40 protein-coding genes, 3 tRNA genes and 1 other RNA gene are annotated in these 49169 nt (G+C 39.5%); 41 read left to right on the top strand and 3 right to left on the bottom strand.

Annotation, left to right across the window (positions count from 1 at the left end; genetic code table 11):
* Positions 1 to 112: 112 nt before the first annotated feature.
* The 21 genes from parE (at position 113) to sufB (ending at position 21586) form a co-directional block, all read left to right on the top strand.
* Positions 113 to 2056 (top strand): DNA topoisomerase IV subunit B, encoded by a 1944-nt coding sequence (parE, locus tag HT721_RS05255; protein ID WP_173214239.1) that lies wholly within the window; start codon positions 113 to 115, stop codon positions 2054 to 2056.
* Between the two features lie 27 nt (positions 2057 to 2083).
* The gene (locus tag HT721_RS05250; protein ID WP_173214240.1) at positions 2084 to 2911 is read left to right on the top strand and encodes an aminoglycoside 6-adenylyltransferase; all 828 of its coding nucleotides are present in this window, start codon (positions 2084 to 2086) and stop codon (positions 2909 to 2911) included.
* Positions 2912 to 2940: 29 nt separating this feature from the next.
* On the top strand, positions 2941 to 3501 hold the full coding sequence (locus tag HT721_RS05245) for a GTP pyrophosphokinase (protein WP_057487181.1): 561 nt from the start codon (positions 2941 to 2943) through the stop codon (positions 3499 to 3501).
* Positions 3502 to 3857: 356 nt separating this feature from the next.
* Positions 3858 to 6329, top strand: a complete 2472-nt coding sequence (parC, locus tag HT721_RS05240; protein ID WP_173214241.1) for a DNA topoisomerase IV subunit A — start codon at positions 3858 to 3860, stop codon at positions 6327 to 6329.
* Positions 6330 to 6463: 134 nt separating this feature from the next.
* The gene (locus tag HT721_RS05235) at positions 6464 to 7486 is read left to right on the top strand and encodes a branched-chain amino acid aminotransferase (RefSeq protein ID WP_000219004.1); all 1023 of its coding nucleotides are present in this window, start codon (positions 6464 to 6466) and stop codon (positions 7484 to 7486) included.
* Between the two features lie 22 nt (positions 7487 to 7508).
* The gene (locus tag HT721_RS05230; RefSeq protein ID WP_000837384.1) at positions 7509 to 9476 is read left to right on the top strand and encodes a peptide ABC transporter substrate-binding protein; all 1968 of its coding nucleotides are present in this window, start codon (positions 7509 to 7511) and stop codon (positions 9474 to 9476) included.
* Positions 9477 to 9540: 64 nt separating this feature from the next.
* Positions 9541 to 10230, top strand: a complete 690-nt coding sequence (locus HT721_RS05225; protein WP_000454773.1) for a DUF969 domain-containing protein — start codon at positions 9541 to 9543, stop codon at positions 10228 to 10230.
* Entirely contained in the window at positions 10227 to 11150 is a 924-nt protein-coding gene (locus tag HT721_RS05220; RefSeq protein WP_000137263.1) for a DUF979 domain-containing protein, read from the top strand. The genes HT721_RS05225 and HT721_RS05220 overlap by 4 nt, the downstream gene beginning before the upstream one ends.
* A 14-nt stretch (positions 11151 to 11164) precedes the next feature.
* Positions 11165 to 11809 carry a pyroglutamyl-peptidase I gene (gene pcp, locus HT721_RS05215; protein WP_000699369.1) on the top strand — a complete coding sequence of 215 codons (645 nt, stop codon included), beginning with the start codon at positions 11165 to 11167 and terminating at the stop codon, positions 11807 to 11809.
* A 167-nt stretch (positions 11810 to 11976) separates the two neighbouring features.
* The gene (locus tag HT721_RS05210; protein WP_000037115.1) at positions 11977 to 12207 is read left to right on the top strand and encodes a DUF2969 domain-containing protein; all 231 of its coding nucleotides are present in this window, start codon (positions 11977 to 11979) and stop codon (positions 12205 to 12207) included.
* 49 nt (positions 12208 to 12256) lie between these two features.
* A tRNA-Tyr gene (locus tag HT721_RS05205) sits at positions 12257 to 12337 on the top strand.
* A gap of 9 nt (positions 12338 to 12346) precedes the next feature.
* A tRNA-Gln gene (locus tag HT721_RS05200) sits at positions 12347 to 12418 on the top strand.
* A gap of 161 nt (positions 12419 to 12579) precedes the next feature.
* A complete protein-coding gene (gene rpsA / locus HT721_RS05195; RefSeq protein WP_001001633.1) occupies positions 12580 to 13782 on the top strand; it encodes a 30S ribosomal protein S1 in 1203 nt (400 codons plus the stop codon).
* An 85-nt stretch (positions 13783 to 13867) separates the two neighbouring features.
* Positions 13868 to 14365: a GAF domain-containing protein gene (locus HT721_RS05190; RefSeq protein ID WP_000920161.1), complete on the top strand. Its 498-nt coding sequence runs from the start codon at positions 13868 to 13870 to the stop codon at positions 14363 to 14365.
* Positions 14365 to 16020, top strand: a complete 1656-nt coding sequence (gene dnaX / locus HT721_RS05185) for a DNA polymerase III subunit gamma/tau (RefSeq protein ID WP_000283774.1) — start codon at positions 14365 to 14367, stop codon at positions 16018 to 16020. The genes HT721_RS05190 and dnaX overlap by 1 nt, the downstream gene beginning before the upstream one ends.
* Positions 16021 to 16047: 27 nt before the next feature.
* Positions 16048 to 16242 (top strand): DUF3272 domain-containing protein, encoded by a 195-nt coding sequence (locus tag HT721_RS05180; protein WP_001041547.1) that lies wholly within the window; start codon positions 16048 to 16050, stop codon positions 16240 to 16242.
* Positions 16243 to 16391: 149 nt separating this feature from the next.
* Positions 16392 to 17162, top strand: a complete 771-nt coding sequence (gene sufC, locus HT721_RS05175; RefSeq protein WP_000114489.1) for a Fe-S cluster assembly ATPase SufC — start codon at positions 16392 to 16394, stop codon at positions 17160 to 17162.
* 27 nt (positions 17163 to 17189) lie between these two features.
* Positions 17190 to 18452, top strand: coding sequence for a Fe-S cluster assembly protein SufD (gene sufD, locus HT721_RS05170; protein WP_000159658.1), 1263 nt, complete (start codon positions 17190 to 17192; stop codon positions 18450 to 18452).
* A 10-nt stretch (positions 18453 to 18462) separates the two neighbouring features.
* Positions 18463 to 19689, top strand: a complete 1227-nt coding sequence (locus HT721_RS05165) for a cysteine desulfurase (protein WP_173214242.1) — start codon at positions 18463 to 18465, stop codon at positions 19687 to 19689.
* Positions 19676 to 20116: a Fe-S cluster assembly sulfur transfer protein SufU gene (gene sufU / locus HT721_RS05160; protein ID WP_173214244.1), complete on the top strand. Its 441-nt coding sequence runs from the start codon at positions 19676 to 19678 to the stop codon at positions 20114 to 20116. Before HT721_RS05165 ends, sufU begins: the two co-directional genes overlap by 14 nt.
* Before the next feature lie 57 nt (positions 20117 to 20173).
* Positions 20174 to 21586 carry a Fe-S cluster assembly protein SufB gene (gene sufB / locus HT721_RS05155; protein WP_000797050.1) on the top strand — a complete coding sequence of 471 codons (1413 nt, stop codon included), beginning with the start codon at positions 20174 to 20176 and terminating at the stop codon, positions 21584 to 21586.
* Between the two features lie 84 nt (positions 21587 to 21670).
* Here sufB and pbp3 read toward each other — a convergent pair whose 3' ends face one another.
* Complete coding sequence (pbp3, locus tag HT721_RS05150; RefSeq protein ID WP_173214246.1) at positions 21671 to 22912, bottom strand: D-alanyl-D-alanine carboxypeptidase PBP3; 1242 nt, start codon at positions 22910 to 22912, stop codon at positions 21671 to 21673.
* Between the two features lie 102 nt (positions 22913 to 23014).
* On the opposite strand from pbp3, the gene cozE reads away from it, so the two are divergent.
* The 3 genes from cozE (at position 23015) to HT721_RS05135 (ending at position 26767) form a co-directional block, all read left to right on the top strand.
* Positions 23015 to 24124: a cell elongation protein CozE gene (gene cozE / locus HT721_RS05145; RefSeq protein ID WP_050079225.1), complete on the top strand. Its 1110-nt coding sequence runs from the start codon at positions 23015 to 23017 to the stop codon at positions 24122 to 24124.
* A 540-nt stretch (positions 24125 to 24664) separates the two neighbouring features.
* Positions 24665 to 25012, top strand: a transfer-messenger RNA (tmRNA) gene (gene ssrA, locus HT721_RS05140).
* A gap of 420 nt (positions 25013 to 25432) precedes the next feature.
* Positions 25433 to 26767, top strand: a complete 1335-nt coding sequence (locus HT721_RS05135; protein ID WP_000094595.1) for an Nramp family divalent metal transporter — start codon at positions 25433 to 25435, stop codon at positions 26765 to 26767.
* Between the two features lie 78 nt (positions 26768 to 26845).
* Here the strand turns inward: HT721_RS05135 and HT721_RS05130 are convergent.
* A tRNA-Ser gene (locus HT721_RS05130) sits at positions 26846 to 26933 on the bottom strand.
* A 161-nt stretch (positions 26934 to 27094) separates the two neighbouring features.
* Here HT721_RS05130 and HT721_RS05125 point away from each other — a divergent pair.
* From HT721_RS05125 to HT721_RS05110, 4 genes are all read left to right on the top strand, one after another.
* Positions 27095 to 27835, top strand: coding sequence for a DeoR/GlpR family DNA-binding transcription regulator (locus tag HT721_RS05125; protein ID WP_173229206.1), 741 nt, complete (start codon positions 27095 to 27097; stop codon positions 27833 to 27835).
* Positions 27832 to 28743, top strand: coding sequence for a 1-phosphofructokinase (pfkB, locus tag HT721_RS05120; RefSeq protein ID WP_173229204.1), 912 nt, complete (start codon positions 27832 to 27834; stop codon positions 28741 to 28743). The genes HT721_RS05125 and pfkB overlap by 4 nt, the downstream gene beginning before the upstream one ends.
* The gene (locus HT721_RS05115) at positions 28740 to 30692 is read left to right on the top strand and encodes a fructose-specific PTS transporter subunit EIIC (protein ID WP_173229202.1); all 1953 of its coding nucleotides are present in this window, start codon (positions 28740 to 28742) and stop codon (positions 30690 to 30692) included. The genes pfkB and HT721_RS05115 overlap by 4 nt, the downstream gene beginning before the upstream one ends.
* An 88-nt stretch (positions 30693 to 30780) precedes the next feature.
* Positions 30781 to 33084: a DNA translocase FtsK gene (locus HT721_RS05110; RefSeq protein ID WP_345890479.1), complete on the top strand. Its 2304-nt coding sequence runs from the start codon at positions 30781 to 30783 to the stop codon at positions 33082 to 33084.
* Between the two features lie 43 nt (positions 33085 to 33127).
* On the opposite strand, the gene HT721_RS05105 is transcribed toward HT721_RS05110, so the two are convergent.
* Positions 33128 to 33556, bottom strand: a complete 429-nt coding sequence (locus HT721_RS05105; RefSeq protein ID WP_173229200.1) for a DUF6556 family protein — start codon at positions 33554 to 33556, stop codon at positions 33128 to 33130.
* Between the two features lie 138 nt (positions 33557 to 33694).
* On the opposite strand from HT721_RS05105, the gene HT721_RS05100 reads away from it, so the two are divergent.
* The 13 genes from HT721_RS05100 to HT721_RS05040 all read left to right on the top strand — a co-directional run bounded on the left by HT721_RS05100 (position 33695) and on the right by HT721_RS05040 (position 48801).
* Positions 33695 to 34837: a cysteine desulfurase family protein gene (locus HT721_RS05100; RefSeq protein WP_173229198.1), complete on the top strand. Its 1143-nt coding sequence runs from the start codon at positions 33695 to 33697 to the stop codon at positions 34835 to 34837.
* Positions 34838 to 34845: 8 nt separating this feature from the next.
* Entirely contained in the window at positions 34846 to 36060 is a 1215-nt protein-coding gene (gene thiI, locus HT721_RS05095; RefSeq protein WP_173229196.1) for a tRNA uracil 4-sulfurtransferase ThiI, read from the top strand.
* Between the two features lie 136 nt (positions 36061 to 36196).
* Positions 36197 to 37021: an alpha/beta hydrolase gene (locus HT721_RS05090; RefSeq protein WP_173229194.1), complete on the top strand. Its 825-nt coding sequence runs from the start codon at positions 36197 to 36199 to the stop codon at positions 37019 to 37021.
* 18 nt (positions 37022 to 37039) lie between these two features.
* The gene (locus HT721_RS05085) at positions 37040 to 37780 is read left to right on the top strand and encodes an esterase family protein (RefSeq protein ID WP_049522315.1); all 741 of its coding nucleotides are present in this window, start codon (positions 37040 to 37042) and stop codon (positions 37778 to 37780) included.
* Positions 37781 to 37792: 12 nt separating this feature from the next.
* Positions 37793 to 38959, top strand: coding sequence for an ATP-grasp domain-containing protein (locus HT721_RS05080; protein WP_173229192.1), 1167 nt, complete (start codon positions 37793 to 37795; stop codon positions 38957 to 38959).
* A gap of 354 nt (positions 38960 to 39313) precedes the next feature.
* On the top strand, positions 39314 to 40807 hold the full coding sequence (locus HT721_RS05075) for a class I SAM-dependent DNA methyltransferase (protein WP_050079220.1): 1494 nt from the start codon (positions 39314 to 39316) through the stop codon (positions 40805 to 40807).
* Positions 40808 to 40819: 12 nt separating this feature from the next.
* A complete protein-coding gene (locus tag HT721_RS05070) occupies positions 40820 to 41362 on the top strand; it encodes a restriction endonuclease subunit S (protein ID WP_164225977.1) in 543 nt (180 codons plus the stop codon).
* Positions 41359 to 42501, top strand: a complete 1143-nt coding sequence (locus tag HT721_RS05065) for a restriction endonuclease subunit S (RefSeq protein ID WP_164225978.1) — start codon at positions 41359 to 41361, stop codon at positions 42499 to 42501. Before HT721_RS05070 ends, HT721_RS05065 begins: the two co-directional genes overlap by 4 nt.
* Positions 42502 to 42560: 59 nt before the next feature.
* Positions 42561 to 42797, top strand: a complete 237-nt coding sequence (locus HT721_RS05060; protein ID WP_000260605.1) for an AbrB family transcriptional regulator — start codon at positions 42561 to 42563, stop codon at positions 42795 to 42797.
* Positions 42794 to 43207, top strand: coding sequence for a type II toxin-antitoxin system death-on-curing family toxin (locus HT721_RS05055; protein WP_164225979.1), 414 nt, complete (start codon positions 42794 to 42796; stop codon positions 43205 to 43207). The genes HT721_RS05060 and HT721_RS05055 overlap by 4 nt, the downstream gene beginning before the upstream one ends.
* 117 nt (positions 43208 to 43324) lie before the next feature.
* On the top strand, positions 43325 to 44290 hold the full coding sequence (gene xerA, locus HT721_RS05050; protein ID WP_000444456.1) for a site-specific tyrosine recombinase/integron integrase: 966 nt from the start codon (positions 43325 to 43327) through the stop codon (positions 44288 to 44290).
* 33 nt (positions 44291 to 44323) lie between these two features.
* Positions 44324 to 45421 carry a restriction endonuclease subunit S gene (locus HT721_RS05045; protein ID WP_164225980.1) on the top strand — a complete coding sequence of 366 codons (1098 nt, stop codon included), beginning with the start codon at positions 44324 to 44326 and terminating at the stop codon, positions 45419 to 45421.
* Positions 45422 to 45450: 29 nt separating this feature from the next.
* Entirely contained in the window at positions 45451 to 48801 is a 3351-nt protein-coding gene (locus HT721_RS05040; RefSeq protein WP_173212260.1) for a DEAD/DEAH box helicase family protein, read from the top strand.
* Positions 48802 to 49169: the final 368 nt, after the last annotated feature.

The raw sequence follows: 49169 nt of genomic DNA, 5'->3' as shown, positions 1-49169 counted from the left end.
GTTACTTTGAGAAGTTAGCTCTGCTGAAATTGTCACACCGGAGAAAGAAAAATTTTGCAAAATCCTAGGAAAACCTGTAGAATAGTAAAGATGAACGAATAGGAGGTTCCTTGTGTCAAAAAAGGAAATCAATATTAACAATTATAATGATGATGCCATTCAGGTGCTAGAAGGGTTGGATGCGGTTCGAAAACGTCCGGGGATGTATATAGGATCGACCGATGGTGCTGGTCTCCACCACCTCGTCTGGGAAATCGTCGACAATGCAGTCGATGAGGCCTTGTCTGGATTTGGTGATCGTATTGATGTGACCATCAATAAAGATGGCAGTTTAACTGTGCAAGACCATGGACGTGGAATGCCAACTGGTATGCACGCTATGGGAATCCCAACAGTTGAGGTTATCTTTACCATTCTTCATGCCGGAGGGAAGTTCGGTCAGGGTGGCTACAAGACATCTGGTGGTCTCCACGGGGTGGGTTCTTCCGTTGTTAATGCACTTTCTAGCTGGTTAGAAGTAGAAATTACCCGTGATGGTGCAATCTATAAGCAACGTTTTGAAAATGGGGGAAAACCTGTCATGACCTTGAAGAAAATTGCTACAGCGCCTAAGTCTAAGACAGGTACCAAGGTTACATTTATGCCTGATGCGACCATCTTTTCTACGACAGACTTCAAGTACAATACCATTTCAGAACGCCTCAATGAGTCAGCCTTTCTCTTGAAAAATGTGACCTTGTCTTTGACGGACAAGCGTACAGATGAAGCGATTGAGTTCCACTATGAGAATGGGGTACAGGACTTTGTTTCTTATCTAAACGAAGACAAGGAAACCTTGACACCGGTTCTGTACTTTGAGGGGGAAGATAATGGTTTCCAAGTGGAAGTAGCTCTTCAGTACAATGATGGATTTTCAGATAACATCTTGTCCTTTGTCAATAACGTTCGCACCAAAGATGGTGGTACGCACGAGACAGGACTCAAGTCCGCTATTACCAAGGTTATGAACGACTACGCGCGTAAGACAGGTCTTCTCAAGGAAAAAGATAAAAACCTTGAAGGTTCAGACTATCGTGAGGGACTAGCGGCTGTTCTTTCTATCTTGGTTCCTGAAGAACACCTCCAGTTTGAAGGGCAGACCAAGGACAAGCTAGGAAGCCCTCTTGCTCGTCCCGTTGTGGATGGCATTGTGGCTGATAAGTTGACATTTTTCCTTATGGAAAATGGGGAACTAGCTTCTAACCTTATTCGCAAGGCTATCAAGGCGCGTGATGCTCGTGAAGCGGCTCGTAAGGCGCGTGATGAGAGCCGAAATGGGAAGAAAAACAAGAAGGACAAGGGCTTGCTGTCTGGTAAATTAACCCCAGCCCAGTCCAAAAATCCTTCTAAGAATGAACTCTATCTAGTCGAGGGGGATTCTGCCGGTGGTTCTGCTAAGCAAGGTCGTGACCGCAAGTTCCAGGCTATCTTGCCTCTTCGTGGTAAGGTTATCAATACAGCCAAGGCCAAGATGGCAGATATCCTCAAAAATGAAGAAATCAATACTATGATTTATACTATTGGCGCGGGTGTTGGGGCAGACTTCTCTATTGAAGATGCCAACTATGACAAGATTATTATCATGACCGATGCGGATACCGACGGTGCCCACATTCAAACACTTCTCTTAACCTTCTTTTACCGCTATATGCGTCCTCTTGTCGAGGCAGGACATGTCTATATCGCCCTTCCGCCTCTTTACAAGATGTCAAAAGGTAAAGGCAAGAAGGAAGAAGTAGCTTACGCATGGACGGACGGGGAACTAGAAGAACTCCGTAAACAGTTTGGTAAAGGTGCTACACTCCAACGTTATAAAGGTCTTGGTGAGATGAATGCGGATCAGCTCTGGGAAACAACCATGAACCCAGAAACCCGTACTCTTATCCGTGTCACTATCGAAGACCTAGCACGCGCCGAACGTCGTGTCAATGTCCTCATGGGCGACAAGGTCGAACCACGACGTAAGTGGATTGAGGATAATGTCAAGTTTACGTTGGAAGAAGCGACAGTGTTTTAAGTCACTTTTTAATGAATGGGTATCAACATGAGAACTGAAACAGAAATGCTAGATCTGATTTTACAGACTGCCAAAACTTTACAAGTCAAAGCTGTCGCCATGTCTGGTTCACGTACAAACCAAAAGGTTCAAACAGATGAATTTCAAGACTATGACGTGGTCTATGTAGTAGATGACATAGACAATCTAACGAGTGACCTTTCTTGGCTAGACCAGTTTGGGAAACGCATTATCGAGCAAGAGGTTGCTCTTGACCATCGTCGTCTCTACCTCATGCTCTTTGAAGATGGCAATCGTATCGATTTGACTCTTTGCCCTAAAGAATACATTCAAGAGTGGGTAGATAGCGAGTCGAAATTCATAGTTTTAGAAGATGAGAAGGGCTTGTTTGAGTCATATTCTCCCAGTCCAAAGCGTCACTGGATAACCCCAGCTACTGAAACGGATTTTAAAAATTCCTGTAATGAATTTTGGTGGGTGTCAGCCTACGTTGTCAAAGGGATTTGTAGGAATCAGCTCATCTATGCGACGGATCATCTCTATGGAATTTGCCAACAAGAATTGCTCAAGCTTTTAGCTTGGCAAGTGGCAGCAGATAAGGGAACGGTCGATGTTGGCAAGAATTACAAGTACATCTTTCACTATTTGCCTGCTGAGAAAGAGAAGGAGCTATCTAATCTTCTTGATTTCTCCAGTTTAGACAAAATCACTCAGTCTTTGTTTGCTACGATGAAATTTTTCCACCAAGAAGCTCAATCCCTTGCTCACAAGATGGGCTTTGACTATGAGAAGGAAGTGGCTGAGAAGATGATGAGATATGCTGAGGAAAGAGTGAAGAAGTTTGGGAATAACTAGAAAAATGAAAAAGCGAGAGGAGAAGACTTATGATTGAAAAAGTGGAACGCCTCATTACAGAGATTAATCGTATTCATCGAGAATATTCTAAAGATTATTTTGAAACGGGTAAGGTGGAAAAAATCAATCTCAAGCATACCTTTTCAAAAGTTCCGACTAAAGCGATTTTGGCCTACCGTCTGAATTTACATGAGTCAATTAATGACTATCTGATGAAAGCGGATGTCCAAGATATTGCCTATGTTTATCGTGTCAAAACTTCTGAGTCTATTTTAGATAAAATTACACGTTTTTCTGAGCGTCAAGAGGGCTATCCTGTGAATTCTATTCTTAATGATATTTTTGGTGCTCGTATGATTTTAAGTTCCAAAGAGATTGCTCAAGTCATGGATAAATTAGATGATTGGCAAGAGCTGTACGGACTAAAAAACTGGTATTTACGAGATAAAGATGGCTATGTCGGTATTCATATCTATTTTAAAAATAAAAGTAATTTTTACTACCCATGGGAACTCCAACTTTGGGATAAGAAAGATGTAGATAGTAATATCGCCAGCCATATCAAGTATAAACGAGGATTTGTGGAGTAGATATTTCAAGTGGAAATGACGATACAGGAATTTGGTGAAACTCACTTACTCTATATTTTTTCTTTTTCCATAAAAAATACACTACATTCTTCGAAAGGAGTTGAACACGCCTTAAATACTGTGTGAAAATTCCTTATTACTCACTGAAGAACATATTAAACTACAGAAAGGATAGTTTGGTTACTTATCGTAACTGAACATTGGACTAATCCTTTTATCATTACACATACTCTATATTCTTTGAAAGGAGTTGAACACGCCCTAAATGCTGTGTGAAAAAGATAAATTCTCTGGTGAGCATCGTTAACTGCAAGAAATTCCTATTTTCACTTGGTGTTTTACGGGCTTTATATCTTATGTCTAACATTCAAAATATGTCCCTGGAGGATATCATGGGAGAGCGCTTTGGTCGCTACTCCAAGTACATTATTCAAGACCGGGCTTTGCCAGATATTCGTGATGGCTTGAAGCCAGTTCAGCGCCGTATTCTTTATTCGATGAATAAGGATGGCAATACCTTTGACAAGAGCTACCGTAAGTCAGCCAAGTCTGTCGGTAACATCATGGGGAATTTCCACCCACACGGTGATTCTTCTATCTATGATGCCATGGTTCGTATGTCACAGGACTGGAAAAATCGTGAGATTCTAGTCGAAATGCACGGTAATAACGGTTCTATGGACGGAGATCCGCCTGCGGCTATGCGTTATACTGAGGCACGTTTGTCTGAGATTGCTGGCTATCTTCTTCAAGATATCGAGAAAAAGACTGTTCCTTTTGCATGGAACTTTGACGATACCGAGAAAGAACCGACAGTCTTACCAGCAGCCTTTCCAAACCTCTTGGTTAATGGTTCTACTGGTATTTCGGCTGGTTATGCCACAGATATTCCACCTCATAATTTAGCTGAGGTTATTGATGCGACGGTTTATATGATTGATCATCCAACTGCCAAGGTGGATAAACTCATGGAATTCTTGCCTGGACCAGACTTCCCGACTGGAGGGATTATCCAGGGTCGTGATGAAATCAAGAAGGCCTATGAAACTGGGAAAGGGCGCGTGGTTGTTCGTTCCAAGACTGAGATTGAAAAGTTAAAAGGTGGTAAGGAACAAATCGTTATCACTGAGATTCCTTATGAAATCAACAAGGCCAATCTAGTCAAGAAGATTGATGATGTTCGTGTCAATAATAAGGTGGCTGGAATTGCTGAGGTTCGTGATGAGTCTGACCGTGACGGTCTTCGAATCGCTATTGAGCTCAAAAAAGACGCTAATACTGAGCTCGTTCTTAACTATCTCTTCAAATACACCGACCTACAAATAAATTACAACTTTAACATGGTGGCGATTGACAATTTCACGCCTCGTCAGGTTGGGATTGTTCCAATCCTGTCTAGCTACATCGCTCACCGTCGAGAAGTGATTTTGGCGCGTTCCCGCTTTGACAAGGAAAAGGCTGAGAAGCGTCTCCATATTGTCGAAGGTTTGATTCGTGTGATTTCGATTTTGGACGAAGTCATTGCTCTTATCCGCGCTTCTGAGAATAAGGCTGACGCCAAGGAAAACCTTAAGGTCAGCTATGATTTTACAGAAGAACAGGCTGAGGCTATCGTAACCTTGCAACTGTACCGTTTGACCAATACAGACGTAGTTGTCTTGCAGGAGGAAGAAGCAGAACTTCGTGAGAAGATTGCTATGCTTGCGGCGATTATCGGGGATGAACGGACCATGTACAATCTTATGAAGAAAGAGCTTCGTGAGGTCAAGAAGAAATTTGCAACTCCGCGTTTGAGTACTTTAGAAGACACAGCAAAAGCAATTGAGATTGATACAGCTAGTCTTATCGCTGAGGAAGATACCTATGTCAGCGTGACCAAGGCAGGTTATATCAAGCGTACCAGCCCACGTTCCTTTGCGGCATCCACTCTGGAAGAAATTGGCAAACGTGATGACGATCGTTTGATTTTTGTTCAATCTGCCAAGACAACTCAACATCTCTTGATGTTCACGACGCTTGGAAATGTCATTTATCGACCAATCCATGAATTGGCAGATATTCGTTGGAAGGACATCGGAGAGCATCTGAGCCAGACCATTACAAACTTTGAAACTAACGAAGAAATCCTTTATGTGGAAGTCGTGGATCAGTTTGATGATGCGACAACTTATTTTGCAGCTACTCGTCTCGGTCAAATCAAGCGTGTAGAACGCAAAGAATTCACTCCATGGCGGACCTACAAGTCTAAGTCTGTCAAGTATGCTAAGCTCAAAGACGATACAGACCAGATTGTAGCAGTGGCTCCGATTAAACTAGATGATGTTCTTTTGATTAGCCAAAATGGTTATGCCCTACGTTTCAATATCGAAGAGGTTCCGGTTGTCGGTGCCAAGGCTGCAGGGGTCAAGGCTATGAACTTGAAAGAAGATGATGTTCTCCAGTCTGCCTTTATCTGTAATACATCATCTTTCTACCTCTTGACTCAGCGTGGAAGTTTGAAACGTGTTTCTATTGACGAAATTCCGGCAACCAGCCGTGCCAAACGAGGACTACAAGTCTTGCGTGAGTTGAAAAACAAACCGCACCGTGTCTTCTTGGCTGGTGCAGTTGCAGAACAAGGCTTTGTTGGTGATCTCTTCAGTACGGAAGTGGACGGGAACGATCAAACTTTGCTTATCCAATCTAATAAAGGAACAATCTATGAAAGCCGATTGCAAGACTTGAACTTGTCAGAACGCACTAGCAATGGAAGCTTCATTTCTGACACGATTTCAGATGAAGAAGTTTTTGACGCTTATCTTAAAGAAGTATTTACTGAAGCTAAATAAGTGAAATGAAGAATCAGTTCTAAGAGCTGGTTCTTTTTATTGAAGAAATTTTCTGAAAATTACAAAATATACTTGCTATTTTAGAAAAAAAGTGTAGAATATAAGAAATAGGTTTTTAGAATAAGGAGTGGAATATGACAGTAACGATTGATTGGGAAAACCTTGGTTTCTCCTATATGAAATTACCTTATCGCTATATTGCTCATTTTAAAAATGGACAATGGAATCAAGGAGAGCTTACAGAGGATGCAACTTTGCATATTTCAGAGTCTTCTCCAAGTCTCCACTATGGACAACAAGCATTTGAAGGTTTGAAAGCTTATCGTACTAAAGATGGCAGTGTTCAACTGTTCCGTCCTGATGAAAATGCCAAACGCCTGCAACGGACATGTGACCGTCTCTTGATGCCACAAGTTCCGACAGACATGTTTGTAGAAGCTTGTAAAGCAGTTGTCCGTGCGAATGAAGAATACGTACCACCATACGGAACAGGTGGAACCCTCTATCTTCGCCCTCTTTTGATTGGTGTCGGAGATATTATCGGGGTAAAACCAGCAGAGGAGTATATTTTTATTATCTTTACTATGCCAGTTGGAAATTACTTTAAGGGTGGTTTGGTCCCAACCAACTTCTTGATTCAGGATGAATACGACCGTGCAGCTCCAAATGGTACAGGTGCGGCAAAGGTTGGTGGAAACTATGCTGCCAGTCTTTTGCCAGGGAAATTGGCTAAATCGCGCCATTTCTCAGATGTTATCTACCTAGACCCTTCAACTCATACAAAGATTGAAGAAGTCGGATCAGCTAACTTCTTTGGAATCACAGCTGATAATGAATTTGTAACGCCATTGAGTCCATCTATCTTGCCATCTATTACCAAGTATTCCTTGCTTTATTTGGCAGAACATCGTTTGGGATTAACTCCTATTGAGGGTGATGTTCCAATTGATAACCTTGACCGTTTTGTAGAGGCAGGTGCCTGTGGTACAGCAGCGGTTATTTCTCCAATTGGAGGTATTCAGCACGGTGATGATTTCCATGTATTCTATAGTGAAACAGAAGTAGGACCTGTGACTCGTAAGCTCTATGATGAATTGACAGGAATTCAGTTTGGTGATATTCCAGCGCCAGAAGGTTGGATTGTAAAAGTAGATTAAAAATATATTAAAGGAGATTTTTATGAAATCGAAAAAGTGGATTTTAACAACAGGACTTATCCTAAGCACAACAGCTCTTTTAGCAGCCTGTGGAAAAGCTGATAAAGAAGCAGATGCTCCGACAACATTTTCTTATGTTTATGCAGTGGATCCAGCATCCTTGGACTACAGCATAGCAACGCGTACATCCACAACAGATATTATCGGGAATGTCGTTGATGGTTTGATGGAAAATGATAAATATGGTAATGTTATTCCTTCCTTGGCTGAGGATTGGTCTGTCTCAAAAGATGGATTGACTTATACCTATAAACTTCGTAAGGGAGTGAAATGGTACACATCAGAAGGCGAAGAATACGCAGAAGTGACAGCCCATGACTTTGTGACAGGACTAAAACACGTCGCTGATGGTAAGTCAGACGGTGTCTCTCTCATCCAAAATTCAATCAAAGGCTTGGACGCCTATATGACTGGTGAAACCAATGATTTCTCTACAGTTGGTGTTAAAGCTTTGGATGACTACACAGTTGAGTATACATTGAATGCGCCAGAAAGTTTCTGGAATTCAAAAGTTACAACAGCGACGATGTTGCCTGTAAATGAAGAGTTTTTGAAGGCATCAGGAAAGAATTACGGAGAGGTTAGCCCAGCAGGGATTCTCTACAATGGTCCTTATTTCTTAAAAACATTGACTTCTAAATCTTTGATTGAATATGAAAAAAATCCAAATTACTGGGATAAAGAAAATGTTAAAATCGAGAAGATTAAATTGACCTACTACGATGGTTCAGATCAGGAGTCTTTGATCCGTAGCTTCTCCTCTGGTGCTTATACGACAGCCCGTCTCTTCCCAAGCAGCTCAAACTTTGCTTCAACTTTGGAACAATACGGAGATAAAATCACTTATAGCCCACAGGACTCAAGTAGTTATTACTTTACTTTTAACGTAAATCGTCAGTCATACAATAAAACTGCGAAAACAAGTGAGGAGCAAAAGACTTCTACAAAAGAAGCGATGCTCAATAAGGATTTCCGTCAGGCTATCAACTTTGCCTTTAATCGTCATTCTTATGCTGCCCAGCTAAACGGTGAAGATGGTGCGGACAAGATTATTCGTAACAGCCTTGTTCCAGATAACTTCGTACAAGCAGGTGGTAAGAACTTTGGTCAAATCGCTCAAGCAGAGTTGGTGAACTATGGTGACCAATGGAAAGGTGTTGAGCTAGTTGACGGTAAGGATTCTATCTACAACCCTGACAAGGCTAAAGCTGCTTTCGAAAAAGCTAAGAAAGACTTGGAATCTAAAGGGGTAACCTTCCCAATTCACTTGGATGTCCCGGTTGAACAAACAGATACTATCGCCGTTCAACAAAGCAACTCTTTCAAACAGTCTATTGAATCAACTCTTGGTGCTGAAAATGTTGTCATCGATGTACTTCAAATGACAGATAATGAAAAAGAAACTATTACATCACAAGCGCGTGTTCCTTCTCAAAAAGACTATGATTTGAACAGTACAGGATGGGCTCCAAGCTATCAAGATCCAGCGTCTTACTTGAATATTATGGATCCAAAATCTGGTTCTGCCATGAAACACCTTGGTATTACGAAAGGAAAAGATAAGGATGTTGTCGCTAAACTTGGTTTGGATCAATATAAGAAATTGTTAGAAGATGCTGTTTCTGAGACCACTGACCTAGAGAAGAGATATGAAAAATATGCCAAAGCTCAAGCTTGGTTGACAGATAGTTCATTATTGATGCCAACAGCTTCATCTGGCGGTTCTCCAGTTGTAAGTAACGTAGTACCATTCTCAAAACCATACTCACAAGTTGGTATTAAGGGGGATCCATATATCTTTAAAGGAATGAGATTGCAAAAAGATATTGTTACAACAAAAGAATATGACGAAGCTCTTAAAAAATGGCAAAAAGAAAAATTGGAATCCAATAGCAAATACCAAAAAGAACTAGAAAAGCACATTAAATAAGGAATGGTATTGCTCTTGAGAAAATTTAAAAAATACTGTCATTTTGAATATAGAGGAGTTTGATATGGAGTGGATTAAACTAATAGGAATAGCAATCATTGTTGTGGGTTTTATTTTAAAATTTGATACAATTGCAACAGTAGTCTTAGCTGGTTTGGTTACAGCTTTAGTTTCAGGTGTTTCTCTCGTTGAATTTTTGGAGATTTTGGGAAAAGAATTTAGCAATCAGCGAGTGCTCACGATTTTTATGGTTACCTTGCCTCTTGTGGGACTGTCAGAAACCTTTGGACTCAAGCAACGATCAATTGATTTGATTCGAAAGATTAAAGGTCTGACAGTTGGAAACTTCTATACAGTTTATTTCTTTATTCGAGAGTTAGCTGGTTTCTTTTCAATTCGTCTAGGAGGACACCCTCAGTTTGTCAGACCTTTGGTTCAACCTATGGGAGAAGCAGCAGCAGAGTCTCAATTAGGTAGAAAGTTAACAGAGGTTGAAGATGAGACAATAAAAGCGCGTGCGGCTGCGAATGAAAATTTTGGAAATTTCTTTGCTCAAAATACGTTTGTAGGTGCTGGGGGAGTCCTCTTGATAGGGGGAACATTAGATCAGTTAGGCTATGAAAGCAATTATGCAGGGATTGCTTCTGCATCTATTATTGTTGCTGTTATAACACTTATTGTAGTGGGGATTTATAATTATTTATTTGATAAAAAATTGACATCAGAAAAGACTAGGGGGGGAGAACAAAAATGACAGAGTTGGCAAAGCAACTATTAGAGTTGACCTATATTGTGATTGGTTGTCAATTTCTCCATACAGCCTATTGTAGTTATAAAGATAAAACAAACCCAGTCCGATTTGGAACATCTGCATTTTGGACTCTATTGGCTATTACGTTTATAGGTGGTTCCTATATGCCAAATATGAGTATTGGTATTATTGTAATCCTATTATCGCTGTTAACATTGTTTAAGCAAGTCCGTATCGGAACCTTGCCATCCTTAGATGAAATGAAAGCCAATATTGAATCTAACAGATTGAAAAATAAAATTTTTATTCCAGTTATGCTGATGGCAATACTTGCGTTGGTCTTAGCGCAAATGATTCCAGAATTTAGCAAGATTTCGATTAGCCTTGCCGCCTTGTTTGCTACAATTTCTGTTCTTGTGATTACCAATAGTCACCCTAAGAGTCTGTTATCAGAAAATAATCGAATGACTCAGCAAGTTTCAACAAGTGGGATTGTTCCCCAATTATTAGGGGCTTTGGGGGCTATTTTTACTGTAGCAGGTGTTGGTGATGTTATCTCTCATCTGATTAGCGGTATTGTTCCTTCAGATAGTCGCTTTATAGGAGTTTTGGCCTATGTTCTTGGAATGGTTCTATTCACAATGATTATGGGAAATGCTTTTGCAGCATTCACCGTTATTACAGCAGGTGTTGGAGTTCCCTTTGTATTTGCTCTGGGAGCTAATCCAATTGTGGCTGGTGCTCTTGCCATGACAGCAGGTTATTGTGGGACCTTATTGACCCCAATGGCTGCTAATTTTAACGCTCTACCAGCAGCACTGATGGATATGAAAGATCAGAATGGTGTTATAAAGGCTCAAGCAGGTGTTGCTCTAGTAATGATTGTTATTCACATATTCTTAATGTACTTTCTCGCATTTTAGTAAAGGAAAATAAAATGAAAATATTGGTTACAGGTTTTAATCCTTTTGGAGGTGAAAAGATTAATCCAGCTTTGGAGGCTGTAAAATTATTACCATCTGAGATTAATGGGGCCGAAGTTCGCTGGGTAGAAATTCCAACGGTTTTTTATAAGTCGTCAGAAGTTTTAGAGGCAGAAATATTACGATATCAACCAGATGCTGTACTTTGTATTGGACAAGCAGGCGGCAGGACAGGTTTAACACCTGAACGAGTGGCTATTAATCAAGATGATGCTCGCATACCTGATAACGAAGGCAATCAACCAATTGATACACCGATTCGTATTGATGGAGCATCGGCCTATTTTAGTAGTTTACCTATCAAAGCGATGGTACAAGCTATTAAAAAACAGGGACTTCCAGCAGTTGTGTCCAATAGTGCAGGAACCTTTGTTTGCAATCATTTGATGTACCAAGCTCTTTATTTAGTGGATAAAAAATTCCCTAATATGAGAGCAGGTTTCATGCATATTCCATATATGATGGAACAAGTAGTAAATAAGCCGAATACTGCAGGAATGAGTCTATGTGATATTGTAAGAGGCATAGAGGTAGCTATTGAAGCTATTGTAGACTACAAAGATAAGGATTTGCAGTTAGTAGGTGGTGAGACTCACTGATAACCTAAAAAGGATAGTCAATTATGCTTGTTTACTAACTATTAGCTATACTAAATCGATTGATGTTGTTTACATAAAACTCTATGTCAGACAAGCCTGATATAGAGTTTTTTCTTGCTAGTTTTAGGATTTTCTTGTAAAATAGAAAAAGTGAAGAGAGGTATGAAATGAGCAAGAAAGATAAAAAAATCGAAATTCAAGTAGCAGATGCCAAAGTTAATGTAGGAAAAGACAGTTTTGAAGGCTATACCTTGACCATTGGTAAAAAAGTTATCGGAGAAATTGCCGAATTAGATGGACAATTGGCCATCATAAAGAATGGGAATGTCGATAGTTTTTATAAAAAATTGGAAAAAGCTGTGGAAATTTTGATTGAAAATTATAATTTAGCAAAATAAGTCTTGTTTTTTTGAAATTTTCATGATATAATAGTCCATGTTGATTGTAGGAGAGATAGCGAAGAGGCTAAACGCGGCGGACTGTAAATCCGCTCCTTCGGGTTCGGGGGTTCGAATCCCTCTCTCTCCATTTCATCAATGGGGTATAGCCAAGCGGTAAGGCAAGGGACTTTGACTCCCTCATGCGTTGGTTCGAATCCAGCTACCCCAGTTCTTAGGTAATAATCAAGATAAAAAGCAAAATATCTTAGGGTATTTTATTTTTATAATTGAAAGACGTGAATGATATGAACATGTCCTTGCGGGTGCTTAGGAAAAAAATTATAAGTATGTCAAGTTTAAGAAAAACTTGATTGTTGGAGGATTTTTTAGATGAACGAATTTGAAGATTTGCTAAATAGCGTTAGCCAAGTTGAGACTGGTGATGTTGTTAGTGCTGAAGTATTGACAGTTGATGCGACTCAAGCTAACGTTGCAATCTCTGGAACTGGTGTTGAAGGTGTCTTGACTCTTCGCGAATTGACAAACGATCGCGATGCAGATATCAATGACTTTGTTAAAGTAGGAGAAGTATTGGATGTTCTTGTACTTCGTCAAGTAGTTGGTAAAGATACTGATACAGTTACATACCTTGTATCTAAAAAACGCCTTGAAGCTCGCAAAGCATGGGACAAACTTGTTGGTCGCGAAGAAGAAGTTGTTACTGTTAAAGGAACTCGTGCCGTTAAAGGTGGACTTTCAGTAGAATTTGAAGGTGTTCGTGGATTTATCCCAGCTTCAATGTTGGATACTCGTTTCGTACGTAACACTGAGCGTTTTGTAGGTCAAGAATTTGATGCTAAAATCAAAGAAGTTGACGCTAAAGAAAACCGCTTCATCCTTTCACGTCGTGAAGTTGTTGAAGCAGCTACAGCAGCAGCTCGCGCTGAAGTATTCGGTAAATTGGCTGTTGGTGATGTTGTAACTGGTAAAGTTGCGCGTATCACAAGCTTCGGTGCCTTCATCGACCTTGGTGGTGTTGACGGATTGGTTCACTTGACTGAATTGTCACACGAACGTAACGTATCACCAAAATCAGTTGTAACTGTTGGTGAAGAAATTGAAGTTAAAATCCTTGATCTTAACGAAGAAGAAGGGCGTGTATCACTTTCACTTAAAGCAACAACACCTGGACCATGGGATGGCGTTGAGCAAAAATTGGCTAAAGGTGATGTAGTAGAAGGAACAGTTAAACGTTTGACTGACTTCGGTGCATTTGTTGAAGTATTGCCAGGTATCGATGGACTTGTTCACGTATCACAAATTTCACACAAACGTATTGAAAATCCCAAAGAAGCTCTTAAAGTTGGTCAAGAAGTTCAAGTTAAAGTTCTTGAAGTTAACGCAGATGCAGAGCGCGTATCACTTTCTATCAAAGCTCTTGAAGAGCGTCCATCTCAAGAAGAAGGACAAAAAGAAGAAAAACGTGCTGCTCGTCCACGTCGTCCAAAACGTCAAGAAAAACGTGATTTCGAACTTCCAGAAACACAAACAGGATTCTCAATGGCTGATTTGTTTGGTGATATCGAACTTTAATCAAATTGAAAATTCACAAAATCCTTTGTTTACTAAACAAGGGATTTTTCTTTTGTCTCTGCTCCTTTTTTGATATAATAGTTCTATGTTAAAATCAGAAAAACAATCACGTTATCAAATGTTAAATGAAGAATTGTCCTTCCTATTGGAAGGCGAGACCAATGTTTTGGCTAATCTTTCCAACGCCAGTGCTCTCATAAAATCACGTTTTCCTAATACTGTATTTGCAGGTTTTTATTTGTTCGATGGAAAGGAATTGGTTTTAGGTCCCTTCCAAGGAGGTGTTTCCTGTATCCGTATTGCACTGGGAAAAGGTGTTTGTGGGGAGGCAGCTCATTTTCAGGAAACAGTCCTGGTTGGTGATGTAAGTACCTATCCAAACTATATTTCTTGTGACAGTCTAGCTAAAAGTGAAATTGTGATGCCGATGATGAAGAATGGTCAGTTACTTGGAGTTCTGGATCTGGATTCTTCAGAGATTGAGGATTACGATGCTATGGATCGAGATTATTTGGAACAATTTGTCGCTATTTTGCTTGAAAAGACGGAATGGGACTTTACAATGTTTGGGGAAAAATCTTAATGTATCAAGCACTTTATCGAAAATATAGAAGTCAAAACTTCTCCCAGTTGGTTGGTCAAGAAGTTGTGGCTAAGACTCTTAAACAAGCAGTAGAACAAGAGAAAATAAGTCATGCCTATCTTTTTTCTGGTCCACGTGGAACAGGAAAAACCAGTGTAGCTAAGATTTTTGCCAAAGCTATGAACTGTCCCAATCAAGTGGGTGGCGAACCTTGCAATAACTGCTATATTTGTCAGGCAGTGACGGACGGTAGTTTAGAAGATGTCATTGAAATGGATGCAGCCTCTAATAATGGGGTGGATGAAATCCGTGAAATTCGTGATAAATCTACCTATGCCCCTAGTCTTGCTCGTTATAAGGTTTATATCATAGACGAGGTTCACATGCTGTCTACAGGGGCTTTTAATGCTCTCCTAAAGACGCTGGAAGAGCCAACACAGAATGTAGTCTTTATTTTGGCCACTACTGAATTGCACAAGATTCCTGCGACTATTCTATCCCGTGTGCAACGTTTTGAATTTAAATCAATTAAGACACAGGATATTAAGGAACATATCCACTATATCTTAGAAAAAGAAAATATTAGTTCTGAACCAGAGGCTGTGGAAATCATTGCCAGACAGGCGGAAGGTGGAATGCGGGATGCCTTGTCTATTTTGGATCAAGCTCTGAGTTTGACACAGGGAAATGAATTGACGACTGCCATCTCTGAAGAAATTACTGGCACCATTAGCCTATCAGCCTTGGATGATTATGTGGCTGCCTTGTCTCAACAGGATGTTACCAAGGCCTTGTCTTGCTTAAATCTTCTTTTTGATAATGGTAAGAGCATGACTCGTTTTGTGACCGACCTTTTGCACTATTTAAGAGACTTGTTAATTGTTCAAACAGGGGGAGAAAACACTCATCATAGTCCAGTCTTTGTAGAAAATTTGGCACTTCCTCAGGAAAATCTGTTTGAAATGATTCGCTTAGCGACAGTGAGTTTAGCAGATATTAAGTCTAGTTTGCAGCCCAAGATTTATGCTGAAATGATGACCATTCGTTTAGCGGAAATTAAGCCTGAACCAGCTCTTTCAGGGGCGGTTGAACATGAAATTGCTACGCTGAGACAAGAAGTGATACGTCTCAAACAAGAACTCGCCAATGTGGGAACTGTACCCAAGCCAACGAGTTCAGCTCCTAGTCGCCCAGCAACAGGCAAGACAGTCTATCGTGTGGATCGCAATAAAGTTCAATCTATCTTACAAGAGGCCGTTGAAAATCCTGATTTAGCACGTCAAAATCTGATTCGTTTGCAGAATGCCTGGGGAGAGGTGATCGAAAGTCTAGGTGGGCCGGACAAGGCCCTTCTAGTCGGATCTCAACCAGTTGCAGCCAATGAACACCATGCCATTCTTGCTTTTGAATCTAACTTCAATGCTGGTCAAACCATGAAACGAGACAATCTCAACACCATGTTTGGCAACATCCTCAGTCAAGCAGCAGGTTTTTCACCTGAGATTTTAGCTATTTCCATGGAGGAATGGAAAGAAGTTCGCGCAGCCTTTTCAGCCAAAGCCAAATCTTCTCAAACTGAAAAAGAAGCAGAAGAAAGCCTGATTCCAGAAGGATTTGAATTTTTGGCTGATAAAGTGAAGGTAGAGGAAGACTAAAGAAAGAATTCATGATACAATAAGTTTATGAATAAACAACAATTTATTATTATGGCGCTGTTTACAGCTGCTGAGACCTATTTTTTCAATGAAGCCTGGATGACTGGCCGCTATATTATGGCAGCCTTTTGGGCTATTTTGCTCTTTAGAAATTTCCGAGTCAGTTATGTGATGGGCAAAATCGTTGATGTCATCGATCAGCATTTTAATAGGAAAGACTAGCCCTCAGCTTCCAGACAAAATCAAAGCCTTTTAGGCTTTTTTTTGTTATACTATAAAAGTATATTTATAGACCTTTTACTCTATTTCTGGGGAAATCAGACGTTTTTCTAGTAAGTACTGTAAAAGTCTTGAAAAAGAAAGGAACTATCATGTCAGTATTAGAGATCAAAGATCTTCACGTTGAGATTGAAGGAAAAGAAATTTTAAAAGGGGTTAACCTGACCCTGAAAACAGGTGAAATTGCCGCTATCATGGGACCAAATGGTACAGGTAAATCGACTCTTTCTGCGGCTATCATGGGAAATCCAAACTATGAAGTAACTAAAGGTGAAGTTTTGTTTGATGGCGTAAACATCCTTGAGTTGGAAGTTGACGAGCGTGCGCGTATGGGACTTTTCCTTGCTATGCAATACCCATCAGAAATTCCTGGTATTACTAACGCTGAGTTTCTTCGTGCAGCTATGAATGCTGGTAAAGAAGATGATGAAAAGATTTCAGTTCGCGAGTTTATCACTAAGCTAGATGAAAAAATGGAATTGCTCAACATGAAAGAAGAAATGGCAGAGCGTTACCTCAACGAAGGTTTCTCTGGTGGTGAGAAAAAACGTAATGAAATTCTTCAACTTTTGATGTTGGAGCCAACATTTGCCCTTTTGGATGAGATTGACTCTGGTCTTGATATTGATGCTCTTAAAGTTGTTTCTAAAGGTGTGAATGCTATGCGTGGTGAAGGCTTTGGTGCTATGATTATCACTCACTACCAACGTCTTTTGAACTACATCACACCAGACGTGGTACACGTCATGATGGAAGGTCGTGTTGTCCTTTCTGGTGGTCCAGAATTGGCTGCGCGTTTGGAACGTGAAGGATACGCAAAACTAGCTGAAGAACTTGGCTATGACTACAAGGAAGAATTGTAATTCCCTCGTATCTTTTAGGAGAAGTAAATGACTAAAGAAAATATTAAACTTTTTTCAGAAATGCACGCTGAACCAAGCTGGTTGGCTGACCTCCGTCAAAAAGCTTTTGATAAAATCGAGAGTTTGGAATTACCAGTCATTGAGCGTGTCAAATTCCACCGTTGGAATCTGGGAGATGGAACGATTACAGAAAGTGAGCCATCAGCAAATGTTCCAGATTTCACTGCACTAGATAACCACTTGAAGTTGGTGCAAGTAGGAACTCAAACTGTTTTTGAGCAAACTCCAGTTGAGTTGGCTGAACAGGGTGTTGTCTTTACAGACTTCCATTCAGCTTTAGAAGAAATTCCAGAGCTGATCGAAGAATTCTTCATGTCATCTGTTAAGTATGACGATGATAAGTTGGCGGCCTACCACACAGCTTACTTTAACAGTGGAGCTGTTCTCTATATTCCTGATAACGTGGAAATTGCTGAACCAATCGAAGGGATTTTCTATCAAGACAGCGATAGCGATGTGCCGTTTAACAAGCATATTATGATTATCGCTGGTAAAAATTCTAAGATTAGTTATCTGGAACGTTTAGAGTCACGCGGTGAAGGAAGTGCCAAAGCAACTGCTAATATCACAGTAGAAGTGATTGCACGTTCTGGAGCTCAAGTGAAGTTTGCTGCGATCGACCGTCTAGGTGAAAACGTCACTGCTTACATTAGCCGTCGTGGTAAATTAGGTAACGATGCAAGCATTGACTGGGCAATCGGTGTCATGAACGAAGGGAACGTCGTTGCTGACTTTGATAGTGACTTAATTGGTAACGGTAGCCATGCAGACCTTAAGGTCGTAGCTCTTTCAAGTGGCCGTCAGGTACAAGGTATTGATACTCGAGTGACTAACTATGGTTGCAACTCAATCGGAAATATCCTACAACATGGAGTTATTCTTGAAAAAGCAACCTTAACCTTCAATGGTATTGGCCACATTATCAAGGGTGCCAAGGGAGCAGATGCCCAACAAGAAAGTCGTGTTCTCATGCTTTCAGACCAAGCGCGTTCAGATGCTAACCCAATTCTTTTGATTGATGAAAATGACGTAACTGCAGGACACGCGGCTTCTATCGGTCAGGTAGACCCAGAAGATATGTACTACCTCATGAGTCGTGGTTTGGACAAGGCAACTGCAGAACGCTTGGTTGTCCGTGGTTTCCTTGGATCCGTTATCGTTGAGATTCCAGTCAAGGAAGTTCGTGATGAAATGATTGCAACTATCGAAGAAAAATTGTCAAAACGCTAAGGGGTAGCCTATGTTAGATGTAGAAGTGATTCGCAAGGATTTTCCAATTTTAGACCAGATTGTTAATGATGAACCATTGGTTTATTTGGACAATGCTGCGACGACACAAAAACCACTAGCAGTTCTGGAAACGATTAACCGCTATTATGAGCAGGACAATGCCAATGTTCATCGTGGGGTTCATACCTTGGCGGAGCGGGCGACTGCTTCCTATGAAGCTGCTCGTGAAACCATTCGTAAGTTTATCAATGCAGGGTCTACAAAGGAAGTTCTCTTTACTAGAGGAACGACAACCAGTCTTAATTGGGTAGCGCGCTTTGCAGAGGAAGTCTTGACTGAGGGAGACCAGGTTTTGATTTCCGTCATGGAACACCATTCCAATATCATTCCTTGGCAGGAAGCCTGCCGTAAGACTGGAGCGGAGCTTGTCTATGTCTATCTCAAGGATGGAGCTCTGGATATGGATGATTTGCGAGCTAAATTGACTGATAGAGTCAAGTTTGTCTCCCTAGCTCATGCATCAAATGTCCTTGGTGTGGTCAATCCGATTAAAGAAATCACTAAAATGGCCCACCAAGTTGGAGCTATCATGGTGGTGGATGGTGCTCAATCTACGCCTCATATGAAGATTGATGTTCAGGACTTGGGTGTGGACTTCTTTGCCTTTTCAGGTCACAAGATGGCTGGTCCAACTGGTATCGGTGTTCTTTACGGCAAAGAAAAGTATCTGGAGCAAATGTCACCCCTTGAATTTGGTGGTGAGATGATTGATTTCGTTTATGAACAATCTGCTAGTTGGAAGGAATTGCCTTGGAAATTCGAGGCTGGAACTCCTAACATGGCTGGTGCAATCGGACTTGCTGCCGCAGTGGATTATCTGGAAAAGATTGGTATGGATGTCATTGAAGCCCATGAACAGGAATTGATCGCCTACGTATTTCCAAAATTGCAGGCAATTGAAGGACTGACCATTTATGGTTCACAGGACTTGGCTCAACGTTCAGGTGTCATTGCTTTTAACCTAGGCGACCTTCATCCTCACGACCTTGCAACGGCTTTGGATTATGAAGGTGTGGCAGTTCGTGCGGGTCACCACTGTGCGCAACCCTTGCTCCAGTATTTGGATGTTCCAGCAACAGCTCGTGCAAGTTTTTATATCTACAATACCAAGGAAGATTGCGACAAGCTAGTCGATGCCTTACAAAAGACAAAGGAGTTTTTCAATGGCACTTTCTAAACTAGATAGCCTTTATATGGCAGTGGTAGCGGACCATTCGAAAAATCCACATCATCAAGGAAAGTTGGAAGATGCTGAACAAATCAGTCTCAACAATCCGACCTGTGGCGATGTCATCAATCTCTCTGTCAAGTTTGATGCAGATGACTGTTTGGAAAATATCGCTTTTCTAAACTCAGGTTGTACCATCTCAACTGCCTCTGCAAGCATGATGACAGATGCTGTTTTGGGCAAGACCAAGCAAGAAATTTTAGAACTTGCGACTATTTTTTCTGAAATGGTTCAAGGACAAAAAGATGAACGCCAAGACCAACTAGGCGATGCAGCTTTTTTGTCAGGTGTTGCCAAATTTCCGCAACGAATCAAATGTGCAACCCTAGCTTGGAACGCCCTTAAGAAAACAATCGAAAATCAAGAAAACAACTAAGACAAGTTTCTTTTGTCTTATGAATCAGTAGAAATGAAGAATGAAAGAAAGGATATTATGGCTGAAGAAAGAGTAGAACCAAAACCAATTGACCTTGGTGAATATAAATTTGGTTTCCATGATGATGTAGAGCCTGTCCTATCGACAGGAAAAGGATTGAATGAAGATGTCATTCGTGAACTATCAGCTGCTAAGGGAGAACCTGAGTGGATGTTAGAATTCCGTTTGAAGTCTTATGAAACCTTCAAAAAAATGCCTATGCAAACTTGGGGAGCAGACTTGTCAGAGATTGACTTTGATGACTTGATCTACTACCAAAAACCATCTGATAAGCCAGCCCGTTCTTGGGATGACGTTCCTGAAAAAATCAAAGAAACCTTTGAACGTATTGGGATTCCGGAAGCTGAGCGTGCCTATCTAGCAGGTGCCTCTGCCCAGTATGAGTCAGAAGTGGTTTACCACAACATGAAGGAAGAGTTCCAGAAATTGGGGATTATCTTTACAGATACAGATTCTGCCCTCAAGGAATACCCAGACTTGTTTAAACAATACTTTGCCAAGTTGGTACCGCCAACAGATAACAAATTAGCTGCCCTCAACTCAGCAGTATGGTCTGGTGGAACCTTTATCTACGTACCAAAAGGTGTCAAGGTAGATATTCCACTTCAAACTTACTTCCGTATCAACAACGAAAATACTGGTCAGTTTGAACGTACCTTGATTATCGTTGATGAGGGAGCAAGTGTCCATTACGTAGAAGGATGTACAGCGCCAACTTATTCAAGTAACAGCTTGCATGCGGCCATCGTAGAAATCTTTGCCTTGGATGGAGCTTATATGCGTTATACGACTATCCAAAACTGGTCTGATAACGTCTATAACTTGGTAACCAAACGTGCTAAAGCTCAAAAGGATGCCACTGTTGAGTGGATTGATGGTAACTTGGGTGCTAAAACAACCATGAAATATCCATCTGTTTACCTTGATGGAGAAGGGGCGCGTGGTACCATGCTTTCGATTGCCTTTGCCAATGCTGGGCAACACCAAGATACGGGTGCTAAGATGATCCACAATGCTCCACATACTAGCTCGTCTATTGTGTCTAAATCCATCGCTAAAGGCGGAGGAAAGGTTGACTACCGTGGACAGGTAACCTTTAACAAAAACTCTAAGAAGTCTGTTTCTCACATCGAGTGTGATACCATTATCATGGATGACTTGTCAGCATCAGATACCATTCCGTTTAATGAAATTCACAACTCGCAAGTAGCTTTGGAACACGAAGCTAAGGTATCTAAGATTTCTGAAGAACAACTCTATTATCTCATGAGCCGTGGATTGTCAGAATCTGAGGCAACTGAGATGATTGTTATGGGATTTGTAGAACCCTTCACAAAAGAGCTTCCAATGGAATATGCTGTTGAGCTAAACCGCTTGATTAGCTATGAGATGGAAGGATCAGTTGGGTAAAATTTGATTTTAGATATACTCAAAATCAAGGACTTTGAAGATGAATTTGTAATAAAAAAATCGCGATTTTAAACCGCGATTTTTTTATAATTTCTCATTAACAAATCGGATAAACTGATTCCACCAAACTTTTAAGAAGAAGGCTTTTTCAACATTCTTTTCTGCTACCATTTCGAAACTAGGGCGCTCTGTGGTGATGTAACCTTGACCGATCAAGTCCTTGTCTTCGTAAGTCAGATGGCCAACCACTGTTCCAGCTTCAAGTGGTGCTGGGATTGTTTTAGAATCGGGAGTGAATTGAACAGATTGGGAAGATTGGTTCCCAACACGTTCAATTAGATAGATATCCTCTGGGGCCACTGCAGTGACCGTATCTTCTTTTCCATCTTGTACAGGGGCTTTGCTATCTTGATAGGCATCGCCTTGCTGAACGATTTTGCGAAGTGTAAATGTAGAAGAAATATAATCCATTAGTGAAGATGTAGCTGTAAATCGAGCGTAAGGATTATTGTCTTGATGATCTGCATTTAAAACAACTGTGATGACTCTCATGCCTTTTTCGACAGTAGTACCAACAAAAGACTCTCCAGCCTTATCTGTTGTTCCTGTTTTTAGCCCATCAAAACCACCACGGTAAGCAGGCATACCTTCTAACATGTAGTTGGTTGAAGTGATTGTCATCCCAGCAAAAGTAGAAGAAGGTTTTTTGGTGATTTCTAAGACTTGTGGGTATTTTTTGATGAGGTTGCGGGCAACGATGGCAACATCATAAGCACTGAGCTTATTTTCATCATCTTTATTAGATCCTGGGTAAATGTTATCCCCTAGAGTCTCATTGTTAAGACCAGTTGTATTGACAACCGTGGCATCATTGATTCCCCATTCCAGGAGTTTGGCACGCATCATATCGACGAAGTCTTTCTCTGAGCCAGCAATTTTCTCAGCTAGGGCAATAGCGGCACTGTTGGCACTAGATACCAGAGTTGCTTCAAGCAACTCTTCGACAGTATAATTACGGGCCTCCATAGGAACATTACTGGCTTCAGAATTTGTCGTCAATTGATAAGGATAATCAGAAATATCTACTGGGGTGGATAGTGTGATACTTCCATTTTCCAGAGCTTCATAGACTAGATAAACAGTAATCAATTTTGTTATGGAAGCAATTTCGACAGGTTGCGTTGCATCCTTCTCATAGAGAATTTTACCAGTATTTGCCTCAACAGCAATGGCATGTTTTGCAGCAATATTAAAATCTTGAGCAGCAACAGTAGAAGCACCTCCTAAAAGGGAGACAGTTAATAAAGTTAAAAATATTTTTTTCATAGTAGTCTTATTCTATCATAAAGAAAAAAAATATTCTTGCTTTAATAATTCATCCGTTAAGCTTTTTGAAAATATGGTAAAATAGAGTGAGGGAGGTAACTCATGTTTCGTAGAAATAAATTATTTTTTTGGACCACAGAAATTTTACTCTTAACAATCATCTTTTACCTATGGAGACAGATGGGGTCTTTGATTAACCCTTTTGTTAGCGTGCTTAATACAATTATGATTCCATTTTTATTAGGGGGCTTTCTTTATTATTTGACAAACCCTATTGTTACTTTCTTAAATAAAGTCTGTAAACTCAATCGTTTGCTTGGTATTTTAATTACCTTGTGTGCTTTGGTCTGGGGAATGGTCATAGGTGTTGTCTATCTCTTACCTATTTTGATTAATCAGTTATCTAGCTTGATTATATCTAGTCAAACTATTTATAGTCGAGTACAAGACTTAATCATAGACTTATCTAATTATCCTGCGCTCCAGAATTTGGATGTAGAAGCTACAATTCAGCAGTTAAACTTATCCTATGTTGATATTCTTCAGAATATCCTAAATAGCGTATCAAATAGTGTGGGGAGCGTCTTGTCAGCTCTTATCAGTACTGTTTTGATTTTGATTATGACTCCGGTTTTTTTGGTTTATTTCCTATTAGATGGACATAAATTCTTGCCCATGCTTGAAAGAACGATTCTAAAGAGGGATCGCTTGCATATTGCAGGTCTCTTAAAGAATTTAAATGCGACGATTGCTCGCTATATTAGTGGAGTTTCGATTGACGCAATCATTATAGGTTGTTTGGCTTATATTGGCTATAGTATTATTGGTTTAAAATATGCTTTAGTTTTTGCTATTTTTTCTGGTGTAGCCAATTTAATTCCTTATGTGGGGCCAAGTATTGGTTTGATTCCTATGATCATCGCAAATATATTCACTGATCCCCATAGAATGCTGATTGCAGTGATTTATATGCTTGTTGTTCAGCAGGTAGATGGTAATATCTTATATCCTCGAATCGTAGGAAGTGTTATGAAGGTTCATCCAATCACGATTTTGGTTTTACTTTTGTTGTCAAGCAATATCTATGGTGTAGTTGGAATGATTGTCGCAGTGCCGACCTATTCTATCTTAAAAGAAATTTCTAAGTTCTTATCCCGTTTGTATGAAAATCATAAAATAATGAAAGAACGAGAAAGAGAATTAGCTAAGTAAAACTCAGGAGAACCCTGATTTTTCTTTACTGGAAGTGGCCTTTAGATTAGAAGATTGAAAATAAGTTAAAGTCCTAAACTAATTTTCACAGCTAAGAATAGTAGAAGTTAATCTGATAAAAATCGAAAAACCAGTGGAATTCCGTGTCAGGATAAGTTCCACTGGTTTTCATAGTCTATTAAAGTTTGAATGGAACCTATTTATTTTAGTTTAATAAGTGAAAATTATTCCGAATAATATAAGGATTTATTTTATAGTTTTTAAACTCAAATGAATTGAAACAAAGAGAGTAGGAAAATTCTCATCTGAAAGTATTTTAGAATAATTTTCTTAGTGAATTTCTTCAAAACAGATAGCTTTATCTTAGGTATGTGTTAATTGGATTTTGTAAACTCTATTCACAATCGTAAAGTTATGCACTGAGAAAGTTGTAGTTAGTCTCCCAGTTTGCTAAATTTCTCGAATAGTATCTTTTTTAGGTACGTGATTTCCTTTTTGCATTTTTGTGTTAGATAAGGTATAATGGTTTTATTGTCTTTTGGGGTCGTTACGGATTCGACAGGCATTATGAGGCATATTTTGCGACTCGTGTGGCGACGTAAACGCTCAGTTAAATATAACTGCAAAAAATAACACTTCTTACGCTCTAGCTGCCTAAAAACCAGCAGGCGTGACCCGATTTGGATTGCTCGTGTTCAATGACAGGTCTTATTATTAGCGAGATACGATCAAGTCTCGTCTAGCGGCTTGATAAGAGATTGATAGACTCGCAGTTTCTAGGCTTGAGTTATGTGTCGAGGGACTGTTAAACTAATACATAACCTATGGTTGTAGACAAATATGTTGGCAGGTGTTTGGACGTGGGTTCGACTCCCACCGGCTCCATTGATAATTTACATTGTTTTGTAAATCTTTCTAAAACGTTGTTTTTACAACGTTTTTTATTTTATTCTTTGGTATTCTTTTGCAAAAAAAGAATACAACATTTTGTTGTATCCTAAATATTAAATCAAGTCCTGAATTTTCTTAAGTTTTTATCATATTTTCTGTTATAATTAAGGTGCCTTAAGAAAAATAATGAAAAAACTAAATGTTTTTCATATAGTTTTCATTTTTTGTGTTATAATTAAGGTGCCTTAAGAAAAATATTAATGTGCCTTAAGAAAAATATTAATGTGCCTTAAGAAAAATAATGAAAAAACTAAATGTTTTTCATATAGTTTTCATTGTTTTAATAGTTTAAAGTCAATCTTATTTTTCTCTAATAGAAAATAATGAAAAAGTAGGTTTAGAAAGAGGTAAGTATCTATGTCTTCTCATAAAAAAGTGTCACTCTCTGAGATTAATCAATCTATCGATACTCCAAATAACAATCATTTCTGGCAAAATTTAAAGGCCTTTTTAGGTCCGGGTGCTCTTGTCGCAGTTGGTTATATGGATCCAGGAAACTGGATTACCAGTGTAGTCGGTGGTGCTTCCTATAAGTATAGTCTCTTGTTTGTTATCTTGATTTCATCTCTCATTGCCATGCAACTTCAGCAGATGGCAGGAAAGCTTGGTATTGTAACCCAGATGGACCTGGCTCAAGCAACGGCTCATCATTCACCTAAATGGCTTCGTTATAGTCTATGGGTGATTTTAGAATTAGCCTTGATGGCGACAGATCTGGCAGAAGTTCTAGGTTCAGCGATTGCTCTCAATCTTCTCTTTAAGATTCCGATTATGATAGCCATCCTCTTGACCGTGTTGGATGTTTTTCTCTTATTGCTTCTGATGAAATTTGGCTTTAAGAAGATTGAAGCTATTGTGACAACACTGATTTTAACCATTCTAGCAATTTTTACCTATCTTGTAGCCTTGTCACATCCAAGCTTCCAAGGAATCGTTGAGGGTTATCTACCGAATGCAACCTTATTTGAAAGTCCTTTGCCAGGGCATGAAAGTCAATTAACCTTGGCACTAGGGATCGTGGGAGCAACTGTTATGCCTCATAACCTCTATTTGCATTCATCCTTGTCACAGACTCGTAAAATCAATCACAAGGACAAAAATGATGTTCGAAAAGCCGTACGCTTTATGACCTGGGATTCTAATCTCGAGTTATCCTTGGCCTTTGTCGTTAACTCCCTTCTTTTGATCTTAGGAGCGGCTCTCTTTTTCGGCCATGCATCCGAGATTTCTGCCTTCTCTCAAATGTATAATGCCTTGCAGGATTCTACTATTGCAGGAGCTATAGCTAGCTCGACCTTATCAACCTTGTTTGCCTTGGCTTTATTAGCCAGTGGTCAGAATTCGACAATTACGGGTACCTTGACTGGACAAATCGTTATGGAAGGTTTCTTGCATATGAGATTGCCTCAATGGTTCATTCGTTTGGCGACTCGCCTCTTTGCCTTGCTACCTGTCATGATAGTTGCAGTTCTGTTTGGTCATCAGGAAAAAACCTTGGATCAGTTATTGGTCTATTCACAGGTCTTTCTTTCAATCGCTCTTCCGTTTTCAATCTTCCCTTTGATTTATTTAACTTCTAAGAAATCACTGATGGGCGAATTTACCAATGCTAAATGGAATACCATCCTTGGTTATATTGTTTCCATTATCTTAACAATTCTCAATGTGAAATTGTTATTTGATATTTTCTAAGAAATTCACCCGAGTTATAAAACAAGCATATAAGAAAAAAGATACCCAAGATTTCTTGGGTATCTTTTTTAAAATAAACGGAAGACATGGGATTCGAACCCACGCACGCTGTTACACGCCTACCGCGTTTCCAACACGGCCTCTTAAGCCTCTTGAGTAATCTTCCAATACTTACTCCAATAGTCTACCATAAAGGCTCTTATCTTGCAATAAAAATTCTGGAAATAAGAAAAATGATAGAATTTGAAAGAAAATGATAAAAAATGCTTGACTTTGAAATAAAGTATGATAGAATGAATAGTGTAAACAATAACAGGAGGTGATTCGGTGTTAAAAACAGAGCGGAAGCAACTGATTTTAGAGGAGTTAAATCAACATCGTGTAGTTTCTCTAGAAAAATTAGTTAGTTTGCTAGAAACGTCAGAATCAACGGTTCGAAGAGACTTGGATGAGTTGGAGGTAGAAAACAAGCTTCGTCGCGTGCATGGTGGAGCAGAATTGCCCCACTCCTTGCAGGAAGAAGAAACCATTCAAGAAAAATCTGTCAAAAACCTTCAAGAGAAGAAGTTGCTGGCTCAGAAAGCAGCCTCTCTTATCAAGGAACAAGATGTCATCTTTATCGATGCTGGAACAACGACAGCCTTTTTAATTCATGAATTGGTCAATAAGAATGTTACAGTTGTGACCAACTCCATTCACCATGCAGCTCAGTTGGTTGAAAAGCAGATTCCAACTGTCATGGTTGGAGGAAGTGTCAAGATGGCGACAGATGCGAGCATCGGGGGCGTTGCTCTTAACCAGATTAACCAATTGCACTTTGACCGTGCCTTTATCGGGATGAATGGTGTGGACGATGGCTATTATACGACTCCTGATATGGAGGAGGGAGCTGTGAAGCGTGCTATTTTAGAGAATGCCAAACAGACCTATGTCTTGGTGGATTCGTCTAAGATTGGACAAACTTGCTTTGCAAAGGTAGCACCACTCAAACGCGCTATTGTTATCACAAGTCAAGGGCATGATCTCTTGCAGGTTATTAAGGAGAAAACGGAGGTAATAGAAGTATGATTTATACAGTCACACTCAATCCATCCATTGACTATATCGTTCGTTTGGACCAAGTCCAAGTCGGTAGTGTCAATCGAATGGATAGTGATGATAAGTTTGCTGGAGGGAAAGGAATCAATGTCAGTCGTGTCTTGAAACGCTTGGATATTCCCAATACAGCAACTGGATTTATCGGAGGTTTTACTGGTAAATTTATCACAGATACTTTGGCAGAGGAAGAAATCGAGACACGTTTTGTCCAAGTAGCAGAAGATACTCGCATCAATGTCAAGATTAAAGCAGACCAAGAAACAGAAATCAACGGGACTGGTCCAAATGTGGAACCAGCTCAGCTAGAAGAATTGAAAGCTATTTTATCTAGTTTGACTGCAGAAGATACAGTTGTCTTTGCTGGTTCAAGTGCTAAAAATCTAGGCAATGTTATCTACAAGGATTTGATTGCCTTGACGCGCCAGACGGGTGCGCAAGTCGTTTGTGATTTTGAAGGACAGACCTTGATTGATAGTTTGGACTATCAGCCACTTTTGGTCAAACCAAACAATCATGAACTTGGAGCTATTTTTGGGGTTGAACTCGATAGTTTAGATGAAATTGAAAAATATGCTCGAGAGTTACTGGTTAAGGGTGCTCAAAACGTCATTATCTCTATGGCTGGTGACGGTGCTCTTCTTGTCACATCTGAGGGAGCTTATTTCGCTAAACCAATCAAAGGAACAGTCAAAAATTCTGTCGGAGCTGGCGATTCTATGGTCGCTGGATTTACAGGTGAATTTGTCAAATCAAAAGACGCAGTAGAAGCCTTCAAATGGGGAGTGGCTTGTGGAACGGCAACGACCTTCTCTGATGACTTGGCAACAGCAGAATTTATTAAAGAAACATATGAAAAAGTTGAGGTAGAAAAAAGATGAAAATTCAAGACCTATTGAGAAAAGATGTTATGTTGCTGGATTTGCAGGCAACTGAAAAAACTGCTGTCATCGAAGAGATGATTAAAAGCTTGGTAGACCACGGTTATGTAACAGATTTTGAAACCTTTAAAGAAGGAATTTTGGCGCGTGAAGCTCTCACTTCTACTGGTTTGGGTGACGGAATTGCTATGCCTCACAGTAAGAACTCTGCTGTCAAAGAAGCGACTGTTCTCTTTGCCAAGTCAAACAAGGGTGTTGACTACGAGAGCTTGGATGGACAAGCAACTGACCTCTTCTTTATGATTGCGGCTCCAGAAGGTGCCAATGATACTCACTTGGCTGCCTTGGCAGAATTGTCTCAATATTTGATGAAAGACGGTTTTGCTGACAAACTTCGTCAAGTAACATCAGCTGATCAAGTCATTGACCTCTTTGACCAAGCTTCAGAAAAAGCTCAAGAACCAGTTCAAGCTCCTGTAAATGAATCTGGTGACTTTATCGTAGCAGTTACAGCTTGTACAACAGGAATTGCCCACACATACATGGCCCAAGAAGCCCTTCAAAAAGTGGCTGCTGAAATGGGTGTTGGAATTAAGGTTGAAACCAACGGTGCCAGTGGTGTTGGTAACCAACTAACTGCGGAAGACATTCGTAAGGCTAAAGCTGTTATCATCGCAGCAGACAAGGCCGTTGAAATGGATCGATTTGATGGAAAACCATTGATCAATCGTCCAGTTGCTGACGGTATCCGTAAGACAGAAGAGTTGATCAACTTGGCTCTTTCTGGGGATGCTGAAATCTACCGTGCTGCAAACGGTGCAAAAGCTGCAACAGCCTCTAACGAAAAACAAAGCCTTGGTGGTGCCTTCTACAAACACTTGATGAGTGGTGTCTCTCAAATGTTGCCATTCGTTATCGGTGGTGGTATCATGATTGCCCTTGCCTTCTTGATTGACGGTGCTTTGGGTGTTCCAAATGAAAACCTTGGTAATCTTGGTTCTTACCATGAACTAGCTTCTATGTTCATGAAAATTGGGGGAGCTGCCTTTGGTTTGATGCTTCCAGTCTTTGCAGGTTATGTTGCCTACTCTATTGCTGAAAAACCAGGTTTGGTAGCAGGTTTCGTGGCTGGTGCTATTGCTAAAGAAGGTTTTGCCTTTGGTAAAATTCCTTATGCTGCAGGTGGTGAAGCAACTTCAACTCTTGCAGGTGTCTCATCTGGTTTCCTAGGTGCTCTTGTGGGTGGATTTATAGCAGGTGCTTTGGTTCTTGCTATCAAGAAATACGTTAAAGTTCCTCGTTCACTTGAAGGTGCTAAATCAATCCTTCTCTTACCACTTCTTGGAACAATCTTGACTGGATTTGTTATGCTAGCTGTTAACATCCCAATGGCAGCAATCAACACAGCTATGAATGATTTCCTTGGCGGTCTTGGAGGCGGTTCAGCTGTCCTTCTCGGTATCGTTCTTGGAGGAATGATGGCTGTCGATATGGGTGGACCAGTCAATAAAGCAGCTTATGTCTTTGGTACAGGTACGCTTGCAGCAACTGTTTCTTCAGGTGGTTCTGTGGCTATGGCAGCAGTTATGGCTGGAGGAATGGTGCCACCACTTGCAATCTTTGTCGCAACTCTTCTTTTCAAAGATAAATTTACCAAGGAAGAACGCAACTCTGGTTTGACGAATATCATCATGGGCTTGTCATTTATCACTGAGGGAGCGATTCCATTTGGTGCCGCTGACCCAGCTCGTGCGATTCCAAGCTTCATCCTTGGTTCGGCAGTAGCAGGTGGACTCGTTGGTCTTACTGGTATCAAACTCATGGCGCCACACGGAGGAATCTTCGTTATCGCCCTTACTTCAAATGCCCTCCTTTACCTTGTTTCTGTCTTGGTAGGAGCAATCGTAAGTGGTGTGGTCTATGGTTACCTACGCAAACCTCAAGCATAAAACTTAGATATAAAATGAAAAGATTGGACTGTTTGATCCAGTCTTTTTCTCTTTCCGAAATGACTGTGAAATATGGTATAATAGAAGAATGGCAAACAAGAATACAAGTAAAACAAGACGGAGACCGTCTAAAGCAGAACTCGAAAGAAAAGAAGCGATTCAACGAATGTTGATTTCGTTGGGAATCGCGCTTTTATTGATTTTCGCAGCCTTCAAATTAGGGGCTGCAGGTATCACTTTTTACAATTTAATTCGCTTGCTGGTGGGGAGTCTAGCTTATCTGGCAATATTTGCCCTCTTGATCTATCTCTTCTTTTTCAAGTGGATACGAAAACAGGAAGGTCTCCTATCTGGCTTTTTCATTATATTTGCAGGCTTGCTCCTGATTTTTGAGGCCTACTTGGTTTGGAAATATGGCTTGGACAAGTCGGTCTTAAAAGGAACTATGGCTCAGGTTGTGACTGATTTGACTGGTTTTCGAACAACCAGTTTTGCTGGAGGGGGCTTGATTGGAGTTGGCCTCTATATGCCAACCGCCTTTCTCTTTTCAAATATCGGCACTTATTTTATTGGTTCTATTTTGATTTTAGCAGGCGCTCTCCTAATCAGTCCTTGGTCTGTTTATGATATTGCTGAATTTTTCAGTAGAGGCTTTGCCAAATGGCGAGAAGGACATGAGCGTCGAAAAGAGGAACGCTTTGTCAAACAAGAAGAAAAAGCTCGTCAAAAGGCTGAGGAAGAGGCTAGATTAGAACAAGAAGCGGCTGAAAAAGCCTTACTCGATTTGCCTCCTGTTGATATGGAAACGGGTGAAATTCTGATAGAGGAAGCTATTCAGGAGCTTCCAACTATTCCAGAAGAGGAGTGGGTGGAACCAGAAATCATCCTACCTCAAGCTGGACTTGAATTTCCTGAACAGGAAGATGGCTCTGATGATGAAGATGTTCAGGTCGATTTTTCAGCCAAGGAGGCTCTTGAATACAAACTTCCAAGCTTACAACTCTTTGCTCCAGATAAACCCAAGGACCAGTCTAAAGAGAAGAAAATCGTCCGAGAAAATATCAAAATCCTAGAAGAAACCTTTGCTAGCTTTGGTATCAAGGTAACAGTTGAACGGGCTGAAATTGGACCATCAGTGACCAAGTATGAAGTCAAGCCAGCAGTGGGTGTAAGGGTTAACCGCATTTCCAATCTAGCAGATGACCTCGCTCTAGCCTTGGCGGCCAAGGATGTCCGAATCGAAGCACCTATCCCAGGGAAATCTTTAGTGGGAATTGAAGTACCTAACTCTGAGATTGCGACTGTATCCTTCCGCGAACTATGGGAACAATCTCAAACAAAAGCAGAAAATCTGTTGGAAATTCCTTTAGGGAAGGCTGTTAATGGCACTGCAAGAGCTTTTGACCTTTCCAAAATGCCCCACTTGCTCGTCGCAGGTTCAACGGGATCAGGGAAGTCAGTAGCTGTTAATGGCATTATTGCTAGCATTCTGATGAAAGCGAGACCCGATCAAGTTAAATTTATGATGGTCGATCCCAAGATGGTTGAGTTGTCTGTTTACAATGACATTCCCCACCTCTTGATTCCAGTTGTGACCAATCCACGCAAAGCCAGTAAGGCTCTGCAAAAGGTTGTGGATGAGATGGAAAATCGTTATGAACTCTTTGCCAAGGTAGGAGTTCGGAACATTGCAGGTTTTAATGCCAAGGTAGAAGAATTCAATGCCCAGTCTGAGTACAAGCAAATTCCGCTACCGCTCATTGTCGTGATTGTGGATGAGTTGGCTGATCTCATGATGGTGGCCAGCAAGGAAGTGGAAGATGCTATTATCCGTCTTGGACAGAAGGCGCGTGCTGCCGGTATCCACATGATTCTTGCAACTCAGCGCCCATCTGTTGACGTCATATCTGGTTTGATTAAGGCTAACGTCCCATCTCGTGTCGCTTTCGCAGTTTCATCAGGGACAGATTCCCGTACTATTTTAGATGAAAATGGAGCAGAAAAACTACTTGGTCGAGGAGACATGCTCTTTAAACCGATTGATGAAAATCATCCAGTTCGTCTACAAGGCTCCTTTATATCGGATGACGATGTCGAACGCATCGTAAACTTCATTAAGGCTCAGGCAGATGCGGACTACGATGAGAGTTTTGATCCAGGTGAGGTTTCTGAAAATGATGGAGAATTTTCAGATGGTGACTCTGGTGGTGACCCGCTCTTTGAAGAAGCCAAGGCTTTGGTTATCGAGACCCAGAAAGCCAGCGCATCTATGATTCAGCGTCGTTTGTCAGTTGGATTTAACCGTGCGACCCGTCTCATGGAAGAGCTTGAGATAGCGGGTGTCATTGGTCCAGCTGAAGGTACCAAGCCAAGAAAAGTTTTACAACAATAAAAAAATAGCTTCTTTCCAAGTTTGGAAGGAGCTATTTTAGTGATTATTGATTAGTTTTATTTTCCGAAGTTGGGGTATTGGACTGTTTTTCATTTTCAGTAGTAGGCTTACTTGGAGCAGGAGTAGTAGATTCCTGAGTTGCTGCTTTCTGCTCTTCTTTTTTCTCTTCCTTGACGCTAGATTTTGGTGTTTCCTCTTGCTGTGTTTTTTCTTGGATAGTGTTAGTTTCCTTATTGGGACTAGTGTTTTCCTGAGGGGATTCTTTTTGAATTTCTTTGACAATTGTTGTTGTCTGGGTTGTCGTAGGTTCTTTTTTAGTATTTTTGTTATTATCCAAGGCGTTCATGATAGTGATGCTTGCGGTAATCAAGCCAAGAATACTACCGATAGTCGCAACGGTTTTTTGAAAGACCGTAAAGCCTTTTTTGATGTGTTCTGTTTTTGGTTTTGAAGTTCTACGATAATTAGACATACATTCTCTCCTTTAATTAAAATTTATTATACCGCATTTCTTTAAAAAAATCTTAAAAAAAGAGGAAATGCCCTTTCTTGTCGCAAGCTCCGTTTCATGATACAATAGAAGAAGTGATTTTAGAAAGCGTGAGAAAACATGATTTACTTTGATAATTCGGCGACGACCAAGCCCTATCCTGAAGCACTTGAAACTTATATGCAGGTCGCTTCAAAAATTTTAGGAAATCCATCTAGTCTCCATCGTTTGGGAGACCAGGCAACACGAATTTTAGATGCTTCCCGTCAACAGATTGCAGATCTAATCGGTAAGAAAAGTGAGGAAATCTTCTTTACTTCTGGTGGAACAGAAGGTGATAACTGGGTTATCAAGGGTGTGGCCTTTGAAAAAGCTCAATTTGGCAAGCACATCATCGTATCAGCCATTGAACATCCAGCAGTCAAGGAATCAGCTCTTTGGTTGAAATCTCAAGGTTTTGAAGTGGATTTTGCTCCAGTTAATGAGAAAGGATTTGTGGATGTTGAGGCTCTAGGAGCTTTGATAAGACCTGATACGACCCTCATCTCTATCATGGCAGTAAACAATGAAATTGGCTCTGTTCAGCCCATTGAGGCTATTTCAAAACTATTGGCAGATAAGCCGACTATTTCCTTCCATGTTGATGCGGTTCAAGCACTTGCTAAGATTCCAACTGAAAAATATCTGACTGATAGAGTGGATTTTGCGACTTTCTCTAGTCACAAGTTCCATGGAGTTCGTGGTGTAGGTTTTGTCTATATCAAGTCTGGTAAGAAAATTACGCCTCTTTTGACAGGTGGTGGTCAGGAACGTGATTACCGTTCGACAACTGAAAATGTGGCAGGGATTGCAGCGACAGCCAAGGCTCTCCGTTTGTCTATGGAGAAGCTAGATTTCTTTACAAGCAAGACTGGGCAGATGAAGTCAGTAATTCGTCAAGCCCTTCTGGACTATCCAGATATTTTTGTCTTTTCAGATGAGGAAGACTTTGCCCCTCATATCCTGACTTTTGGAATCAAGGGTGTTCGTGGTGAAGTCATCGTTCACGCCTTTGAAGACTATGATATTTTTATCTCAACGACCTCGGCTTGTTCGTCCAAGGCTGGGAAACCTGCAGGAACCCTGATTGCCATGGGAGTGGACAAAGATAAGGCCCAGTCAGCTGTGCGTCTTAGCCTAGACCTTGAAAATGATATGAGTCAGATCGAGCAGTTTTTGACCAAGTTAAAATTAATTTACAACCAAACTAGAAAAGTAAGATAGGAGCATTCATGCAGTATTCAGAAATTATGATTCGCTACGGTGAGCTGTCAACCAAGGGCAAAAACCGTATGCGTTTCATCAATAAACTTCGCAATAATATTTCAGACGTTTTGTCCATCTATCCTCAAGTTAAGGTAACGGCAGATCGTGACCGTGCCCACGCTTACCTCAATGGAGCAGATTATACAGCCGTAGCAGAATCACTCAAGCAAGTCTTCGGGATTCAAAATTTTTCTCCAGTATATAAGGTTGAAAAATCTGTAGAAGTTCTGAAGTCTGCTGTGCAAGAGATTATGCAGGATATCTACAAGGAAGGCATGACCTTTAAGATTTCTAGCAAGCGTAGCGACCACAACTTTGAGTTGGATAGTCGTGAACTCAACCAAACACTTGGAGGAGCTGTTTTTGAAGCCATTCCAAATGTGCAAGCTCAAATGAAAAGTCCTGACATCAATCTTCAGGTGGAGATCCGTGAAGAAGCTGCCTATCTTTCTTATGAAACCATTCGTGGGGCTGGTGGTTTGCCAGTTGGAACTTCAGGTAAAGGCATGCTCATGTTGTCGGGAGGGATTGACTCACCTGTAGCAGGTTATCTTGCTTTGAAACGTGGGGTGGATATCGAGGCAGTTCACTTTGCTAGTCCACCATATACTAGTCCCGGTGCCCTCAAGAAAGCGCAGGACTTGACTCGTAAATTGACCAAGTTTGGGGGAAATATCCAGTTTATCGAGGTGCCTTTCACAGAGATTCAAGAGGAAATCAAGGCCAAGGCGCCAGAAGCCTATCTCATGACCTTGACTCGTCGCTTTATGATGCGGATTACCGACCGTATTCGTGAGGTACGAAATGGTTTGGTTATTATCAATGGGGAAAGTCTTGGTCAAGTAGCTAGCCAGACCTTGGAAAGCATGCAGGCTATTAACGCTGTGACCAACACTCCCATCATCCGTCCAGTTGTGACCATGGATAAGTTGGAAATCATTGACATCGCCCAAGAAATCGATACCTTTGACATTTCAATCCAACCGTTTGAAGACTGTTGTACCATTTTTGCACCAGATCGTCCAAAGACCAATCCTAAGATTAAGAATGCAGAGCAGTATGAAGCACGTATGGATGTTGAAGGTTTAGTTGAGCGAGCAGTGGCTGGAATTATGATTACTGAGATTACACCGCAGGTTGAAAAAGATGAAGTTGATGACTTGATTGACAATCTGCTCTAATCAGAAAATCCAAAAGAATTTAGAAAATTAAATGAAAAAGTTAGTTTTTAATTCCAAAAATGGAAGCAAAACTAACTTTTTTTCTATAATTGTGATATAATAAAATAAAATTTTGAATATAGAGAGTTTTCTGACAATGAATCAATCCTACTTTTATCTAAAAATGAAAGAACACAAACTCAAGGTTCCTTATACAGGTAAGGAGCGCCGTGTGCGTGTTCTTCTACCTAAAGATTATGAGAAAGACACGGACCGCTCCTATCCTGTTGTATACTTTCATGACGGGCAAAATGTTTTTTATAGCAAAGAGTCTTTCATTGGACACTCATGGAAGATTATCCCAGCCATCAAACGAAATCCGGATATCAGTCGCATGATTGTCGTTGCTATTGACAATGATGGTATGGGGCGGATGAATGAGTATGCGGCTTGGAAGTTCCAAGAATCTCCTATCCCAGGCCAGCAGTTTGGTGGTAAGGGTGTGGAGTATGCTGAGTTTGTCATGGAGGTGGTCAAGCCTTTTATCGATGAGACCTATCGTACAAAAGCAGACCGCCAGCATACGGCTATGATTGGGTCCTCACTAGGAGGCAATATTACCCAGTTTATCGGTTTGGAATACCAAGACCGAATTGGTTGTCTAGGGGTCTTTTCTTCTGCAAACTGGCTCCACCAAGAAGCCTTTAATCGCTACATCGAGCGTCAGCAACTATCGCCTGACCAGCGCATCTTCATCTATGTGGGAACGGAAGAAGCGGATGATACAGACAAGACCCTGATGGCTGGTAATATCAAACAAGCCTATATCGACTCGTCGCTTCGCTATTACCATGATTTGATAGCAGGGGGAGTACACTTGGGCAATCTTGTTTTGAAAGTTCAGTCTGGTGCCATCCATAGTGAAATCCCTTGGTCGGAGAATTTGCCAGACTGTCTGAGATTTTTTGCAGAAAACTGGTAAAGTAAGAAAGGAGAAAATATGCATATTGAACATCTTAGCCACTGGAGTGGCCATCTCAACCGTGAAATGTACCTCAACCGTTATGGACATGCTGGTATTCCAGTTGTGGTCTTTGCTTCATCAGGTGGTAGTCACAATGAATACTATGATTTTGGCATGATTGATGCCTGTGCCTCTTTTATCGAGGAAGGCCGTGTTCAGTTCTTTACCCTATCCAGTGTAGACAGTGAGAGCTGGTTGGCCACTTGGAAAAACGGTCACGACCAAGCAGAGATGCACCGTGCCTACGAACGTTATGTGATTGAGGAGGCCATTCCTTTTATCAAGCACAAGACAGGTTGGTTTGATGGAATGATGACGACAGGTTGCTCAATGGGCGCCTACCATGCTGTCAATTTCTTCCTCCAGCATCCAGATGTCTTTACAAAAGTGATTGCTCTCAGTGGTGTTTACGATGCACGTTTCTTTGTCGGTGATTACTACAACGATGATGCTATTTACCAAAACTCGCCAGTAGATTATATCTGGAATCAGAACGACGGCTGGTTTATTGACCGTTATCGTCAGGCAGAGATTGTGCTTTGTACGGGTCTTGGTGCCTGGGAACAAGACGGTCTACCGTCTTTCTACAAGCTCAAAGAAGCCTTTGACCAGAAACAAATTCCAGCCTGGTTTGCTGAATGGGGACACGATGTCGCCCACGATTGGGAATGGTGGCGCAAACAAATGCCTTATTTCCTTGGCAATCTCTATTTATAAAAGGAGTTACCTATGAATTACCTTGTTATTTCTCCCTACTATCCACAAAACTTTCAACAGTTTACCATAGAACTAGCCAATAAAGGCATAACCGTCTTGGGAATTGGTCAAGAGCCTTACGAGCAATTGGATGAGCCCTTGCGCAATAGCTTGACCGAGTATTTTCGTGTTGATAATCTTGAGAACATAGACGAAGTCAAACGTGCAGTTGCTTTTCTCTTTTATAAACATGGTCCAATTGACCGCATCGAGTCTCACAATGAATACTGGCTTGAGCTAGACGCAGCACTCAGAGAGCAATTCAATGTTTTTGGTGCCAAACCAGAGGATCTCAAAAAGACGAAATTTAAGTCTGAAATGAAGAAACTTTTCAAAAAAGCAGGTGTTCCTGTGGTCCCTGGAGCTGTTATCAAGACGGAAGCAGATGTTGATCAAGCAGTGAAAGAAATCGGTCTTCCAATGATTGCCAAACCTGATAATGGAGTGGGAGCAGCCGCAACCTTTAAACTTGAGACAGAAGACGATATAAATCACTTCAAGCAAGAATGGGACCATTTGACCGTTTATTTCTTTGAAAAATTTGTCACCTCTAGCGAAATTTGCACCTTTGATGGTCTAGTGGATAAGGATGGAAAGATTGTCTTTTCAACGACCTTCGACTACGCCTATACACCGCTGGATCTCATGATTTACAAGATGGACAATTCCTACTATGTTCTTAAGGACATGGATCCTAAACTTCGCAAGTATGGTGAAGCGATTGTCAAGGAATTTGGTATGAAAGAACGGTTCTTCCATATTGAGTTCTTCCGTGAAGGGGACGACTACATTGCCATTGAGTACAATAACCGTCCTGCAGGTGGTTTCACTATTGATGTTTATAACTTTGCTCACTCTTTGGATCTCTATCGTGGATATGCAGCCATTGTCGCAGGAGAAGAGTTCCCAGTGTCAGAGTTTGAGCCGCAGTATTGTTTGGCTACATCTCGCCGTGCAAATGCTCATTATGTCTATTCTGAGGAGGACTTGCTTGCCAAATATAGCCAGCGGTTCAAGGTTAAAAAAATCATGCCAGCAGCCTTTGCGGAACTTCAAGGAGATTACCTTTATATGCTGACAACTCCGAGTCGACAAGAAATGGAGCAGATGATTGCTGATTTCGGAAAACGTCAAGAATAAGAACTATCGGATTAAGGAAATTCACTCCCTTAATCCTTTTGTTTTGTCTGATAAAAAATAAGAGCATCCTAACAAGATAGCTATCATAAAACTTGTTTGATAACTATTTGAAGCAGGATTAGGTGGTCAGAAATTGAATTTTAACATTTCAATTGAGTCATAGTATTGTGTTTTCGTATCCTTAAATCAGCTAAAAGGATCCATGACGACACCTATACGATATAGTTTTCAAGATACTAAACAAGTCTATTAAAATATTCAGGTGACGCATAGATATAGTTAATTGAAGCTTTGTTTGAAATCTGATAAAATAATGATATTACTAAGTTTTAAAAACTAAAGAAAAGGGAAGATATGATTACAGGCGAATTAAAAAATAAAATCGATCAGCTGTGGGAAATTCTTTGGACAGAAGGAAATGCAAATCCTTTAACAAATATTGAACAGTTGACTTATCTCTTATTTATGAAAGATTTGGATAGTGTCGAGCTTGGACGTGAAAGTGATGCTGAATTTTTAGGGATTCCTTATGAGGGAGTTTTTCCAAAAGATAAACCTGAATACCGTTGGTCAACTTTTAAAAATATAGGAGATGCTCAGGAAGTTTATCGTTTAATGACTCAGGAGATTTTTCCGTTTATTAAAAATCTCAAGGGGGATACAGATGATACAGCCTTTTCACGATATATGCGAGAAGCTATTTTTCAAATAAATAAACCTGCTACGCTTCAAAAGGCAATTTCTATCTTAGATGTTTTTCCAACTAGGGGATTAGATGTAGATTTTGATAATGACAAACAAAGTATTACTGATATCGGAGATATCTATGAATATCTGTTATCAAAATTGTCGACCGCAGGTAAAAATGGACAGTTCCGTACACCTCGTCACATCATCGATATGATGGTTGAGTTGATGCAACCGACCATCAAAGATATCATCTCAGATCCCGCTATGGGTTCTGCTGGCTTCTTAGTATCTGCTAGCCGTTACTTAAAGCGTAAGAAAGATGAATGGGAAACCAATACAGATAATATCAATCATTTTCATAATCAGATGTTTCATGGAAATGATACGGATACGACTATGTTGAGACTTGGGGCGATGAACATGATGCTACATGGAGTAGAAAATCCACAAATCAGTTACCTTGACTCGCTGTCTCAAGATAATGAAGAAGCCGATAAATATACTTTGGTTTTAGCAAATCCTCCTTTTAAAGGCTCACTTGACTACAATTCAACCTCTAATGACCTTCTTGCAACCGTAAAAACCAAAAAAACAGAATTACTCTTTCTTTCTCTTTTCTTGCGAACTTTAAAACCAGGTGGACGAGCAGCAGTTATCGTACCTGATGGTGTCCTTTTTGGTTCGTCGAAAGCTCATAAAGGAATTCGTCAGGAAATTGTAGAGAACCATAAGCTTGATGCTGTAATCTCAATGCCTAGTGGTGTTTTCAAGCCTTATGCTGGAGTTTCAACTGCCATTCTCATCTTTACAAAAACTGGCAATGGTGGTACTGACAAGGTCTGGTTTTACGATATGAAAGCGGATGGTTTAAGTTTGGATGATAAGCGACAACCGATTAGCGACAATGATATTCCAGATATTATCGAACGCTTTCATCATCTTGAAAAAGAAGCAGAACGTCAGAGAACGGATCAATCTTTCTTTGTTCCAGTTGATGAGATAAAGGAAAATGATTATGATTTGTCTATCAATAAATATAAAGAGATTGAGTATGAAAAAGTTGAGTATGAACCAACAGAGGTCATCTTGAAGAAAATCAATGATTTAGAAAAAGAAATTCAAGCTGGCTTGGCTGAATTAGAAAAATTACTCAAGTAGGGAGGTGGCTGTATGCAAAAAGTGAAGTTGGGGGAAGTCTTATCTCTAAAAAAAGGCAAGAAAGCCACTGTACTTGCTGAACAAACAACCCTAAGCCAACGTTATATTCAAATAGATGATTTAAGAAATAATAATAATTTAAAATTCACTGAAAGTTTAAATATGACTGAAGCACTTCCAGATGATATTCTGATAGCATGGGATGGTGCTAATGCAGGAACAGTTGGCTATGGGTTATCGGGAGCTGTTGGTAGTACAATTACGGTCTTAAAAAAGAATGAGCGATACAAAGAAAAAATTATATCAGATTACTTGGGAGTCTTTTTGGAAAGTAAATCGCAGTATTTACGAGATCATTCAACAGGTGCAACAATTCCTCATTTAAACAAGAATATATTACTTGATTTACAATTAGAATTGCTAGGTATCGAAGAACAAGAGAACATTATTTGTATTCTTAATACGATTAAAAGGCTTACTACTAAAAGAAAATTGCAGTTAGATGAACTAAACTTGTTCGTCAAATCCCGATATTCCGAGGAGGTGGTTGCATGAAGAAAGTGAAATTAGGGGAAATTTGTGAAATAGTTACAGGTTCAACTCCAAAGAGTAGTAATCCAAATTATTGGAATGGAGAATACAAATGGATTACTCCTGCAGAAATTAGTGATGATGATTTTATCGTTTTTGACACACAACGGAAAATTACTAAGTTAGGAATTGAAGAAACGGGCTTGAAATCATTTCCTACGGGAACAGTTTTGTTATCATCTCGTGCTCCGATTGGTAAAGTTGCAATTTCAGGATGTGAGATGTATTGTAATCAAGGTTTTAAAAATTTTATCTGCTCAAATAAAATCAATAATGAGTATTTATATTATTTTTTTAAAGCAAGAAAAAATTATTTGAATATTTTGGGGCGAGGAGCAACATTCAAGGAAATATCTAAAAGTATAGTATCTGATATTGAGATTTTTTTGCCAACGTATGATATACAGAGGAAACAAGTTAAAGTTCTAAAAAAAATTGATAAACTTATTTATACTAGAAAAGAACAATTGATTGAGTTTGAATATCTCGTAAAATCCCGATTTAACGAGATGTTTGGGGATCCGGTTTTGAATGAAATGGGTTGGGATAAACATGCTTTGAAGGAATTTGGAATATGGAAAAGCGGTGGAACTCCTAAAAGAAATGAAGAAGAATTTTTTAGAGGAAATATTCCTTGGATTACATCAGGAGAACTAGAACATAAATACATTGAAGATTCTTTTGAAAAAATTACAGAAAAGGCAATTGAATGTAGTTCTGCAAAAATAATTGAAAAAGGTAGTTTATTACTGGGTATGTATGATACTGCGGGATTAAAATCATCGATCAATACTAAAGTAATATCTTGCAATCAAGCTATTGCTTTTGCAAAATTAGATGATAAAATAACGAATACTATATATGTTTATTATGTAATTCAAAATTTAAGATCAATGCTATTGAATCAACAAAGAGGCGTACGTCAAAAAAATTTTAACTTATCGATGATCAAAAATATTTCCATCCCCCTCCCCCCTCTAGCCCTCCAAAATGAGTTCGCAGACTTTGTAGCCCAGGTCGACAAATCACAATTGGCAATCCAAAAATTTCTGGAAGAACTTGAAACTTTGAAGAAATCTCTGATGCAGGAGTATTTTGGCTGATATTCTGCCATTGTAATTACGGTAATGATTTGTTATAATACTTCAAAGGAGGAAATCAGATGGTAGTAAAAACAAGAAAACAAGGAAATTCAATCACCATTACGATTCCAAGTGAATTTAATATTCCAAGTGGTGTTAAATACGAAGCGAAATTGTTACCAAGTGGTGAGATTATCTTTACTCCTGAAGAATTGGGGCAGCAGGTTTCTTATGTATCTGATGATGCCTTTGACTTAAATTTAGATAAAATATTTGACGAATACGACGATGTTTTCAAAGCTTTGGTGGAAAAATGACAATCTATCTGACAGAAAAGCAAATTGAAAAAATAAATGCTTTAGCAATTCAACGGTATTCTCCAAATGAGAAAATTCAAACAGTTAGTCCTTCTGCCTTAAATATGATTGTGAACTTACCAGAACAATTTGTCTTTGGGAAGCCTCTTTATCCAACAATTTTTGATAAAGCAACGATACTATTTGTCCAATTGATAAAGAAGCATGTTTTTGCTAATGCTAATAAAAGAACTTCTTTCTTCGTTTTGGTCAAATTTTTACAATTAAATGGCTATCGTTTTTCTGTAACGGTAGAAGAAGCAGTAAAAATGTGTGTAACCATCGCAGTAGAAGCTTTAACTGATGAAAAAATGATAAGCTACTCCAAATGGGTTTCTGAACATTCTGTTAGAGAAAAGGTCAGAAAGTAACCTAGTATGCTGGATTTGAATGGGCACAAGAAAATAAATGAACAGACAATATTAGAATTCTGTAATGCAGAAACTGATATTGTCTCTTTTTATTGATGAATAAGAAAGTGAAAAATTATGGAATCAAAAGTTACAATTATCATGCAAGAAATGTTACCTCTTTTAAATAATGAACAATTACTAGCATTGAGAGAGAGTTTAGAACATCATCTAGTAGACGGAAAAAAGCAGCAGAAGTATTCGAATAATAACCTGTTGCAACTCTTTATCACCGCCAAACAGGTAGAGGGCTGTAGCTCAAAAACAATTCGTTATTACCAGAGGACGATTGAAAACTTGTTTAATGCTATTAAGGAGTCTGTGACACAACTCACAACAGATGATTTAAGGAGTTATTTAGCAAATTACCAGTCTGAAAAGGATTGTAGTAAGGCGAATTTAGACAATATTAGGCGTATATTGTCTTCTTTTTTTGCTTGGCTTGAGCAAGAGGAATATATCATTAAAAATCCCATTCGACGGATAAAGAAAATTAAGACTGAGCAAAATGTGAAGGAAACTTATACTGATGAACATTTGGAAATTATGCGCGATAACTGTGAAAATTTGAGAGATTTGGCAATAATAGACCTACTAGCATCGACAGGTATGCGTGTAGGGGAGCTTGTACAGTTGAATCGTTCAGATATTGATTTTGAAAACAGAGAGTGTGTTGTCTTTGGTAAAGGAAAGAAGGAGAGACCAGTATATTTTGACGCTCGGACGAAAATTCATTTAAGAAACTATCTTAACGACAGAAAAGATAGTCACCCTGCTCTTTTTGTAACGTTAGTTGGAAAAGTCCAGAGGCTTGGAATTGCTGGTGTAGAGATTCGCTTAAGAAAGTTAGGAGACAAACTCGGTATACAAAAGGTTCACCCACATAAGTTCAGAAGAACTTTAGCGACTAAGGCAATTGATAAAGGTATGCCTATCGAACAAGTCCAAAAACTGCTAGGTCATAGCAAGATTGACACAACCCTGGCCTATGCCATGGTCAATCAAAATAATGTCAAGCATTCACACCAAAAATTCATCTCTTAAAAGCAAATCCCGATATTCCGAGGAGGTGGTTGCATGACAATCATTTTTTTACAGAATATATTTGAAAAATCTATAAATGGTGAATGGGGTAATGAAGATAGTGGCAAAGGAGAGGCGACAGCAGTAATTAGAACCTCAAATTTTCTAAATTCTGGAAGACTAAATCTAGATAATATTGTATGTCGTGAAATTGATAAAGATAAAAACAGCGACAAAATTCTACGAACTGGTGATATTATAATTGAAAAATCAGGAGGTAGTCCAAATCAACCGGTTGGACGTGTTGTATATTTCGATGTTACAGATCAAGATTATTTCACAAATAACTTTACTAGTATTTTAAGAGTTAAACCAGGATATAATTCTAAATATATATTTTATTTAATGAAGTATCTTTATGACACAAAGAAGGTGTTAAAATTTCAAAATCAAACAACTGGAATTATTAATTTAAAGTTAGCTGACTATTTAAATAAAACCAAAGTTAATATTGAAACTATAGAAAATCAAAATACAATAGTAGATATATTGGATAGGTTAGAGTATCAAATAATAAATAGAAATAAGCAGCTTAGTGAACTCTCAAACCTTGTAAAATCCCGATTTAACGAGATGTTTGGGGATGTTATTCTAAATGAAAAAGAATGGAAAGTTAGCAAATGGAACGAGATTCTAACAATAAGAAATGGTAAAAATCAAAAACAGGTTGAAGATGCTGATGGGAAATTTCCTATTTATGGAAGTGGGGGAATTATGGGATATGCTAAAGATTGGATAGTGAAGAAAAATTCAGTTATTATTGGACGTAAAGGAAATATAAATAAACCTATTTTAGTTAGAGAAAATTTTTGGAATGTAGATACAGCATTTGGATTAGAGCCTGTTTTAGAAAAAATAAACTCAGAATATTTATTCTATTTTTGTCAATTATACAATTTTGAGAAGTTAAATAAGGCTGTAACAATACCTAGTTTAACCAAATCAGATTTATTAGATATTTCCATCCCCCTCCCCCCACTAGCCCTCCAAAATGAGTTTGCAGACTTTGTAGCCCAAGTCGACAAATCACAATTTGCTTGTGAGATAGCTATAAAAGTGTGGAGAAATAGCTTGAAATTTAGTATAATATAGCTAAACTATTTGTTTAAAGTGAGAAAAAAATGGGAAATTTTAGCTTTCTTTTAAAAAATGACGAATATGAATCTTTTTCAAAACCTTGCATTGAAGCTGAGAATATGATTGCTACATCAACTGTGGCTACCGCCTTTATGGCGCGTCGTGCTTTAGAGCAGGCTGTCCATTGGATATATAGTCACGATTCATATTTAGAAGCTCCCTATCGTGCTACTCTATCTTCTTTAGTATGGGATGATGATTTTAGGGATATCGTAGATTCTGAACTCCACAAGCAGATAGTTCTGTTGATTCGATGGGGAAACCATGCTGCTCATGGTGGTGAAATTAAGGAACGAGAAGCGATTTTAGCTTTGCATCATTTGTATCAGTTTGTTAATTTTATCGATTATTGTTACAGCAATGAGTTTGTGGAGCGTTATTTTGATGAGAAGTGCTTACCACTTTCAGCAAACATTAAATACCGAGAAACTCCACAATCTATGATAAAGTTACAAGACAGTTTACCAGAACTGCCTGATTTTCATGAACAGATGGCTGCTCAGTCCGTAGAAGTTCAAGAGACTTATACTGAAAAACGTGAGACTGCAGCGCAACGGCAAGATGTGCCTTTCCATATTGATCAATTATCTGAGGCAGAGACAAGAAAGCTCTTTATTGATATCGATCTCCGTCTAGCAGGATGGATATTTGAAGAAAACTGTCGTGTTGAGATAGCTGTTGATGGTCTCAAGCACGGTTCAGGAATTGGTTACTGTGACTATGTACTTTATGGTAAAAATGGGAAAATTTTAGCGATTGTAGAGGCTAAAAAAGCCTCTGTCAATCCAGAAGTAGGGGAAGTACAGGTCAAAGAATATGCTGAAGCTTTGGAGAAACATATCGGCTATCAGCCAATTTGCTTTATTACAAATGGGTTGAAGCACTATATACTTGATGGTCCGAACCGCCGCCAGATTGCAGGCTTTTACTCTCAAGAAGAATTGCAATTAGTGATGGATAGACGTCATCTTCAAAAACCACTTGAGGATATTTCTAGTAAAATTAGAGACGATATTTCCGGGCGTCACTACCAAAAACATGCGATTGCAAGCGTTTGTGAAGCTTTCTCTAATCATCGTAGACAGGCACTTTTGGTTATGGCAACTGGGGCTGGGAAAACTCGTACAGCAGTTTCTCTAGTTGATATCTTATCACGTCATAACTGGGTAAAAAACGTTCTCTTCTTAGCCGATAGAACTTCCTTGGTTAAGCAAGCATATGATTCGTTTAGAAAATTACTCCCAGATCTTTCCGTTTGTAACTTCTTAGAAGATAAAGAAGGAGCTCAATCAAGTCGCATGGTCTTTTCAACTTATCCGACTATGATTGGAGCGATTAGTGGTCAAGAAGAAGTAAATCAACGCCCTTTCACTGTTGGGCATTTTGACCTTATCATAATTGACGAGTCTCACCGTTCTATTTATCAGAAATACAAGTCCATTTTTGATTATTTTGATGCAAGGATTGTAGGCTTAACAGCTACTCCGCGTCAAGATTTAGATAAAAACACCTATGGATTCTTTAATTTGGAGAATGGTGTTCCAACATATGCATATGATTTGGAAGAGGCTGTTAAAGACGGATATTTAGTAGCCTATCATTCTATCGAAACCAAACTGAAACTACCTACGGATGGTCTACATTATGATGATTTATCCGAAGAAGAAAAGGAACATTTTGATAGCAAATTTGAAGACGATAGCTGTGAAAAAGATATTGATGGGAGTGTGTTTAATTCCTTTATTTTCAATAAAAGTACAGTAGAAATTGTTTTAAATGAACTCATGACAAGAGGAATTCAGACAGCCTCGGGTGATGAAATTGGTAAAACTATTATTTTTGCTAAAAATCATGACCATGCGGAATATATCAGAGGTATTTTTAACAACCGCTATCCTGAAAAAGGGAGCGACTATGCTCAGGTGATTGATTATAGTATTAAGCATTATCAGACCTTGATTGATGATTTTAAAATTAAGGAGAAGTATCCTCAAATTGCGATTTCTGTCGATATGTTAGATACAGGTATTGATGTACCAGAGGTTGTGAATTTAGTCTTCTTCAAGAAAGTACGCTCTAAAACTAAGTTTTGGCAGATGATTGGTCGAGGAACCCGTCTGTGTAAAGATTTATTTGGACCTGAACAGGATAAGGAAAACTTCTTGGTATTTGATTATGGGGACAATTTTGATTATTTTCGTGCAGATCCAAGAGATGGAGAGGGTCGTCACATTGTTTCGTTGACTCAGCGTTTATTTAATATCAAAGTGGACTTGATTCGAGAACTTCAGGGACTCCAATACCAAGAAGATCAGTTTGCGAGAGCATACCGTCAGGAGCTTGTCTCAGAACTTCAAGGTCGTATAGAGAGCTTAAATGAGTTGGACTTCAGGGTTCGTATGGTTTTAGACACAGTTTATAGCTATAGGAAATTGGAAAGTTGGCAGAATCTAACTGCTGTTACAAGTGAAACCATTCAAAAAAATCTCTCTCCGCTTTTATTTGATGAAGATAAAGAAGATGAGATGGCGAGGAGATTTGATTTGTGCTTACTTCATATTCAGTTGGGGCAACTGACAGCTAAATCTTCCACTGTTCATATTTCCCAAGTGATGAAGACGGCTAGAGCTCTTTCTGCTATTGGCAATATCCCGCAGGTTTTTGAGCAGGCTGAAATTATCAGGAAAGTACAGGAGCCTGAATTTTGGAAAGAAGTTAACTTGTCTGATTTGGAAAAAATTCGTCTTGCTATTCGAGATTTATTACAGTTTTTGGATAAAACAGACCGTAAACCCTACTATGTTAACTTTGAAGATCGTATACTCTCCACTGTTCACGAGACCACAGCATTTTTACAGGTCAACGATCTTCGATCTTATAATGAAAAAGTTGAGCATTACTTGAAAACTCATCTGGATGAAGAGTCCATTTCTAAGCTATACCATAATGAAAAGTTGACATCTGATGATATGCTTGCACTTGAAAAATTGCTCTGGGAAAAATTAGGTAGCAAATCAGACTACCAACATCATTATGAAAATAAGGCAATTCCGAGATTGGTGCGTGAGATTATTGGCTTAGATAGAGAGTCTGCCAATCGTATTTTTTCTAAATTTTTGTCGGATGAGAACCTTAATGCCAGGCAGATTTCATTTGTAAAATTGATTGTAGACTACATTGTAGAAAATGGTTGCTTAGAGATGAAAGTGTTAACGCAAGAGCCGTTTAAATCTCATGGATCTGTTCAACTACTCTTTCAACACCAACTACCAGTACTTCGTAATATTGTTCAAACCATTGAACTTATCAATAATCGAGCTGGAGAAGTGGCTTAAATTCTAAAGTGATTGCCATGCTGAGACTCATTTAAAATTAAAAAGAGTAGAAATTTATGTTATATATGAGAAGTTTTATTAGGAAGAATGTCATCGTTTTCCTAGAATACAGTATCAGTTGTTAAGTGGCTGATAAATTTCAAAGTAGATACTTGTACCACGATGTTTGTTGATCGAGTTATTAACAAAAGAGCTACTTTGATTTTAAAGAAATAGAAAACAAAAAGCCGAGCAAGAATTCAATTGCAGGAGAAAATGAAGTAATACTCAGTGAAAATCAAAGAGCAAACTAGGAAACTAGCTGCAGGCTGCTTAAAACACTGTTTTGAGGTTGTAGATAAGACTGACGAAGTCAGCTCAAAACACTG

Origin of the sequence: Streptococcus sp. 4094, assembly GCF_013277125.1 — a bacterium.
Lineage (GTDB): Bacteria > Bacillota > Bacilli > Lactobacillales > Streptococcaceae > Streptococcus.
The sequence above is the reverse complement of the archived record's forward strand: the minus strand, read 5'-3'. Positions and strand labels throughout refer to the sequence as shown.

Bases quoted from the DNA above. Each gene is read 5' to 3' on its own strand.
- pfkB (WP_173229204.1), top strand. From the start codon at position 27,832: ATGATTTATACAGTCACACTCAATCCATCCATTGACTATATCGTTCGT.
- HT721_RS05250 (WP_173214240.1), top strand. From the start codon at position 2,084: ATGAGAACTGAAACAGAAATGCTAGATCTGATTTTACAGACTGCCAAA.
- sufC (WP_000114489.1), top strand. From the start codon at position 16,392: ATGTCAGTATTAGAGATCAAAGATCTTCACGTTGAGATTGAAGGAAAA.
- HT721_RS05040 (WP_173212260.1), top strand. From the start codon at position 45,451: ATGGGAAATTTTAGCTTTCTTTTAAAAAATGACGAATATGAATCTTTT.
- HT721_RS05080 (WP_173229192.1), top strand. From the start codon at position 37,793: ATGAATTACCTTGTTATTTCTCCCTACTATCCACAAAACTTTCAACAG.
- HT721_RS05105 (WP_173229200.1), bottom strand. From the start codon at position 33,556: ATGTCTAATTATCGTAGAACTTCAAAACCAAAAACAGAACACATCAAA.
- pcp (WP_000699369.1), top strand. From the start codon at position 11,165: ATGAAAATATTGGTTACAGGTTTTAATCCTTTTGGAGGTGAAAAGATT.
- thiI (WP_173229196.1), top strand. From the start codon at position 34,846: ATGCAGTATTCAGAAATTATGATTCGCTACGGTGAGCTGTCAACCAAG.
- cozE (WP_050079225.1), top strand. From the start codon at position 23,015: ATGTTTCGTAGAAATAAATTATTTTTTTGGACCACAGAAATTTTACTC.
- HT721_RS05090 (WP_173229194.1), top strand. From the start codon at position 36,197: ATGAATCAATCCTACTTTTATCTAAAAATGAAAGAACACAAACTCAAG.
- xerA (WP_000444456.1), top strand. From the start codon at position 43,325: ATGGAATCAAAAGTTACAATTATCATGCAAGAAATGTTACCTCTTTTA.
- HT721_RS05210 (WP_000037115.1), top strand. From the start codon at position 11,977: ATGAGCAAGAAAGATAAAAAAATCGAAATTCAAGTAGCAGATGCCAAA.
- HT721_RS05165 (WP_173214242.1), top strand. From the start codon at position 18,463: ATGTTAGATGTAGAAGTGATTCGCAAGGATTTTCCAATTTTAGACCAG.
- sufD (WP_000159658.1), top strand. From the start codon at position 17,190: ATGACTAAAGAAAATATTAAACTTTTTTCAGAAATGCACGCTGAACCA.
- sufB (WP_000797050.1), top strand. From the start codon at position 20,174: ATGGCTGAAGAAAGAGTAGAACCAAAACCAATTGACCTTGGTGAATAT.
- parC (WP_173214241.1), top strand. From the start codon at position 3,858: ATGTCTAACATTCAAAATATGTCCCTGGAGGATATCATGGGAGAGCGC.
- HT721_RS05065 (WP_164225978.1), top strand. From the start codon at position 41,359: ATGAAGAAAGTGAAATTAGGGGAAATTTGTGAAATAGTTACAGGTTCA.
- HT721_RS05100 (WP_173229198.1), top strand. From the start codon at position 33,695: ATGATTTACTTTGATAATTCGGCGACGACCAAGCCCTATCCTGAAGCA.
- HT721_RS05245 (WP_057487181.1), top strand. From the start codon at position 2,941: ATGATTGAAAAAGTGGAACGCCTCATTACAGAGATTAATCGTATTCAT.
- HT721_RS05085 (WP_049522315.1), top strand. From the start codon at position 37,040: ATGCATATTGAACATCTTAGCCACTGGAGTGGCCATCTCAACCGTGAA.
- HT721_RS05230 (WP_000837384.1), top strand. From the start codon at position 7,509: ATGAAATCGAAAAAGTGGATTTTAACAACAGGACTTATCCTAAGCACA.
- HT721_RS05225 (WP_000454773.1), top strand. From the start codon at position 9,541: ATGGAGTGGATTAAACTAATAGGAATAGCAATCATTGTTGTGGGTTTT.
- HT721_RS05055 (WP_164225979.1), top strand. From the start codon at position 42,794: ATGACAATCTATCTGACAGAAAAGCAAATTGAAAAAATAAATGCTTTA.
- HT721_RS05235 (WP_000219004.1), top strand. From the start codon at position 6,464: ATGACAGTAACGATTGATTGGGAAAACCTTGGTTTCTCCTATATGAAA.
- HT721_RS05220 (WP_000137263.1), top strand. From the start codon at position 10,227: ATGACAGAGTTGGCAAAGCAACTATTAGAGTTGACCTATATTGTGATT.
- HT721_RS05115 (WP_173229202.1), top strand. From the start codon at position 28,740: ATGAAAATTCAAGACCTATTGAGAAAAGATGTTATGTTGCTGGATTTG.
- sufU (WP_173214244.1), top strand. From the start codon at position 19,676: ATGGCACTTTCTAAACTAGATAGCCTTTATATGGCAGTGGTAGCGGAC.
- HT721_RS05045 (WP_164225980.1), top strand. From the start codon at position 44,324: ATGACAATCATTTTTTTACAGAATATATTTGAAAAATCTATAAATGGT.
- HT721_RS05135 (WP_000094595.1), top strand. From the start codon at position 25,433: ATGTCTTCTCATAAAAAAGTGTCACTCTCTGAGATTAATCAATCTATC.
- pbp3 (WP_173214246.1), bottom strand. From the start codon at position 22,912: ATGAAAAAAATATTTTTAACTTTATTAACTGTCTCCCTTTTAGGAGGT.
- HT721_RS05070 (WP_164225977.1), top strand. From the start codon at position 40,820: ATGCAAAAAGTGAAGTTGGGGGAAGTCTTATCTCTAAAAAAAGGCAAG.
- HT721_RS05190 (WP_000920161.1), top strand. From the start codon at position 13,868: ATGTTAAAATCAGAAAAACAATCACGTTATCAAATGTTAAATGAAGAA.
- dnaX (WP_000283774.1), top strand. From the start codon at position 14,365: ATGTATCAAGCACTTTATCGAAAATATAGAAGTCAAAACTTCTCCCAG.
- HT721_RS05110 (WP_345890479.1), top strand. From the start codon at position 30,781: ATGGCAAACAAGAATACAAGTAAAACAAGACGGAGACCGTCTAAAGCA.
- HT721_RS05060 (WP_000260605.1), top strand. From the start codon at position 42,561: ATGGTAGTAAAAACAAGAAAACAAGGAAATTCAATCACCATTACGATT.
- HT721_RS05075 (WP_050079220.1), top strand. From the start codon at position 39,314: ATGATTACAGGCGAATTAAAAAATAAAATCGATCAGCTGTGGGAAATT.
- HT721_RS05180 (WP_001041547.1), top strand. From the start codon at position 16,048: ATGAATAAACAACAATTTATTATTATGGCGCTGTTTACAGCTGCTGAG.
- rpsA (WP_001001633.1), top strand. From the start codon at position 12,580: ATGAACGAATTTGAAGATTTGCTAAATAGCGTTAGCCAAGTTGAGACT.